Consider the following 57,671-nt stretch of genomic DNA (forward strand, 5'->3'; position numbering starts at 1 on the left):
TGTTCATAGAATAGTTGCAAATTTGCAAGCTTCTCTTCAAAGTTGTTGAAAGATCCCAGTATAATACGATGGTTTCCCACCCGCGGAATAAGTTCTATTTCGTTATCGGAATCCACATAGATTTGCTCTATCTGATTATTCCAAAACTCATTCTCCTGCAAAAATAGTGCAAATTTATATAAGTCGGTTACCGCCAACCCTTTTTCCACATAACCACTTACTACAGGAACATGGGCAACATAACGGGAACTAACCGGCATCACGCTTCCTAAGTTATCCACATAATAGTTACCCGAAGTCCCGATAATGCGCAAGATAGGAACTTTCTGCTCTACTTCCAACTTTATAATACCAGAAGGTGTCTTATAAGCTTCAACAGAAGCTATCATCTGATTTTTCAGCAGTTCCTTCTCAATCTGGTCTGTATTAATCATGTCCATATCTCTACTTATAGGATTGAGATTTGCTTTTTTCAGTAAACCAACCAGATCTTTTTCACTCACAAAGTGCTTATCCAAACTATCTTTCACTACGACCTGAAGATCACGGCAAACGTAATCCCGTCTCATTTCCCGAAAGAAAAAAGTTACAAACACAATGTAACAGAACAACAGTGTAGCTACTATTATGGAAACAGTTCGTACCACTCTTATTATTTATCTAATATCTTTTTTACAGGTTCTACCAAACGATCTATATTACCGGCACCTACCATCAACACAACTTCAAATGTATCAGCTTCCGAAGCAACTAAATCCAACAGTCCTTCTTTTCGGATCAATTTCTTTGACGGAATTGTAACCTTATCGAAAATAATTTGCGAGGTTATTCCCGGAATAGGTTCCTCGCGGGCCGGATAAATATCCAATAAAATCAGTTCATCCAACAATGAAAGGCTGGCGGCAAAATCATCGGCAAAATCCCTTGTGCGTGTGTAAAGATGCGGTTGAAAAATACCGGTTACCTTTTTACCCGCATACAATTCTTTTACCGACAGAATACTTGCCTTCAATTCAGCAGGATGGTGTGCATAATCATCAATCAGAACAATATTATCTTTTTTCAAATGAAAATCAAAACGGCGAAGTGGTCCGGCAAAAGAAGCCATTCCTTTCTTAATTTCGTCAGCCGTAACACCATTCAGCCAAGCTAATGCAATAGCAGCAATGCCATTTTCTATATTTACTTTTACAGGAACTCCCAACTGAATATCCGATATATGGATATCAGGCCCTATAAAATCGAAAAAAATCTCACCATTCCCAATACGGATATTCTCTGCGTGAAAATCCCCTCCATCCGTAGCCGAATAAGTATATAGTTTTACGCCTTTTTTCAATTGAGGAACAATATTGATACCTTTCTTCATTATAAGGCAACCATCAGGACGAATCAAAGAAGTAAACTTTTCAAAACTTTCCCGGTAGGCATCTGCAGTCCCGTAAATATCCAGATGATCCGGATCAGCAGCTGTAATAACAGCCATATACGGGGTAAGCCAATGAAAAGAACGGTCAAATTCGTCAGCTTCTATAACCGTTAAGTCACTTTTCTCAGATAACATCAAGTTACTGTTATAGTTTTTCAGAATTCCCCCCAGAAAAGCATTGCAATCAATATGCGACTGTTTTAATAAATGAGCAGTCATGGAAGATGTTGTCGTTTTGCCATGTGTTCCGGCAATACAAAGACCACGAGAGCAATTTGTAATTTCGCCCAATACACGGGCACGCTTCATCACCTCAAACCCATGTGTACGGAAATAAGATAATTCCGTATGTGATTCCGGCACAGCCGGTGTATAAACAACCAACGTATCAGCAGGAGACTTACAAACTTCCGGTATCAAATCAACATTATCTTCATAATGAATGACAGCTCCCTCTTTATTCAACTGCTCCGTTAAATCGGAAGGCGTTTTATCATAACCCGCTACCAATTTCCCTTTAGACAGGAAATAGCGGATAAGGGCACTCATTCCAATCCCTCCTGCTCCTACAAAATAAACAGCTTTTATAGTATCTATATTCATTATGCTTTCTTTTCTATAATTTTTACAATCTCATCAACAATCTGTTCGGCACTTTCATGATGAGCCATACAAGTGATATTATTGCTCAGAGAACTAAGTATATTAACATCATGAATAGTTTGCAACGCGGTAGGTACCAATGATTCTTCCGCGTCTTTATCAGCCACCATAATGGCCGCCTTCTGATTTACCAAAGCCTGTGCATTTTTTGTTTGATGGTCTTCCGCCACATTAGGAGAAGGTACCAGAATTACAGGTTTCTGCAACAGGCAAAGTTCGGAAATAGAACTGGCTCCGGCACGGGAAATGACCAAATCGGCGGCAGAGTAAGCATAATCCATACGCGTGATAAAATCCGAACACCAAACCGGCATCCCCCGATAGGCCTTCAAATGCTTCACCGCCTCCTCATAATAGTAACGTCCGGTTTGCCAAATAACTTGCACATCCGATGCGAAAAACTTATCCAGATTCTCCATTATACTACGATTAATAGTACGCGCCCCAAGGCTACCACCAACGACCAGGATCGTTTTCTTTTCAGGAGAAAGACCAAAGAAAGCCAATGCTTCTTCCTTTTTATCCAAAGCCTCCTCCAGATCCTGACGCACCGGATTACCTGTAATGACAATTTTATCTGCCGGGAAAAACTTCTCCATCTCCTGATAAGCCACACAAATACAGTCTGCGCGTTTGGCTAATAACTTATTAGTCACACCGGCATATGAGTTCTGTTCCTGAATCAAAATAGGAATATCCAGCGAAGAAGCCATCCATAAAGTAGGTCCACTGGCATAACCACCCACACCTATCGCAATGTCCGGATTAAATTCACGAATCGTTTTTTTCGCCAGGCGAAGACTCTTTATCAAACGTCTTATCACCTTTATATTATTGATCAGGTGAGCCCTGTCAAAACCACTCACCGGCAAACCTACTATTTTATATCCCGCAGCAGGAACTTTTTCCATTTCCATCCGGTCTTCCGCGCCAACAAACAAGATATCGGCATCAGGAAAACGTTTTTTCAACGTGTTGGCTATTGAGATAGCAGGAAAGATATGTCCACCTGTACCTCCACCACTTATAATGATTCGATATTGTCTCATTCTTTTGTTTCAGTTATAAGTTCTACGTTCTCTTGTACAGCCTCTACTGAAGATTCTCCTGCAATAATTTCTGTTTGGGAAAGTTCGGAAGTATCCATATCCTCCTCTTCTAAACCATCCTCTTCCTCATCCCCCATATGTGCGCCAAAACGGCTTACACTAAGGATGATACCGAAATAAATGCACGAAATCATAGTCGATGTACCTCCACGACTTACCAAGGGCAAAGGCTGACCCGTCACAGGTATCAGATTCACTGCTACGGCCATATTCGCCAAAGCTTGTATTCCCATCAGCAATCCACAACCTATCACCAGATATTTAGCATATATTTTATCACATTTTCTGGCTATTATACCAACTCGCACCAGCAACATGATATAGAGCATCAATACAAATATTCCGCCGGCATAACCCATTTCTTCAATTATAATAGCATAGATAAAATCGGAATAAGCCTGAGGAAGGAAATCACGCTGTTGCCCATGGCCAGGCATATTGCCAAAGACACCACCACGCGCTATTGCGATTTTAGCATGCGACACCTGATAATTCTTATCATTAATGACATACGTATCAGGATCTATTTTGTCCTCACCATGCAAATGCTCTACAATACGATTTTTCCATGTTAAACCACGATCCAGATATTTATGCAATACATCATCAGGCGTGATAAATAAAACAGCCAATATCGTCCCGGCAAACAAAACGACAATACCAGCCAGTAAAAGTAACTTCTTCAATGCTATCTGACCGATAAACATCATCAGATAGCAAAAACCAAAGAGCATGGCGGCTGTAGAGAAGTTTTCAGGAAAAATAAAAAGACAGGCCAATCCTACTCCTCCCAATATCCACCAAAATATTTTATCGGAAGGAATTGTTCCTTTTTTACTTAGCCAATAAGCCATGTAACCAATAGACGATAATTTGGCTAATTCAGATGGCTGAATTCCCCACAACCAACGTCCGGCACCATTAATTTCTTCACCTAAAATAGGTGTTAGCACCAATAATACAATTGACACAGGAAAAAGTAAAACCAAAAAACCGGCAATCTTCTTATAAGGCACATGATGCAGGAAGACAATCAGGCAAGCACCACAAGCCAAAATCAGAGCATGCCTGCGGATGGGTATCCACGGACTTGCCTGTTTATAGGCTAATGTACTGGTTGCACTGAATACCTCCACCAACGATATAACACAAAGGAACATGAAGATTATCCATATCACCATATCCCCTTTTAGTAATTTATTTACCAGTTTCATTCGTTATACATGGCTTTTAAAGATTACGTACACAAGCCTTAAATTGATCACCACGATCTTCATAACCCCTAAAAAGATCGAAGCTGGCACAACAAGGGGAAAGTAACACAGTATCTCCTTTTTCTGCCAGTTTATATGCTTTTGTTACAGCTTCTTCCATAGAACGGGCATCTTCAATCTTGTCGATCTTGTCGTCAAAAAAACCATGAAGTTTATTATTATCCACACCCAGAAATACTAAAGCACGAACTTTCTGTTTTACCAGGTCCTCTATTTCAGAATAATCATTGCCTTTATCCGTTCCTCCCAAAATAAGCACCACTTTAGTAGTCATACTTTGTAAAGCATACCAACAAGAATTCACGTTCGTTGCTTTGGAGTCATTAATATAATCTACACCACGCACACGAGCCACTTTCTCCAAACGATGTTCCACACCTGTAAAGTCACTCAACGATTCACGAATTTTATCGTCTTGAATATCCACAATCTTGGCAGCAATACCTGACGCTAATGAATTATACAGGTTATGCGTGCCCGTTAATGCCAATAAGTCTTTATCCATTGTAAATGTTCCGTTTACCGTTTCAATTACTATTTGCTTATTATCAACATATCCCTTTACGCCTTCTTCATGTGTTTCGGCAAACGGGTAGAGAGTAGCTTTTGGATTACGCTTGGCAATCTCACGAGCTATAATAGGATCGTCATTCCAAAAAATAAAAGCATCTTCTTTTGTTTGATTCTGCAAAATCCGGAACTTAGCGTCTACATAATTCTGCATTTCATAATTATAACGATCCAAATGATCCGGCGTTATATTAAGAAGAATAGCGATATCCGCTTTGAAGTCATACATATTATCCAACTGGAAACTGCTTAACTCTATCACATATACGGCATGCGGTTCTTCGGCCACCTGGAGAGCAAGGCTATTTCCAACATTTCCGGCCAAACCTACGTCTATACCGGCTTGCTTCAAAAGATGATAAATAAGCATAGTAGTGGTCGTTTTACCATTACTGCCTGTAATACAAACCATCCTGGTATCCGTATATCGTCCCGCAAATTCTATTTCAGATATAATATGTGTACCTTTTTCCTTCAACTTTTTTATAATCGGTGCCTTATCAGGAATTCCGGGACTCTTTATCACCTCATCGGCATTCAGAATATCGGCCTCCGTATGTTGTCCTTCTTCCCAGGGAATCCCATGGGCATCCAATATTTCCTTATACTTGGGTTTAATTGACGAAAAATCCGAAACAAAAACATCGAATCCTTTCATCTTCGCCAGAACAGCTGCACCCGCGCCGCTTTCACCAGCCCCTAATATAACTATTCTATTCATATTATCTCATTTTTAACGTCACAATCGTAATAACAGCCAAAATGATACCAATCAACCAGAAACGAACTACAATCTTTGACTCGGGAACTACATTCAGTGGCTTCTGTATCAAGGCTTGTATCCCGGCATTACCCGGTTTTTGGAAATGGTGATGAAGCGGCGTCATCTTAAATATACGCTTGCCTTCACCCTGCTTTCTTTTTGTGTATTTAAAATAAGCCACTTGCAACATGACCGATAAACTTTCTGCAAGAAAAATACCACAAAGAATCGGTATCAACAACTCTTTACGAATAATAATAGCGAACACCGCAATAATACCACCCAAAGTCAGGCTACCGGTATCTCCCATAAAGACTTGTGCCGGATATGAATTATACCATAGGAAGCCAACTGTCGCCCCGATAAACGCGGCCGCAAACACCACGAGTTCTTCCGCTCCGGGTATAAACATAATATTCAGGAATGATGCAAATTCAAAGTGAGCGGACATATAAGCCAGTATACCTAACGCCACCCCGATAATCGCGGAACTACCTGCCGCCAACCCATCTAATCCGTCCGTCAGATTAGCACCGTTAGAAACAGCCGTTACCACAAAAATCACCATTATTACAAACAGCAACCAAGCCGCTTCTTCTTTATAATCACCTGCCCAGCTAACTAAGTTCGCATAATCAAAATTATTATTCTTCACGAAAGGAATGGTCGTTTTGGTCGATTTTGTTTCTACATTATGAAATCGAACTTCTTCAATTACATTATCATGGCGTATCTCCATATTCTCCTTAATCACAACACTCGGACTAAGAAAAAGAACCAAACCGACAATTAATCCCAAACCAACCTGTCCTATAATCTTAAAACGACCATGCATTCCTTCCTTATTCTTACGGAATACCTTAATATAATCATCGGCAAAGCCTAATCCACCCAACCAGACAGTCGTAATCAACATCAGAATCAAATAAATATTATCCAAACGGGCAAAAAGCAACGTCGGAATCAATATGGCAATAATGATGATAATCCCTCCCATTGTAGGAGTTCCTTTTTTACTCATCTGCCCTTCCAATCCTAAATTACGCACAGTTTCACCAATCTGCAACATCTGGAGTTTATCAATTATCCGGCGGCCGATTGCTGTAGAAATAAATAATGACAAAATTAAGGCTAATCCGGAACGGAATGAGACGTATTTAAACATACCCGCTCCCGGAAAGTCCAACTGATCTAAATAATTAAACAAATAATACAGCATGTCGTTTTCTTATAATTGTTGTGTTGCAAAAATATCCCTTAATTTCTCACGATCGTCAAAATGATGCTTTACCCCTTGCACATCCTGATAATCTTCATGGCCTTTTCCCGCTACTAATATAACATCACCTTTTTTAGCTAACATCGTCGCCGTTCTGATAGCCTGCGTACGGTCTGTAATACAAAGTGTGTTTCGCATATCGCTTTCAGATAAGCCTGCCACCATATCTTTGATAATCTCATCCGGTTCTTCCATTCTCGGATTATCGGAAGTCAGAATAAGTTGGTCACTTAACTTAGAAGCTTCTTTAGCCATGATCGGACGTTTACCTTTATCACGGTTACCGCCGCAACCTACTACAGTAATCACCCGGCCTTTGCCATCCAAAACTTCATGTATGCTATTCAGTACATTTACCAAAGCATCGGGCGTATGCGCATAATCCACAATCGCCGTATATCCCAACGGAGACTGTATCGTCTGGAAACGTCCGGAAACAGAATGCAACGAACTCAACACCACCAATACATCTTCCGGTCTTTTTCCTAAAGAAACCGCAGCACCATAAACAGCCAGCAGATTATAAGCATTAAAACGTCCTACAAAATGAACGAATACCTCTTGGTTGTTTATCAACATGTCAGTTCCTTCAAAATGAGATTCAAGAATCTGACCTTTAAAATCCGCTAATGTCCGCAAAGAATAAGTCAGCTTTCTGGCTGCCGTATTCTGCAACATCACCATCCCGGATTTATCATCAGCGTTCGTAATAGCAAATGCGTCAGAAGGCAGATCATCAAAGAACTTCTTCTTAGCCTTTAAATAATTCTCTACCGTTTTATGATAATCCAGGTGATCACGTGTCAGATTGGTAAATATACCGCCATTAAAAGACAAACCGCTAATTCGCTTTTGGTCGATAGAATGAGAACTCACTTCCATAAACGCATATTCACAGCCAGCCTCTACCATACGTGCCATTAAAGCGTGAAGAGTAATAGAATCAGGAGTAGTATGTTCTGTTGGAATAGCTTCACCATCTACATAATTACAAACAGTAGAAAGCAAACCGGCTTTATGTCCCATTTTACGGAACATTTCATATAATAATGTAGCAATAGTAGTTTTTCCATTCGTACCGGTTACTCCTACTAATATTAATTTTTCCGAAGGGTTATCATACCATTGAGAGACCAGCTTTCCCAAAGCATCGGCAGAATCCTTCACCCGGATGAAAATCGGATTTCTTCCGAGAGAAATTTTAATTTCTTCCGAGAGAGAGGGAATTTCTTCACAAACGATAGCAACGGCACCTTTCTTCAAAGCTCCCTCGATATAGGCATGACCGTCGACAACCGTACCTCTTACGGCAACAAACAAAGAACCCGGCTTTACTTCTCTGGAATCGGATTGAACACCGGTAATATTTAAATCCGTATCTCCAATCACTTCCAGCACATCTAACGAATATAGCAGCTTCTTTAGTTCCATCATATAAATCGTACTATTAATTTCTTATCGTAATGTTAGTAATATAGTTTGTCCCTTTACTACGCGCTGGCCGGGTTGGATACTTTGCGAAACAACACGCCCTACACCGGACAGGGAAACTTTCAGTCCGGCATTTTCAAGCAAATAAACCGCATCACGCGCTCCCATACCGGTTACGCGGGGAACTAACCCTTCACGTATAGTAACATCCTTCAATTTAACTATATTATCTTTTTCATCAGCAGAAGCCAACACCCATTTGGTTTCCAGGCTGTCTGTATCAGTCTTTATATCAAGTTCATCCAAAACATCTTCTACGGCCTTCAAATCACCGCCTTTCACAGAAGGAATTTTCACAGCCAACGAATCAGCTTCCATGCTCCGTATATTAAAAGACATATGGCTTGCGTATACTTTTTCCGCGATAGCTTTCACAACACCTCCGGACATCGTTCCTCCAGAAGGATATCCGATGCGCGGACGCCGTATCACTACTATCGCCGAATACTTTGGCTGGTCTGCCGGAAAATAACCGCAAAAAGACACCTGATGGCCGCTTGTCCTATATACACCGCCGCTGGCTATCTGGGCAGTTCCCGTTTTACCGGCTATCTGGATAATATCAGAATGCACAGCTTTACCGGTTCCCTTTTCCACTACATCTACCAGCATTTCCCGGATAAGCCCCAAAGTGCGAGAAGAGCAAATAGAAGATTTTACGACTTCAGGTGAAAAACTCTCTACTGTTTTTCCATTTCGCATAATTTCTTTGGTAAACATCGGACGCATCATCTTTCCGTCATTGGCTATCGCATTAAAGAAAGTAAGCGTATAAATAGGCGGTATCTGTGTTTCATAACCAAAAGACATCCATGGCAATGTCGTTTTAGACCAGTAACGCGTCGAGTCGTCAGGACGCCGGATTTTAGCACGTCCTGCTCCGGGTATTTCCAATCGCAGATCCGCATTCATTCCAACACGATATAAACCTTCCACAAACTTGGTAGGGTTATTAGAATATCCTTTCAGAATGGTTTTTGCAACACCTATATTAGACGAATACCAAATAGATTGGGCAACAGAAATACGTCCATATCCTCCTTTATTCATGTTGTGGTCCGTCATACGAGCCCCTTTATACATGTATATACCATTACCAACATCGACCGTATCATTCGGCGTACAAACCCGGTCTTCCAATGCTACCATAATAGAAGCAACCTTAAAAGTAGATCCGGGTTCTGTTTCATCCGCTACCGCGTGATTCTTGGTTTCACCATATACGCCTTCACGTATGCGCCCCATATTGGTGATAGCTTTAATCTCTCCGGTTGCCACTTCCATAACAACGGCGGTTCCGGATTCCGCATCAATCTCTTTTAGCTTATCGACCAGACACTTTTCGGTTATGTCCTGTATATTAATATCAATAGTAGTACGAATATCCATTCCGTCTACAGGGTCTACTTCTATAACATTAGTCCAGCCGCCGCCCACACGCCTTACGGAACTCAAACCTGCTTGTCCTCTTAATAAAGAATCATACTGTAATTCAAGCCCATTCTTTCCTTTGGTAGTTCCACCTGCTTCTATTTCACCATAAATATCGCCAATTGTACGGGAAGCCAGTGTTCCAAAGGGCTTCTGGCGTTGCACCATCTCTTTCGCATAGAGACCGCTTTTATAACGTCCCAGACGCAGGAATGGGTACTTCCTTATCTCCTTATAATCGGAATAGGATATTTTTCCCTCATATAACGGGAATTGACGGCTTTTACTTTTTAATCCACGCGTCAGATAATCCCTATAACTGGCAGGAGTTCGATTCCTCAACTTTTTGGATAGATAGATAGACAGCGAATCCAGTCCATTGCGTTTGGAATAGAGCAACGTATCCCGGCTATTCCAATTTTTACCGGGATTTACATAACAGTCGGCTCCAAAATCTATGTACAGATAATAACGGGGAACGCTTGTAGCCATTAATTTACCGTCACTCGAATAAATATTACCACGTCCGGGTAACACAAGTCGGTTTGGCCGCTTTTGCTTTTCAGCCACTTTCTCCCAAACATCCTTCTCCACAAATGCAGTATCGAAAGCGCGTACCAATATGGCAACAGCCACAAGCCCAAGTATAAGCACAACGATAAAATAACAGAATAATATCCTGTTATTACCCGGCACTATTTCTTTTGGTTCGTTCTCTTCTGCCATAATGTAACTTTACTTATACAATTCATAAGGAGGAGTTTTCGCACCCTCCAATTCAATACCCTGCTCTTCAATAAGCAATTCTATCTGAGACTGACGGCTGTTGCCCGTCAGTTCGGACGAAATAGACAATGCTTCAAAACGAACATCGCGTAACTGTTGTTGCAGACGATCTATTTCTCTCAGCTTCTGCATGCAAGTATACCGGTTACTAATAAAAAAGAATATTAATATGACAACAAGAATAATCATACGCGTATGCTTTATGATGAAATCTTCTTTTAAGATTCCACCGCCCAACACATACAAAGGAGAGAATTTATTCTCTTTTCTCTTCGTCTTTTTTCGTTGTTGTTGTTTTTCTTCTTCCATTATATCTTTTCAGCGATTCTCAGTTTAGCACTCCGCGAACGCGGGTTAGCCTCTATTTCTTCCTCCGAAGGTATTATCACTTTATTATTCACCAAACGAAAAGGAGATTTTGTATTACCAAAGAAATCCTGTTCGGTTTTACCTTCAAAGTTTCCGGCCTTCAAGAAGTTTTTCACCAAACGGTCTTCCAACGAATGATAAGTAATTACCACCAAACGGCCGCCGGGCTTTAATACGCGCAACGCTTGTTGAAGCATATCACGTAACGCGCGCATCTCATCATTCACTTCTATACGAAGAGCCTGAAAAGCCTGTGCCAGGAATTTCTTTTCTTTATCCCTGCCTGCAAACGGTTTCAATACTTCTAAGAAATCTCCTATTGTTTCCACTTTCTTTGATGCACGCATCTTAACCAATACATTCGCCAATTTACGCGCCGTCTTCAACTCGCCATATAGAAAAAACACATCTGCCAATGCTTCCTCGGTATAAGTATTAATGATATCCGCAGCAGTCTTACCGGCCCGGGTATTCATACGCATATCCAACGCTCCGTCAAAACGAAAAGAGAACCCCCGTTCCTTATCGTCAAAATGATGAGAAGAAACTCCCAAGTCGGCAAGCAAAGCATCTACTTCACCATCTACGCCGTAATAACGCATAAAGTTATACAAGTAACGGAAATTACTCCGGACGAAAGTAAAACGGTCGTCGGCAGGAATATTCTTTTCGGCATCCGCATCCTGGTCAAAACCATACAAATGCCCTTCATTTCCGAGCTGTTTCAATATCTCGCGGGAATGTCCGCCACCGCCAAATGTAACGTCTACATACACTCCCGAAGGACAAATATTCATTCCTTCCAAGCTTTGGTGCAGCATTACCGGTACATGATAGCAAATTTCGTTTTCTTCCATTCCTTGCACTTCTGTTAAACTTTCTCTTAAAATAAGGCAGCGTACTTCTTTGAGCTGCACATATATTAACCTATCAGATGGTAAAAGTACATATTTCCCAAAATACCTGCCAAGAAATACAATAGAAAAGTACAAAAAAGTTTTCAACAGCCTATTAATCGAAGAGAAAACCAGGATAAATTGCCATCGTTTCCCGTTACATATTATTAACATTAATTCAGAATAAACCGTGAAGAAATCAACGAAAAACAAAAGAGCTGACTTTTGCAATCAAAAGTCCCGTCTTAACACTTCAAAAGTCAGCTCTTTTGAAATGTTAAGACGGGACTTTTAAGTTTAAAAGATATATCCTTTGAAAGGTGAAAGTTTGCTGTTTCCAAAGTCGTTCTCAGAACCTTTTAATCGTACACTAAACAACTGATTACCAAACAAGAAGGAGAAGAGTTAAACGAAAGGCGTTTCACTAGAATGAAAGGTTGAAGGGTTTGAAAGGTTATATTTAAGTTTTAGCAGTCGATATTTTTTTGAAATATCGTTTAAATATTAAATTTGTACACGTAAATAAAAACCACTATATTATGAGGACATTGTTGCTTATTTTCATTTACATCATTACTTCGTTTTCCATCCGTGCGAACGAGTGGAAAATCTTAAAGCCGCAGGAAGCTTCCAAAGCATATGAAATTGCGGCGAATGAGTTCCAAAAATTCTACAATGCCGTTACCGGTGAGAAAATAGATATCATTGATACACCCGAAAAAGAGGTAAACTTAATCGTTATAGGCTCCGATATCGTAAATCGCTACACGAGAGACGCCATTGAAAAGAAAATAATAAAGCCACTCAATCTTGGGGCGGAAAGTGATTCATATCGTATCTTGTCGGCCAAGGATAACAATCGTGACGTGCTTTTTCTGGTAGGCGGAAACGGCCGTTCCACCTTATACGCCGTATACGACTTTTTTGAGAGACAAGCCGGATGCCGTTACTTCTGGGACGGAGACATTATTCCAAAGGCAAACCATATTCAAATGACAGGACTTGACATTGCCGAGTCTCCACGATTCATGTACCGGGGTCTTCGTTATTTTGCCCATCGCAGCTTAACCCGTTTTCAGGCGGAACACTGGGGACCCGACGAATGGGAGAAAGAAATTAACTGGATTGTGAAGAAACGTCTGAACCTATTCATGCTCCGTATCGGCATGGACGACATTTTCCAGAAAGCATTTCCCGACATTGTCCCTTATCCTCCTACTGATAAAACCTTACCGGAAGCGCTGCCCCGTTCCTTTTATGACCGGACAACAGCCTGGCCGCTAAAATATCGTGGTGAGCTTCGGAAGCATATCCTTAGCTATGCAAGAGACCGGGAACTCATACATCCGGAAGATATGGGAACTATGACCCATTGGTACAGCTGCACACCCAAAGCATTCCTTGAAGCGGTCAAACCTACATTCAACCCTCAATCCGGAGGCGCTTATCTGGGGAATCCTACAAACGCGGTATGGGATATCCGGGATGACAAAAATCTGGACAATTACTGGAAGCTGACACAGGCTCATATTGATAATTACGGTAGCCCCAACATGTTCCACACCATTGGTATTGCCGAAAGAGAGACATTCGACAACCGCGAAGATAACCTGGAAATGAAACTGTATGCTTACCGCCGCATCATTAACAAGCTCCGCGAGCATTACCAGACAGCACCAGTACTGATAGCATCATGGGATTTTTATTTGCCCGGATGGAAAGGGAAAGAGATAAATAAACTGTTGAAACAACTGAATCCGTCAACCACAATTATACTCGATTACACATCGGACCTGCCCTCCAATGAAACAAATACCCATTTTGAGAACTGGGGTGTTGTAAATAAGTTTCCATACACATTCGGTATTTTCCATGCATACGAATGGGAGAACGAGTTACGGGGACATTACGACCTCATCAAGCAGCGTATGCCTGTGGCGGCAGCCGATCCGATGTGCAAAGGCTTCGTTTTTTGGCCGGAGACATCGCATAGCGATCCTTTAATGCTGGATTTCTTTACTCACAATGCATGGAATCCGGACATCCTTACTCCTGAGGAAATTCTACCTGCTTTCTGCAAAGACCGGTACGGAAAAGATGCGGAGATCATGCTTCGAGGCTGGACGGCTGCAATGCCTGTCATCAAATTAGTAGATGAGCTTCCCGCCAGATACAAAGAGATATGGGCTTTTGCCAAAAAGGAGATAACAGAAGAGTCCGTAAAAAGTTTCCGTGATAATGAAGCGATAATAGCAGGCACACTAGCCCATGTACCCGGCATACTTCGCACATTAGCCGGACTTCCGTACGGATACGGCAACAAGTTCATCGACCGGGATGCCATTGATTTGGCACGTACCATCACCGGCCGCCAATTTACAGCAGAACTGCACCGTTATGCTATTGCACAAGCCGATTACCGGGCGGGGAAATGCAAAATAAACAACGTCAGAGTGGCGGAAAAACGGGCAAGGGCGGTATTATATGCCTTAAGAGACATCCTTGCACTGCATGACGACTATTCAATGAATGCCTCTTTGAAGCAGATAGAGTCGGTGAAACAACCCATAAACCCAGCCTTTGAACAAGCGTTGAAAGGCAATTCCGAAAATGACTACTGCCGCAGTTACATAAGTGAATATTTCGACTACTATTACCTGCCGCAGTTCGAACACTATACAAAGGAGATAAACAAAGCACTGGCAAAAAGCAAACAGCCGGAAACATTTCCCGACGTAAGCAAAATGGATATGCAATATATTGTCGACGCATTCTACAACAAACCTTTAAAAGAGATGAAACCTTTAAATCCAAAGTCGAGAACAAACAAAACATATCGTAACATTCTGGACAGCTTAGCACAAGATTTAGAGAAATATCATTAAAAACATCCGATAAAAAAGATCAGGTATAATTATTCAATATATCTTTGTCCCCGAGTTAATGTAGGAATGACACAGGCAAATAGCATAAAGAAAATAGATATAAGGCAGGTGCTGCAAGAGAAAGCACCGTCTGCCGCAAGCAAAATACCGGACTTCATTGTCAACTACCTGATTCGTACAGTACACCAAGACGAATTAAATGACATTCTTACCCGGTACCACGAAGAACAGGGCGTAGACTTCATGAAACAGCTTATCGGCTACTTCGATCTGAGCTTCGATTTAATCGGCAAAGATAACATTCCCGACAGCGGACGATACATATTCGCATCCAACCATCCTTTAGGAGGACTGGATGGTATTTGCCTGTCCGCCCTGATCGGAGAACAATTCAAAGGAAACATCCGCTATCTGGTAAATGACCTTTTGCTATACATCGACAACCTGAAATCTATCTTTGTTCCCGTTAACAAACACGGGGCACAAGGAAAACGGAACGCAATGCTAATTGAAGAAGCGTATGCTTCCGACCACCAGATCATAACATTCCCCGCAGGTTTATGCTCCCGCAAGATAAACGGACAAATTCTGGATTTGGAATGGAAAAAATCATTCATCCAAAAAGCCGTTGAATATAAGCGCGACATCATTCCCGTTTACTTTGACGGGAAGAACTCGAACTTTTTCTACCGGCTCGCCAACATCCGCAAAGCCTTAGGCATAAAGATGAATTATGAAATGATATACCTGCCGGACGAGATGTTCCGGTGCAAACATAAAACTTTCCGCATCTATTTTGGCAAACCAATCCCCTGGCAGACCCTCGACAACAGTAAGAAGCCGGCAGAGTGGGCAGAATGGATTAAGAGAATCGTATATAACTTAAAGAAACAATAGACTCAACTATATGCAAGAAATTATCAAACCCGTTGACAAAGCTCTTCTAAAAGCAGAACTTACGAAAGAAAAGCGACTACGGCGAACAAACAAATCCGACAACGAAATTTACATCATCACCGCCCATGACTCCCCGAATGTGATGCGCGAGATAGGACGCCTGCGTGAAATAGCATTCCGTTACTATGGCGGAGGAACCGGATTAGAGCTTGACATCGACCCGTTCGACACAATGGAGGATGCTTACAGACAATTGATTGTATGGAGTCCGGAAGATGAACAGATTCTAGGAGGCTACCGCTTCCTTTGTGGCTCCGACGTTAAGTTTGACGAAGCCGGCAAACCGATCCTCGCTACAGCCCATTTATTTAATTTCTCCGAACAGTTTATCAGGGATATTCTTCCCTACACAGTAGAATTGGGGCGGTCTTTCGTTACACTGGAATACCAGTCTACCAGAGCCTCCTCCAAGAGCCTTTTCGTGCTCGACAATCTTTGGGACGGGCTCGGAGCTTTGTCGGTAGTAGATCCAAGCCTGCAATACTACTTCGGAAAGGTAACCATGTACAATACTTACAACACGGAAGCCCGTAACATGATCCTTTACTTTCTGGGGCTGCATTTCCCCGACAACGAAAAGCTGATCACACCGGTCTATCCTCTGGAAACAAACACCGACATCGAGAAGATGAAAGCGTTGTTTCATTATGACAACTTCAAAGACAATTACAAAGTGTTGAACCAGGAAGTGCGTAAATTCGGAATCAACGTTCCGCCGCTGGTAAACGCTTATATGAGCCTGTCGCCAAAGATGCGCGTATTCGGCACCGCTATCAACCACGAATTCGGAGAGGTGGAAGAGACCGGCATCCTTATCGCTATCAACGAGATACTCGAAGACAAAAAGAAACGTCATATCGAGACCTATCTCAACGAAGAATGCCAGTCGGCAGAACTGATCCGGAAGGGCTGATTACTTCTGCGCTTTCAGCCAGGCCGCATAATCCGCATAGAATTTATCCGCCTTGGGCTGTCCCAAGGTGGCTATAGACCCCGGTTTGCTCATCAGGCCACTGTATTGGTATATCAATATCTTTTCAACAAAAGGAGAAACATCGGCCATCTGAATCAGCAAACGGTCAAACGTAGACGGAATGGCCGGACTGGTATATACTTTACCCTCGAAGTCGAAAATCTCCAGATCGGCCCATATTTTAGCACGGCCGGCCTTCTCATGCGCCTTTGAAAGGGCTTCGAAATACTTGCCTACTTCACCGGCTTTCGACTTCTGTACGCCTACTTCATCCTGATAAGCGATAATATCCACATCCAGCCTTTCCAACTGTCGGGCATAATAATCATCCGCCTTCACGGTGTATGTGCCATAAGGCGCAATCATCGTCTTGCAATGCGGCGTCAGTTCGTGCACCAGCCGTGAACTGTCGTTCACATAAGCAATCGTTGTGTCGTCCATCGTTTCTGCCAAATTCGTTTCGTTGGGATAATACCAGCCGTAAAAACTCTTATGATGTGAGTATTTTTCAGCAACCTCTTCCATTCCTTTAGCACGAAGGGCTGCCACCTCTTTACTGGTCATCATCTTCTCCACTTCACGGAAGTCACCCCAGTAATCATTACTGATAAAGAATTTCATCCCATACTCATCCGCAGCACTGAGAACCGTCTCTAAAGGATCCGGTGAAGCCAGATCGTATCGAGGCTGTAACTTGGAAGGGTAAAAGGTCTTCCCATTGTCGGCAACCGACAATAACACCAGATACTCCATACCCAATTCGTGAATATCCTTGATCTTTGCCCTCCATTGCTCGTCGGTATATTTATAAAAAATCGGATTCCAATACTTTGCTCCTACCCGCGAGTGATGGTAGAACTCAAACCACGATCCCACCACCGGCTTTATGTCCGGATTCCGTTTGAAATCCATTGCCAATAAATCATTCGACACCAATGCCGCCGTAGCAGCCAAGCCTCCTAACTGTAAAAATTTCCGTCTGTCCATAATCTGTATTAAATTTAAGTAACACACTCATTAGTATTTCTTTTGTGTTTTCAGCCATTCTATGGCACATTGTTCCAGCGCATCGTACCACACCTTCCCAAACTTACGGATCAGTGGTTCCTTTAAGAATTCATATACACGCATCCCTTGTCTTTTCCCCAACACCTCAGCGGCTTTGCAGACATCCCAGCGATGCAGATTTACCGCACTAAAATCGCGATAACGGGTAACACGAACAGGATACAGGTGACACGAAACCGGCTTATAAAAGCTCACTCGCCCTTCGCGATACGCCTTTTCGATGGCACACTTACAGGTTCCGTCGGCATCATAACAGGTAAAGACGCAATCCTTACCGTTCACGATAGAAGTCACCGTGTCACCCTCGTCATCAATGTAGGCAACGCCCTGCTTGTTGATAATTTCCTTCGCTTTCGGCGAAAGATCGTCCCATACTTCGGGAAGCACTTTCTGAAGTTCCGCCAGTTCGGCATCTTCAAGGGGAGCGCCGGAATCTCCTTCCACACAACACTCTCCTTTGCACCGTGAAAGATCGCAAAGGAAATAGCGTTCCACAACATCGAGGCTCACCAAGGTATCATTTATCTGTATCATGCTATAAAAAGAAAACAGCCGGTAATTAGATAAGGTCCGGAGCATACTGGACTGTAACTGCCGGCTGTCTGTTGTCTGTTATAAACTAATTAAAGACTTCCCTGTCATTTCCTTCGGCTGCTTCATTCCTAAAATTTGAAGAATTGAAGGAGCAACGTCAGCCAGGATACCATCCTTTACCTTCGCATCCTGACGGGCCGTAACGTAAACGAACGGAACAGGATTCAGCGAGTGAGCCGTATTAGGCGTGCCATCTTCATTCAAAGCATGATCGGCATTACCGTGGTCAGCAATAATGATCACCTCATAATCGTTCGCTTTGGCAGCTTCCACTGTGTCATGCAAGCAAGCGTCTACGGCAATCACGGCCTTTTCAATCGCTTCATAAATACCCGTATGCCCTACCATGTCGCCATTGGCATAGTTGCACACAATAAAATCATATTTCTTTGTATTGATAGCTTCAACCAATTTGTCCTTTACCTCGTATGCGCTCATTTCCGGCTTTAAATCGTAAGTAGCCACTTTAGGAGAAGGAACTAAGATACGGTCTTCTGCGTCATAAGGCGTCTCACGTCCGCCGTTAAAGAAGAAAGTTACATGCGCATACTTCTCTGTCTCGGCAATATGCAATTGAGTCTTGCCTTCCGTAGCCAGATACTCACCCAATGTGTTCTCAACGTTCTCCTTATCGAATAAAATATGTACGCCTTTGAAACTTGCGTCATACGGCGTCATACAGAAATATTGCAGGCCCGGTATGGTGTGCATTCCAGCTTCCGGCATATCCTGCTGGGTCAACACTACGGTCAGTTCCTTAGCACGGTCGTTACGATAATTGAAGAAAATCACAACATCACCCTCTTCAATCGTTGCTACCGGCTTGCCGTTCTCAACATGAACAATCGGTTTGATAAACTCGTCCGTTACACCTTCGGCATACGATTCCTCCATAGCAGTTACCATGCAGGCAGCCTCTTTCCCCTTACCGTTTACAAGAAGGTCGTATGCCTCTTTTACGCGTTCCCAACGCTTGTCGCGGTCCATTGCGTAATAACGTCCGATGATAGAAGCGATTTTCCCGCCGGTAGTTTTCAAATGGTCTTCAAGTTGTTCAATAAAGCCCTTGCCACTCTTCGGGTCGGTATCGCGGCCGTCCATAAAGCAATGAACATAGGCTTTACTGATACCGTATTCTTTTGCGATATCGGTCAGTTTGAACAAATGTTCCAGCGAGCTGTGAACACCACCATCAGATACCAATCCCATGAAGTGGATTTGTTTATTGTTATCTTTCGCGTAGCTGTAAGCACGTTTGATTTCCGGATTATCCATAATAGTATTCTGGCGGCAGGCAATATTAATCTTTACCAAATCCTGGTACACGATACGTCCGGCGCCGATGTTAAGATGCCCCACTTCGGAGTTTCCCATCTGCCCGTCGGGCAAACCAACGTTTTCACCAGAAGCTTGTAACTGAGAATTCGGATATGTTTTCAATAAATAATCCCAGTAAGGAGTAGGTGTGTTGTAAATAACATCGTCTTTCCGGTGGTCGCCTATACCCCATCCGTCGCAAATCAATAATAGTGCTTTCTTGCTCATGATTCTTTTTATTATAATGTTTATACTGTTATCGGGAAAAAACCGGTACAAAGATATACAATTCCACCGTATTATTTCTCTGCAAAGTGTTACTTTTGCCGTCATAATGGAAATGAAGGTAAACGATAACGAATTAGGAATCATCAGGCTCCTTACCCATCCCCGCGCCACACGTTACACGGTAAAAGTAGTGAACGGCAAAGTAACCGGCACTATGCCTCCTTATGGCGACTGGCAAACGCTGCTACGTCTTATTAACGAGAATAAAACGCGCCTGCAACAACTTGTCGTGCAGCGCGCGCTGCCCTTGCTGGATGAACAGACACAGTTAAGAACCCGTACCTTCTCGCTGCATATCATACGTCACAGTCAACCCCGTTTCATGATGTCGCTTAAAGAGGATCAACTGAACATTGCCTGCCCTCCGGACACCGACTTTACCGATAGCGAAACCCAACACACCCTGCGCCGGATGCTACAAGCCGCTTTACGCCACGAAGCCCGCCGCCTGCTGCCTTCCCGGCTGAAAGAACTTGCCACATTACATGGCTTTACCTACAAAAACCTGAAAATTCAGAGCAGCAAAGGACGCTGGGGGAGCTGCTCGTCGGGAGGTAATATCAACCTATCGCTCAATTTGATGCTTCTCCCCGCCCACCTGGCCGACTATGTTATGCTGCACGAACTCTGTCATACGGTCGAGATGAACCACGGTGAACACTTTTGGCAATTAATGGATAATGTTACCAACGGACAGGCCAAATCACTTCGCAAAGAACTTACGGGTTTCAGCAAATTCATCACCTTTGTGACATAGACATTGATATATCCTGTGCTTCCGTAAGCCACAGCCGTTTCCCCCTGTCTTGGAGGACTTGATCCGCCTCTTACCCTAGAATGTAGTATTTAACTGCATGATAAAGGTACGCGGAGCGGCTACATCCATCGGACGGACACTGTATTCGTTATTCCAAAGGTTGTTGATGATGCCTTGGAACTGTATGTTCTTCGTAATCTTAACACCCAGACGGAGGTCCATTGAAAAGTACCCTTTATTGTTGTTCATCCAATAATTGTGGAGGTCGCCAAACATCAGTCCTCGTACATAATCCATCAGATCGGGGGCGGCTTTCTCGCGTTCGTCTACCATAAAGTAGTCTACTGCCAGCGTTTTACTCTTCCAGGCAAGGTTAGTACCGATATTGATACGTTTCCATTCCAGGTCGAACACGCCTTTCAGGGAATGTTTCTGGCGATATTTCAGATATTTGGAAGTATTCGATTTGGATTTCATGGAAAACAGGTCGGCGCTGGCTTCCTCTTTTTCGTTCAAGGCATCCGCATCGGCATCTATAGGCCGGGTATAAACGTAGCCCGCGCTAAACGTCAGGCGAGTGTGCGAATTGAAGTCGTACATGCCGCTCACGGAAGCATCCACTCCCGAAATACGCGCTTTCCCCACATTGGTAAACTGTGCGCCGATACCCGGCACTTTTCCATTAACCAATAACGCGATGATGTCTTTCAGATTATCCAGATATTCAAAATTCTCCTTATCAAACAGGCCTATCTGGAACTCAATCATATCCTTGTATTGAGTGTAGAAACCTGCCACATCTACAAATCCCTTCAAGCCTCCCAGCTTATAGCCTTGTTTGAAACCGATCTCAGCATTGAATCCTTTCTCGGCTTTCAGCGCGGCATTGGGGAATGCTCCCACGCCACCAATATCTTTCAGTACGTACTTCTCTACGATGGACGGGTAACGGTAACCTTGTCCGAAGGAAGCACGGAGGAAACTATATTCACCCAGTTCGTAGTTCAGTCCACCACGGAAGACAGGCTTCACAGGGATCTTAGCTCCGAACAGTTTCGTTTCGGCTTCTCTGTAATGGTCGTCCACACGATAATATTCCCAACGCATACCTAACGACAGGTTCAATTTGTCGAACAGCTTATGGTCGTACTGGGCAAACAGGGCGGCATTGTCGCTCTTATGCGTACCGGTAACCTTCGAGTCGGCATAGACACGTTCATAAGTAGCGCCGGCCGTCAGTAAGGAGTTTTCATATTTCTTGCTGAACTGGTAATCCAGATAATAAGAGGCCGTCAGGTCGGAACCGGGTTTCGTCTTTTCTATCGGTTTAGAAGCATTTGCCAACCAATCCTGAAGTTCATCGCTATTAGTAGGCAGTGGGGTACGTCCCATCACCCATGAGACCAGGTCCATATAATCGGCCGGTTTGGCCGTAGGAAAGAAATGGTTACCGAGTTTCTCCACTTCACCGGCAAGCCCCGTTATATTTCCACTCAGCACATCTCCTAAATGGGGCAGGACAAGGGGCAATAGTTCTTGTACCGGATTATTTACAATATTCATAATCTCGGGAATGGAATTGGAACTGAATCCCATTTTACCGGCAATTTCATCCAGCGTCTTGTCGGTCGTGCCAGACACGATCTGGTCTTTACGGCGGTAAATACGTCCTTTAATACGGTGGGTGGTATTGTTATTGGCATTGGTATAATTGATGAAGGGGTCTATGTAGAAATTATGACCTTCCCTGCCCATATTGGCCAACGGCGACTGCGTATAAACTTCTTCGGGCGAACGCCAAAGGAAAAAGCCGGCGTAATCGTTGGAAAGATAGTTGGCATTCACGCCATAGTTCAATCCCTGTACGCGGGGATCGTGGTAAGTAAGGTTACCTCCGATACGGAAACGTTTCGTATAGTTCCCTTTACGGTAACCTTCGTCTGAGAACAGATTCATACCGGCGGAAAGGTCGAAGTCACCGATACGGCGGCTATGCGACAGGTCTACTCCGTTGTACATCGGATTCGCGTCGGAAAATAGATTACGCAGGAGCGGCTTCGTTTCGTAATTACCGTTTTTCCATAAGTCACGGTCCCACCATACACTGCTTTGTTGCTTGGGATCGCCGTAAATACCCATATATACATTCGCACGCGTTACCGGGTCCAGTCCCGGACGTTTGGTACGTACATTGATCAATCCGTTCAGTGCGGATGATCCGTACAATACGGAGGAAGCTCCTTTCAGCACTTCTACCTGCTCTACATTCTCCATCGGCACGATATTCCAGTTTATCTCACCCGATCCGGGAGATAACACCGACATACCATCAACCAATATAAGACAGCGGCTGCCTACTCCATAAGTCCATCCGCAACCTCCTCTGATAGAAGGTTGACGGTCTGTAATCTCCACCCCGGGTACATTTTTCAGTACGGAGGTCAGGTCTACCGGATCCTGACGGGCAATATCACCTGCCTTGAGGAGTTCCATAGATACGGTCACATCGCTCAGCTTCTGTTCATACCGCCCGACGCTTACCACAACTTCATCCATCAGATTGGATTGTACTTTCATTCCCGCATTTAACGTATAATTCTGTCCACGCTTGAGGACTAAAGGAAAGTTTTGGTTTTCGTAACCCAGATAACTGAATGTAAGAATAACGCTTCCGACAGGAACAGATAACTCGTAACGCCCGTTTATATCCGATATAACGCCTTTTGTTCCTGATTTATCTTTATAATAAATATTAACCCCTACCAGAGGTTCATTATTCGCAGCATCATATACATATCCTTCAACTTTCTGCCCTAATGCTATATTTACCGATACAAACAAGAACAGAATGAGCCAGCCATAAACATGTTTCATATGCATTTATTTTAGAATGAGAAATAAAAACGAATTGTGTGTATTCACAATTAATAAACAAAGGTATATTTATTTTCGTTTAATTGTCTATAGTCTTTTGAAACAGACAAATAATTCCATAAAACAGACTATTGAGCCAAAGAGAAACGTACGCTAATTCCATAATTGGAATTGGAAGTAGGATACGAGGCACTCGAAACTAATGGTTTATTAACCTGCAGGTCGTAAAAAGCACGCAAGGTAAGGGCACGGCTCAACCCGTAATCGGCTGAGAACTGGATAGTACGGGCAATATTACCGCTTGTAGCCTGTGTAAAGCTATCTTCTATTTTACGGATAAGTGATTGCATCTTCCTGAAAGAGAAATCAAGGCGGACCGTCAGGTCGTTGCTAAAGTCTCTCGTCTTTTTCATCTTCAATACTTTATTAAACTCCGTCATCTTATAGCCCAAACCGATAACGAACTCATTAGAGAGAGCCTCTACCAATTGATAGGATGAAATGTTCAGGCTCAAATTACGGGTCGTCCGGTATTCGGCACGCGCCGTTACATTATTCAACAGTGTAGCATCTACTCCCAACAACGGACTGAAACCTTCCGTAATACTTACGGCCGAAATCTCATAAGGAGACGACGGGGTCGGATTTCCGGTCAACACATCACGTACATAACCTAAGCCATCCTGTCCGGCATCTACCCAGTTCAGGAAAGAAGAGAACGTCCCCACACTATAAGAGCAACGGTACTGATGACTCAACATCATGCTCTTAAAATATTTCTTTACCGTCGGAATCTTTATCAACCCATCATAAGTAATACGCCAGTTCGGTAACAGGCTTGCTAAAGAAGGAAACGCCGTCAAGCCCACCTTGTTCGGGTTCTTTCCGGTATAAGCTGCCAGGAAAGCAGGAATCAATACATCTGTAGAATTCAAACTAACTCCTCCCTGTTCGTATGGCCTTCCCGCGTTTGCTGTTCCGGCAATAAAGCCGGCATTCGGATACGAAGTTCCCGCATACATATTTTCCAACCGCGCAGCTATAATACTGCGGTTGAATAAGAAGTTGTCAAACGCTTTGGATGAATATCCGTTTCCCGCGTTACCGCTTCCTCCGAAAGCGCTCTTTAGGGCAATCGTTGTCATGGTAAAGCTACCGCCTTGTGTTTCAGGCATGCCATCGTACATATACCGTATCTCGGTGTTACGGGTATCTACGCGACTGGCATTCAAATCGATCTTTAAACCCGGAATAGGTTCTAAATTCGCACGGATATTTAACGTTTTCGCATTATTGATCATTGCCGGAGTAACATTGGAAGAGTCCATAACCAACCAGCCCCTGTCGGCAGCATCATTAATATAATCCCGATTTACCGAACCGAAAGCGAATCCCAACCCGGGTGCCATCACTCCCGCATTCCGTTTCTGTCCGAATATATCGCCGATCTCCGGACGGAAGCCGGGCAACATCATACCTGCCGTTGTTGAATACTGGACGTTTACGCGTCGTATCATCATCAGGAAACGGCTGGCATACTCGGCAGACTTATACAAGAAATCTTCCGTAGGTTTCGGACCAGGATAGATAGTCAGTTTCAGGTGGGCTGTATCTTTGTTCAGGATCATTACTTCCGCGTAATTGATCGGTTTGTATTTCACCGAATACATTTTCCCGTCGGCACCACGAGCCGTAATACGCACTTTCTTTGTAAACATGCCGTGTTGCACCACCGTACCGCTATCAAGATTCAGTTGAATTTCCTTTTCAAGCTTTATCTCTTTCTTTTTCTTCTCACGTTCACGGGAAGCAGTCGAACGGGTAGCGCTGAACTTCTGATTTACCTTTTTCAGGAACTTATTCTTGTTATACAGCGATTGCATATTGAAACTACCCTGCCATTCAAACTGGCGCTGGTTCTTGATCGTATTACCAATCTCCGTCTCAGCATCCACTTCGGCTCCGCGATCCCAGTTATAAGCGGCATTATAAGTGAAAGAACTGTTTACCCAATCGAGTACCGGAATATATTGCAACGGCATATTCCATGTTACAGAGAACGACTGGTCATATTTCATCGGAGTACCCAAATCGGCAATACTTTGCTTTACCGAATCTTTCCACACCTGATAGTCATCCGGGTTCAGTTTTTTATTTACTTGTACATGCGGTTCTTCGATCCGGGCATTTGTTCCTGAGGTGAAAGAAGCGCTTAAATTATTCGTAAAATCCCAACGCAGGCTAAAAGCGCGGTCCCAATAGAAATTCTGGCTGAACGACACGGGTATTTTATCCCCCCCGCTAGCCTGGCTGGTAAGATCCCGCAACTGTATTTCATAGTAACTACGCATCAAGGCTGTCTGGAAACTGATGTTCGACGGCACATAATTCAGACCCAGTTGCTTTATGTAACGGGTATATCCGTTATTTTTCTTCAATTTCTCAAATGGACGGAACGGGCGGACATAAGGAGTGTAGTTATAAGCAAAATTACCCCGGTAATCTTTCGTCGTCTCATATTCGGTATCCGGATTCTTCTTATTATTCTCACTATAAGAATATCCGAAAGAGAAGTTTGCCGGATCATAAGGCATCGGATTCTTACTCTGAATATTCACCCTCACATTATTAAAAGAAATACTTTTAATGGTATTCCGGTCTTGCGCGAATTCTTTAATAGAATCTTTTTCCGCCTTTGTTTCTACGGCATCCATAGCGTCAGATAATTTAATATCCTGATCCAACGGATTATATTGAGGACTTGTTACCTCTTTTGAATAAGCATAATACAAAGGTATGCTCACTTTCGCCTTCTCCGGGAATAATTTACCCAACTCTACGGAAGTAGATACACTGTACTGGGAGTAATCGTCCAAACGACGTTCCGACAAGGATTGGTCTAACGCGCCAAAGCCTGCGGTTTCAATCCTTCCGGCTAGATTCACTGTACCTAAATCGGATAAGGCTACATTCAGATTGGCATTAGCAGCCCAACCGCCTGATTCGTTGAAGTCGGTTAAACGAAGTTCATTTACCCAGACTTCCGCGCTCTTTATCTCTTTCGAGTTATTGCGGACTCCAATCATAATCGTCTTCACTTCCGATAAAGACGGATTACCTACAACACTGATCTTATTACGCGGATTATCCTTATCATAGCTTGAATATACCGTCTGGAATGTAACCCCATCCTGTCCCGACCGTTTCGCACGATTACGTTCCGTCTTCAGGTTAGTCAAAGTTTCCAGACTAAAGTTGAGTGTATTCACGGTAGGCCAGACAGCTTCGCGGTCATCCGCGCTATTGGAACTATACTGGTCACTGTGAGGCGTTAACTTCAACGGTACTTCATATTCATAATAATTATTCTTATAATCAGACCCCAAACGGATAAAGACGGATAATTCTTCACTCTTTAACTCCGTAACATTCGGATTAAGAGCCTCGGCATGCACAAACAACTGCATACGTTTATACTGGCGCAAATCATAATATGTGCTCTTATAAACAGCCCTTGCGTCTTGAGCAGCCAGGTTCGTCACTTTCAGAGAAAGGGACTGTTCATTCTGTTGGATCAGCTGCGGCTGGCTCGGGTCGAGCATACGGCTGATACCCGGAGGGAGAATGTAGTTGACCGGTTGCCTGTCGCCATTCTCCTCAATATTTACGGTAGAGACTTCCAGCGTCCCTTTAATCGTAGGCGGAACTTTCGGATTAGACAAGTCTTGTTCATAAGAACGCCAGTCGCCCCTTACCAACTGGAAAGTACCGAAACGGAATACGGTAGGGTCTTTAAAATCGGTCAGATACATACGCATAAAACGTATGGTTTTGAAGTTATTGATACCTCCCACCGCACGATCGTACTTTTTAACAGGAATCTTAAATTGATACCAGGTAACTTTATCGGTAGTTCCGTTTACCAGTTTCACATTGGACTCACGTTTATCTACAATAAAGTTATTACCTACTACCATATCTTTCGGACGAACAGATACCTTGTATTCATAATACTTTTCATTTTTATTCAACGTATTATCCTGATTCAGGTCTTCCACATCCGGCAGGTTTTTAGCCGATGTATTATACCGTCCGGTCGATTCTTCCGAGTTTCCTTCCGTCCCATTATAACGTTTATAACGTTCCAGGATACTCTTTTCCTGTTCATCATAATCTTCTCCACGGAAATAATGATAGTTATCACTGGCCGGATCATTCAACACGGAGAACGGGTCATTCTCCATTTCAGCAATAGCGGCAGCAGACAATTTAGGCCTTAACTTTTCCAAGAACTTTGTATACGTCTCAAACCCTAACTCTTCCGTTGTAGAGAGTCCGTTCAAACCGACATCCTGCAATTGACGCGCCCCTGCAGTATTATCAAAAGCATATACCGTACTTTGCTGGCGGGGCACTTTACCCCAAACCGTAGTTTCCACTTTCGACTGGTCTCCATCTACCGGCAAGCCATTTTCAAAGAATTTCTTCTCATCTTTCAGAATATCTTCCGAAATCTCGCCCAAGTTGAAATAAAGGTCGCCACCGTTTACATTCTGATCATAAATAAAAGGATCAAGCAACCAGAACTCGATATATTCAATATTAGCTGTTTCAAAGTCACTCTGATCTATTTTACGCATGATACCGCCCCAACGCTTTTCCGGATGAGCCAGTGTTCCGTCTGAATTTACATCATCCGCATCCAAGTTATACGGGCCACGCTCATTTGGATAATAAGCCAGATTCAGTACAGACAACGTATTATTCTCATTATATCCCAAATCTTTATTCGGGAACAATTCTTCCGTATACACCGCGCGGACATAATGATTAGACAATTGCTCCTTATCTTCCTTTAGATGTCTTGGCAGGGAGCTTGAATTCTTACGGGTAAAGATTCCATCTATGTAATACCAGGCCAATAAGGCACGGTTTTTACCATATTCCACATCATTTACCAGCTTTGCCTCGGGGAACAACGCAGATGTGGCATCGTCGGACGGAGTACTTGCCAAATTCCAGGGATACGGGTTCAACAAGTCAAAACCGCTTTGGGTAGATTCGAAATCATCCAGATAAGAATAACCGCCGGTATTTTTATTTTCATAATGGCCTGCTATCAAATGGGCGAATTCCGCATTGAAAGAAATCTGGCTAGGCTTTGTCAGTGTCAATAAAGGCAATTTGTCAAACATATTAGTCAGCCACTGGCTTTCTCCCTTATAAGACGCGTTGAGCCCCCACAACGTATTATTAATGGATTCGTCGCCGAAAGCCACCTTTGTAGTAAGCGGCATCTCAGACATGTGCATCACAGTCGCGCCGATATTAAAATCCCTGTTGAGCTGATAGTTCAAATCCAGTCCCACCATTGTCTTCCGCTGCATATTGTATACCGACTGGTTCTCCAAAGATACGCTGACCGGAGTTCCGGAAGAGATAATGCTTTCATTCAGGATCGTTACCGTACCGGAGGTATAGTCTACCGTATAATCTACGTTTTCCGTAAGAATAGCTCCACCCGCAGTTACTTTTACAGACCCGCGCGCTACATTCGTAGCTCCCAACTGAATCTCCGAACCCGAAGAAGCTTTATATTCACCACGCATAATGAACTTGTTCTTCTCTGCGATCTGCCTTGCCACAGTTAATGTAGAATCATACAATTCCTGATAGATGTATTTATTAGCGATAGCGGCATTTCCTATTTTATTCTTCAAGTTCGAACCGAAAGGTTCAACTACCGGGAATATGATCTTGCCATTCTCAGCCTGAACCGTATAACCGTCTACAAAGTCAAAGAAACCGTCGGCATACGGTTCATTCTTTGAATCCAGGCGATCCAGGTTCATCAACTTCAACCATATCTGGTTATTCAACGACGGCTCCGGAATATAGTTGACGTATGTACCCGCCGAATCGCTCTGATACATAATATCCAGCTTGAACTTCTCCTTTTGCACGGAATAAGCCCCCAAAGAATACACATTCTTCATCATCAAATCCCAGAACGGCATATCGGGAGTAGTGGATACGCCTTTCAGCAATTTCACAAACAGGCAGTTCGTTGTATTATTGGAATTGTCGGTAGAAAACTCACCTACCTGATATACCTGCCCGTTTGAAGTATATTCAAAAGCAACCGCCAGAACCTCATCCGGCTGCAATTGCGTTTTCAAAGAGATATACCCCAATTGCTTGTTAAACGTATATTCGGAATCGTCCAGACGACGGGCGCTCTCTATCTCTTCATAGTCTTTGCCGCCCGTTAAAAGACCTCCTAACGCCTGGTTTACCGTACTGATCTGACGAGCACCTTCAATCGTCTGCACATTACTGTATAAGGTATTAGCCCCGTTGGCAGGCAAACTGCTCGAACCGGAAGGCTGGACAAAAGACGGATTGCTTATATGGTTACGTTCGGCCAAGTCGGAAAAAGCCACGATATTGCGGGACTGGTCGTAATTGCTTCTCTTATTCGTAATCCAGACCTCGATACGGTTAATAGATACAGAAGAAGAGATATAAGGCAGTTTCTTCATCGCGTCATCATACGTATCGCGGAAATAATGGGCAAGGAAGAAATGGCGGTTCTCATCATACTGGTCGATGGTTAACTCAAACGGCTTCGTTTGTACTCCTCCTTTGGAATTAACCGTCTTGGACTCCGAGTTTTGTTGGGCAAACAATGCGTTGACACGCAATTTGCCAAACTGCAGGTCGGCCTTTATACCAAACAAAGCAGCTCCGCCATTAATAAGGGAGTTGCTTGTCGTCATGCTAACATTACCGGCTTCCAACGATTTTATGATCTCGTCTTCCTCGCCGGTATAGGCCAGTTTCAATTTCTTGGAATCAAAGTCGAAAGAAGTCTCCGTATTGTAGTTCATTCCGAAATTGACTTTAGAACCGACAGAGGCTTGCATATTCAGCTGGACACTCTCGTCGAAGTTAAAGAAAGTCCGGTTACGGGCCCGTTCGGGCAAAGACGGATTCTGTACTTTGTTATTCTTCAACCCCATTGTCAGTTCGGCCGATCCCTGTGTTTTCACCCTCACCCCTCCGGGACCGAAAATACGGTCGGCAGCTCCGATATTGAACTGCATATCCGTCAGGTTAAACTGCTTATTGGCTTCCTTCTGGAATTCTTCTTCGTTCTTCTGGCGGAAATAAGAACGCAGGGATTGCTGCATACTGTAATCCTGATACTCTTCCGGCGTCAGGGTCATAGGCGTACCCAGTTCCTTGTCGCCCAGCTTGGTGCGGACAATATAAGCGCCGGTCTTTATATCGTATTCGATAGTCGTTTTTACGTTATCGGGAGTCCGAAGGTCGGCCGGAGATTGCTTTACGATGTCTTCATATTCCTGCGGAGATGTCCGGGATACCGGATAGCGGGGCGGAATCGTATCTTCCGGCGCCTCCAGTAGTTCCAGTTCGGGCAAGGTAGCGGTATAAGTAAGGTAATCGGCATTCAGTGAATACAGGCCGGCACCAAACAGCAATACAACCATCCACAGGATATATTTCAGTATTCGTTTCTTCATCTTCGCAATCTGGCTATTAAAGCATTCGGAGAGCTGTTTTAATGACCTGCTCTACAGCCAACAGAGGAGATCCTTTCAGTATTGTATTCACCGCTTTTTGCGAAGCGGCTTTCTGGAAGCCTAACATAACCAGGGCGGCAACGGCTTCTTCCGCCACAGCCGCGTTTCCGGCGGAAGGAGTAGCGGCGGCCGTAAGTCCGTCTTCCGGCTTCACTTTATTCTTCAAATCTACCAATATGCGTTGCGCCGTCTTCGCTCCGATACCTTTCACCGCCGTCAGGGCGGCTTCGTTTTTAGCCGATATGACCTGAATCAGTTCGGTAGGAGGCAGAGAAGACAAGATCATACGGGCCGTATTAGGTCCGACTCCCGACACGGAAGTTAGGAGCAGAAAGAGTTCCCGCTCTATCTTCGCAGCAAAGCCGAAAAGCAAATGGGCGTCTTCACGTATGATTTCATACACGTAAATCTTTCCCGAAGGCTTGCCGCTGTAAGCGCTGTATGTATTTAGGGAGATGTTAAGTTCGTAACCTATACCACTGCATTCCATAATCATACGGGTTGGTGTAAGTTCAACAATCTCTCCTTTTATATATTCTATCATCTGCGTGTCAAGTTAATGATTCGTTCATAATATAACGTAACGTTAAGCAAAAACGTATATACCGTCTGCAAAAATTGCCTTTAGTTGGTGGTGCCTTATCACGTATACGCGTTGGAATCTCCCACGCGTACGCGTGACAAGCTATCATGTGTACGCGTGGTAAGTTATCACGTTATGCCGTGAGACGGTATCACGAACTATTGCTTCCAGAAACCTGGTAATAAAATAGTTATGACTGTAAATATCTCCAGACGTCCCGTCATCATCAGAAACGAGAGAAACCATTTTGATACAACCGGAATATCGGCAAAGTTTCCCGTAGGCCCTAAAGTTCCCAAACCCGGCCCTACGTTACTGATAGCCGACACCACCGCCCCCTGGGCGTCGTCAAAACTAAGCCCGTCCAGCGTCAATGCCAGGCAGCTGATTATAATCAACGTTATATAGACGGAAACAAAAGCCAGCACACGGTGCACGATATCGGACGATACGACATGTCCGTTCATACGAACCGGCACAACGGCGTGCGGATGCGTCTGCTTCTTAAATACATTCAACAGGTTCTTGGTAAGAATAACGATCCGCCCCATCTTTATACCTCCGCTGGTAGAGCCCGAGCATCCGCAAACGGTCATCAATATCAGGGCTATCATCCAGAAGAAGGGCCCCCAGGGGATATAATCCACCGTACCGAATCCACAAGTGGAAATAAGCGTGGATACCTGAAAGGCCGACTGGCGGAAGGCGGCTTCAAAATCGGATTCAAACCCTTTAAGGTAAACCCATGCGGTAACGACTGCCACAGACAGCGCTACAAATGAATAAAACCAGCGGGTTTCTTCATCTTTCAGCAGCTTGCCGAACTTGCCGTTAATGAAGAAATAGATCAGCGTGATATTGGTTGCTCCCACACACATAAAGAGAGCAATAATATATTCTATGTAAGGAGAGTTCCAATAGGCTATACTTGCGTTCTTGGTGGAATATCCGCCGGTAGACATACAAGTCATCGCATGATTTACGGCGTCATACAGGTTCATCGGCCCTAACCACAGAAGCAATGTCAACAGCAACGTAAGGAATACGTAAACGCCCCACAATCGTTTGGCAACCTGCGTTACGCGAGGGCGGAAACGTTCATGGGTGATACTGGGGGTTTCGGCATCAAACAGCTGTGAGGCGCCTGTACCAAATATAGGCATCAGGGCAACGGTAAACACAATCATCCCGATACCTCCTTGCCACTGGGTAAGGCTGCGCCAGAACAGGATGCCTTTAGGCAACGCTTCTATATCCCGAAGAATGGTAGAACCGGTGGTAGTGAAGCCGGACATAGTTTCAAAAAAGGCATCGGTTACGTTATTAATATAACCGCCCAGATAGAAAGGAAGCATTCCCAATAACGAAAGACAGATCCAGGTAAGTGAAACCGTCAGCATACCTTCACGCCGTCCGGCGGAGTATTCGTTCGCATGGAATCCGATCAGATAAAACAGAACTCCAATCGCAAGCATAATCCCGCTTGATAAAAGTAGCGGATACAGATCATCGCCTCTATATAAAAATGCCACAGCCGCTGCGGATAACATGAATAGCGTCTCCAGGATGAACATCATCCCCAGCATCTTAATTATAAAACGTACATTCAGCAACATAACAACTAATTAAAGTAGTCTTCCAACTTACGCATGGCCGTATCCAGACAGAACACAACCACATGATCGTAAGCCTGTATCTGGGTATCACCTTTAATCATCATAGGTTCACCGTCACGAATAAGCCCGCCTAAAGTCATATCGCGGGGAAGGCGCAAATCCTTCACTTGTTTCTTTGTAATTTTTGAATCCGGGCGTGCCACCAGTTCCGCAACGTCGGCATTAGCAAACGTCAGGCATTTAACATTAGATACGTCGGCATCCAGCAGGAACTGGTAAATATGGCTGGCGGCAATCAGTTTCTTATTGATTACAGAACCGATGTCCATACTTTCCGCCAGCGGGATATAGTCTATATTCTCAATCTTGGCTATTGTCTTGAATACGCCAAAACGTTTGGCAGCCAGACAAGCCAGGATATTTGTACTTGAGTTGTCGGTAAGGGCAATAAAAGCCTGCGCATCTTTAATACCTTCCTGTATCAACAAGTCCGTATCACGTCCGTCTCCGTTAATAATAAGCACGTTGCTCGGCACAACCTCGGCTATACGGTGGCTTTTTTCCTTATTCGTTTCCAGTACTTTTACACGGATATTATTCGGCAGATACTGGCAGGCGCGAATAGCAATACGGCTTCCTCCCATAATAAAGACCTTCTTTACTTCCGGATCTTTTTTCCCGGCGTGCATACGCACATCTTCTATATGCGCTTTGGTGGTTGTAAAGAAAAGGATGTCTCCCGGCTCGATGCGGTCTGTGCCTCGCGGAATGATCGTTTCATTCTGACGCTTAATGGCCACAATATGATACAGCTTCTGTTCATTGAGCAATTCGGATAACAGACGGTTGACAATACGGGAATTCTCACGCACTTTTACACCGATCAGTATCAAAGCGCCTCCGAACAATTCCCAATACTGGCGCGTCCACGGACGACGCACGGCTGTCACAATCTCTTTTGCCGCCAGCATTTCCGGATAAATCATAGAGCTGATTCCCAGCTTCTCAAAGAGTTCCTTATTTTTAGGTAACAGGTATTCGTAGTTATTAATACGCGCAAACGTTCTGTGCGCTCCCAACTGATGAGCCAGGATACAAGCGGAGATATTCGTCGTTTCTTCGGGAGTAACACTAACAAACAAATCCGTGCGCTTTATACCCGCTTCCTCCAAATCACGTAAGGAAGTAGGATTTCCTACCACCGGCAATATCTCCATGCTTGAATTAGGAAAGTTGAGACGTTCCTCATTCGGGTCCATCAATACGATATCCTGATTCTCCTGAGATAACATTTTTGCCAAATGCGTTCCCACTTCACCTGCTCCGGCAATGATAATCTTCATACTACGTTAAAACACTCTAATTGTTGTTAGTACATTAAGCCTTCCCATCCGTATGAACATTCAGAAAGAGCGGATAACATTCGCTATCGACTCTGCGTCCATACCACATAGTTTATACAATTCAGGAATAGAACCGTGTTCTATAAATTCATCCGGCACGCCTATACGTTTTACATGAGGCGTATAGCCATTGTCTGCCATAAACTCAAGAACAGCGCTTCCCAAACCGCCTTTTATCACACCGTTTTCTACCGTGACAATACGGGTAAAACCCGCACCGATTTCATGCAATAATCCCTCATCTATCGGTTTCAAATAAATCATATCATAATGGGCAACAGACAAACCTTCGCCCTCTACCATGTTTATTGCTTTCATCACCTCGTTGCCAATCGGACCAAGCGAAAGAACGGCTATGTCTTTTCCGTCACGAAGTTTTTTCCCTTTACCAACCGGAAGGATAGCCATTTCATTGCGCCAATCGCTCTTTTCCCCTTTTCCACGAGGGTAACGGATAACAAAAGGCCCATCCGTTGTTTTATATCCGGTATACATAAGGTTTCTTAAATCCCATTCATTCAGAGGAGACGAAATAACCAAATTCGGTACCGGACGGAGATAAGCCAGGTCGAACACGCCATGATGAGTGGCGCCGTCTTCTCCTACCAACCCCGCACGATCCAAGCAAATCACCATATGCAGTTTCTGCAAAGCGACATCATGAATTACCATATCATAAGCCCGCTGCATGAAGGAAGAGTAAACATTACAGAACGGAATCATTCCCTCTTTAGCCAAACCGGCTGAGAAAGTAACGGCATGTCCTTCCGCTATACCGACATCGAATGCCCGCTTCGGAAAAGCTTTCATCATATAGGTCATCGAACAGCCTGTAGGCATAGCCGGCGTAACGCCGATAATACGTTCATCCTTCTCGGCCAGCTCCACCAGCGTATGACCAAACACATCCTGATAAAGCTGAGGTTCGTTCAGCGTATGAACAATAATACGTTCACCTGTTTCCTTGTTAAATCGTCCGGGGGCATGCCATTCCGTAGCCGATTCTTCCGCAGGCTTAAAACCTTTTCCCTTTTTTGTTTTAATATGCAGCAATTTCGGACCTTGCATATCTTTTATGTCATTCAGTATCTTAACCAGGTAATTCACATCATGCCCGTCTACCGGACCGAAATAGCGTATGCTGAATCCCTCAAAAAGATTATGTTGCTGGGTAAGTAAAGCCTTCAGGCTATTATTGAAACGAAGTATATTCTCACGGCGGTCGTCATTTATCAGTTTCATTTTACGCAATCCGCGATATACGTCGTAGCGCATCTTATTATAGGTCTGGCTGGTAGTAACATCCACCAAGTACTGGCTAAGTCCACCCACACTCTGGTCGATAGCCATATCATTATCATTAAGTATGATAAGCAGGTTATTCGGATTGGCGGAAGCATTGTTCAAGCCCTCAAAAGCCAAGCCGCCCGTCATTGCTCCGTCGCCAACTACAGCTATCACATGACGGTCCAATTCATTCTTCAAAGCGGAAGCTACCGACATTCCCATAGCAGCCGAAATCGAATTAGAAGCATGTCCCGCTATAAAAGCGTCATAGTTACTTTCTGCCGGATTCGGGAAACCACTGATCCCCTTGAACCGGCGAAGCGTATGAAAAGTTTCACGCCTTCCCGTCAGGATTTTATGACCATACGCCTGATGGCCAACATCCCATACAAGCCGGTCATAAGGAGTATTAAATACATAATGGAGCGCCACCGTTAACTCTACAGTTCCCAAGCTCGCTCCCAGATGTCCCGGATTCTCCGACAAAACATCTATAATATATTGACGCAAATCAGCACATACGTCTACAAGCTTATCCTGAGATAACTTTCGTAAATCTTCCGGATAATCAATACTGTTTAATATGTGTTCACCTTCGCATTCCGCCATAGTGACAATTTTTTGTGGCAAAAGTACAGAATTAACGGCATATATAATAGTTTTAGATAGTCAATTATTCACTTCCTCTCTAAAACATAGCACCTATCCGTAACAGAAAAACAAAAGCCCCATCAGCCGTAACGACTAATGGAGCTTGTTTTTTAGCTGTCTTTCTTCTTCACAGAAGAAAACAGTAAGAACTTTATTTTATTACTTAGTTTTTGCTGCTTATTCACTCATCCCGAGTTACTGAACGGCTCTCCCGAAAGAGAGTCGTTACGCAGCATCTCAAATTATTTGATTTCTATTTTATTCAACTACTGTCTTTACTGTTGCATCGTCTACCTTAACGATAACAACACCGGCAGAAGCAGGAATTACTTCAGCATCAGAAGTTGCAATAACAGTTGTTGCATGACCTACAATATCAGAAACGGTTACCTTTTTACCGGCAGCACCGTAAACAGTCACATTTCCTTCACCAGCTACAACCTTGATTGTATTAGCTTCAATTACTTCATTGTCTGTAGCAATTTCATCATCTGCAACGTGTTTAACATCGAAGATCAAAGCATCGTCGCCGCCTGTTATTTCGTCAAACTTAGAAGTATGACTGTCTGACAATACAAGGCAACCATTCTGCATCTTTAACCAAGCAGCATATTGAGGAGCGATATCACCACTAAGAGAAGCATAAGCATTAGCTCCATAGAATCCTGTTGTAGTTGTACCATAAGCGTTTTTATGGTTAACGTCCTTCATAGATTCAATCAAGAACTTCTGATCGCTTGTACCCGGTTTGATATAGCGCATTGACCAAGTTACATATTTATGTTTATCGGTGGTCAGGTTCTTAATGTAAACCAAGCGACCATTATCATCCTTGCCTGCAGCAATCATTGCATCATTTGCTTTCTTAATCTTTTCAAGCAATGCCAAGTTAACATCGTCTTTCGTTACACCGGCAAATTGATCTTTCAGGATATACAAGCTATCACCATATTGAATAGCTTTTACGAAACCTGCACGATCGTATTCTTTCCAGTTATAACCCTTATCCGCTGTAACCATCTTACCGGCAGCGATAGAGTCTGCGAAGTTCACTAAATATTTACCGAAACGCATATCCGGAGTAGCCTGAATATCGTGAGGACAGTTTTCAATAGGTTCTTTACCTGCAGCAATCAAAGCCTGGCAAGTAGGACATCTTTCAAATTCATGACCTTTAATATCTGTACGTTCGATAGAAATCAGGTATTGAGGTTTAACATAACCTAAACCACGTTCAACCCAAGCTGTATCAACAATGAATGAAAGACCGGAAGGAGCAGCTGACTCTGTATAGATACCTAAGAAGTCTACGCCCGGAACTTTAAAGTTCTTGTTACCTTCAATCTGCAATAATTCACCACGGTATTCTTCTACGAATCTCAATGTATCAGAAGCATCACCTTCATTGCCTTCCAGTTCTGCATTATTGAAACGTCTGTAAAGAGGAGCATCTGTCGGTTCTACCGTAAATGCAGAAGTTCTCGTTTCTTTTAAGTTCTGAACTTTCAAAACAGCAGTCTTACCATCATCTGCAGTACCTACCTTATGAGCATCATCCAAAATCTGGTTATCATAAGCATTAAAAGTACTGCCTGTACCGGCATTATAAGCTTCTATAATTGCGTAATAATCTTTATTTTCATAGAAGTTATTAGCTTTGAAATAGAAACTGTCAACTTTTGTAGTCTGATAATTTACAGCACCTACAGCATATTTATCTTCAGCAGCTTCAACCAGATAGTCATTACCCATAACAACTACATACTGTGTTCTGTGTAACTGGGCCAGACCAGGAATCTTCTTCAAGATCGCCGGAGTAACATTAACACCATATTTGTCATAGTTACCTTCAAGAAGAGTGAATGAACCTAATTCATCCTGAGCATACAAAATTGAATCTTTTGAATTCTTAGCATTTCTACCAATCCACTTATCATCGCTATACGGATGCAGATAGTTGAATTTATATTTCTCAACCAACAGATCACTCGGTTTCAACCATTTGTAGCCCAATTTTTCATCTTTGATAATAGCAGAATCTTCAATCTGGTCGAAATTCAAAGAAGCAACATTCAAACCAAACAAGCTTGAAGCAGTCATAATTTTACCTTCATCATCTTTAGCAAGCTGGATAGTAGAAGTCTGTCCGTCAAATTCACGGTTTGTAAGCATAACAGGAGATGAAGAAGCCAATGATTCAGCTTCCTGAGTCCTCCATATCAACCATTGATAAGCTGGCATATGTTCAGGATCTTGTTCGTCTAGAGTTACCCATTCAACAGTATTACCATTACCATGGATAGGAGCAGCCAATACTTGTTGTTTTTCATTTCTAATGATGTACAGACCGTTTGGAAGTGAATACTTATTATCTCCAACAGGAGTACAACCTACATAACCCAATTGGATATGTGTGTTCTGTCTGATAGTATCTACTGTTAAAAGACGAGCTCCATTGCTTGTACCATCCAATGACTGTAATGCAACAAATGCATTATGTTTTCTGATAGTATCAGCTGTGTACCACAAATTTCTGTTAGCTACTTCTGTTTCTTTTCTATGGAAAATAGCCTGGTTTACACGGATTGTAACGCTATCAACAGAAGGTTTGTAAGTAAACAGGAATTGATGTTGAGCTTTCAATTCTGAATTATTCAAACTATCTTCTGCTACAGTATAACCATAATCCGTCAAAATTTTAGTAGTTAATGAAGTCCAGTTGTAAGCCAAGAATTTAGCAGCACTTGCATCCGGATTTGTATAAGCGGTATCAACTCTTAAATAAGAAGAATCTGCTCTTGCTACATATACATATTTCACTGTATCTGCAGCACCACTTAAACTTGTTACCTGTCTTGCAAAAAATTTCTTAGCATTAAACGGATTCTCACGACTTGTATTCTGAACATCCGGAGTAAACTTTAATTGAACACCCTTGTCAGAAGCCTGAAGATCGAATAATGTGTTAATTTCATTTGCAGAAAGAATTATTTCCGCCGCTTTTCTCAGAGTAAACTTTTTAAAGTTATTATTCTGTTGTCTGATAGCGTTATCTGCTAAATCCTTAATAAGGAATACTCCTTCTTGTTGTACGGCAAGACCTACAACTGAGTCTGCTGTAAAGTAAGAAAACAAATAATTATCACGAGACAATTTTGTCTCATAATTATTGGCAAAAGCCCATCCGGCAATCTCCCCACCTACATATACAGAGTCCTCCACAGACACAAGCGGCATAGCTGGATTTCCCGGATTAAAATCGGCAATATTACCTTCCATTGTAATATCCAAACGCTGACCAGTTCCTTTATTCAAGAAATCATACTTAAAACTCTGACCCTGATTAGAAGAAGCTGCAATGCTTACGCACCAAAGTGTATTAGCCAAACTGTCCGAATGAGTGGGAGCTGCAACAAATTCCAGTTTACCGTCATTTGTCATGTAAAGCACACTATCCGCTAATGTTTCGGCATCATTGGCATCATTAGACAACTGATACAGACCATTATCGTCCGTCTTCAATTTGTCTACCGGCAGAGATCCCTGAAGAGTAGGAAGAACCGGATTCTGCGCACCAACAGACATCGCACCCAAAAGTGCAAAGCCTGCCACAAGAGTAGAAAACTTTTTGTTCATAATTTAAGAATTTAATATTAATACCAAAGTGTAATAAGTTCTATAATTCATCAACTAGTCCATACAAAAATGACTAGGGAAAACGATCGTCTAGATTCGTCATTTTTTCACCCATCGCGAAAGAGTTCGTATTCAGAATCCTTTGTTTTGTAACTGATAAGCTATATTGTTGATAAGAAAGTAGATAGGAGAAAAAAAAATATTCTAAAAGAATTGCAAGAATAAAAGAAAGATGTACCTTTGCAATGACGAATCTAGACGATCGTTTTCACTATCCACTTCATCTCTCCTTAAAAGCTGTTTATCAGGAGTTTATCTAGCAATAATCAAAATACTATTTATTTAATGTACGCGTACATTATAATAGGCGATAAATTCTTTATATCAAATCAATTTACGAAAATCAGATTTTGACAAATTGTCAATCATGGATAGTATAGTTTTTCCCTAAGATGCAACAACAATATCCAAGTATTCAAAAAAAAGGATTCAGGTGTAATAAGTGTTTCATCAGGGAGAAACTAAAATTTCATCCCGATGAAACTTTTTTTTCTCCCTGATGGAACTTTATTCAGCCTAAAAACACCAGATTCTCCTCAAAGCAGAAAATGGCTTTTTCACTCCTTTTTCTCTTCTATATCCTACAAATAAGAAAAAGCATAAAACAGAAAAACAAGTACACATGTAATACAAAAAGACACCAATCAACACATATAAGCGACATTTTGTCTCTCTTAATAAAAACCGTTTCTATGCATCCAAATATTTTATACATTTGTACAGAGATAAAAAACAAGATATAAAAATGGAGTTATCAACACCTGTATCTATCCCCAAACCCCGGTTTACATTTGAATATGGAAATCAGATCATGTTATTTGGCTCCTGTTTTGCAGAAAACATTGGAAGTAAACTGGAAGACAGCAAGTTTACGGTAGACTTAAATCCTTTTGGAACTCTTTACAATCCGGCATCAGTGGCTTTGGCTTTACGGAAATTATTTCAACCGGAACGATTTACAGGAAAAGACCTGTTTCTTCACGGAGGAATATATCATAGTTTTTCCCATCACAGCAAATTCTCTTCCACTTCGGAAACGGAGTGTCTGGAAAACATAAATGAAAGGCTTTTTGCATCATCCGAACGTTTACGCAAAGCAAATCGCCTGGTAATTACATTCGGAACAGCTTATGTGTACAAATTAAAAGAAAACGGGCAAATCGTATCCAACTGCCATAAATTGCCGGAGAAAATGTTTACCAGAGAATTATTACCCGTACAAGATATTGTAGAAAACTGGCAGAATCTGTTACTTTCTTTATGGGAGCAGAATCCGGAACTGAAAGTTTTATTTACGGTAAGCCCCATCCGTCACTGGAAGGACGGCGCCCACGGAAATCAAATCAGCAAAGCCACGCTGTTACTCGCTATTGAGCAATTGCAAAAGAGCTACGCAACCCATATTGAATACTTTCCGGCCTACGAAATTATGATGGACGAACTCCGCGACTATCGTTTCTATGCGGATGATATGTTGCATCCTTCTTCTTTGGCTATAGAATATATATGGCAGGGGTTTAAAGAAAATTACCTGTCACAAGAAAGCCTGGCAATACTTAAAGAATGGAACGATATAAAAAAAGCTCTTAACCATAAACCGTTCCAACCGGAAAGTGACGCGTACAGGCAGTTCATCTCGCAAACTTTGTTAAAGATGGAACGTATTAGCCGGAAAATAGCTTCCTTTGATATTTCAAAAGAATATGAATTGGTCAAGTCTAAACTAAAATAAAGAATGGAATACACAATCAAAGAAGTGGCCGGAATTATTGGTGCTAAAACTGAAAAGTTGCATAACGACTCTATAAGCATACTGCTGACAGACAGTCGCCGACTTTCTTTTCCGGAACAAAGTCTTTTTTTTGCTCTCAAGACAAAAACAAACGACGGACATAAATATATAGCTGAACTATATAAACTGCGCGTACGTAATTTTGTAGTAAGTACAATGCTTCCTGAATTTGACACGATGACGGACGCAAACTTCCTGCTCGTAAAAGACGTACTGAAAGCACTCCAAAAATTGGCTATTCATCACCGGAAACGGTTCAATATCCCTGTCATCGGTATTACCGGAAGCAATGGGAAAACGATTGTAAAAGAGTTTCTTTACCAATTATTACATAACGAATTCAATATTGTACGCTCACCCCGTAGTTATAATTCACAACTGGGCGTGCCGTTATCCGTATGGCAAATAAACGAAAAGAACACGCTGGGTATTTTCGAAGCGGGCATTTCCCAACCGGATGAAATGGAGCGTTTACAACCTATTATCGCTCCAACTATCGGTATTATCACTAACATTGGTGAAGCCCATCAGGAAAACTTTATCTCTACCACTCAAAAGTGTCTGGAAAAACTAACCTTATTCAATGATTGCGAAGCCATTATATATGACGGAGACAATGTTTTTATCTCTAATTGCATTGAATCCGCCTGTCTGTCTCATAAAGCCATAGCCTGGAGCCGGACCGATTCGGAAGCGCCTCTTTTCATCGAATCTATTCAGAAGAAAGAGAATGAAACCATTATTCATTGTACGTTATTAGGATTCAGCCAGGTTTATACGATTCCGTTCGCCGACGACGCATCTATCGAAAATGTGATACATTGCATGGCTGTCATGCTGTACTTAAAACCGACCAGTGTAAACGACCGGGAGAAATTCAAACACATGGAATCGGTAGACATGAGACTGAATGTGAAGCAAGGCATAAACAATTGCCTGCTAATCAACGATACTTATAACTCAGACATCAATTCTCTGGATATTGCCCTGGACTTCCAGCATAGCCGCCGCGTAGAAAAGAAGCTGAAAAGCACGCTGATCCTTTCGGATATTCTGCAATCCGGCACGCTGCCGAAATCTCTCTATAAGAAGGTGGCCGACCTGGTACGCAGAAAGAAAGTAGACCGTATTATCGGCATAGGCCGCGATATAATGGAATACGGCAGTGTGTTTGAGATGGAGAAAGAGTTTTATGCTACAACGGAAGATTTTATCAAATCTCCTTCGTTCCGTAAGTTCAACAACGAACTTATTCTGATAAAAGGCTCACGCCGTTTCCACTTTGAGAAAATCTCCGACCTGCTGGAAAAGAAAGTACATGAAACAATCTTAGAGGTTAATCTGGATGCCATCGTTCATAATTTCAATTATTACCGTTCCAAGTTAAAACCGGAAACCAAGATGGTTTGTATGGTAAAAGCGTTTGCCTATGGAGCCGGTTCATACGAGTTGGCTAAAACATTACAGGAACATCGGTGTGATTATCTGGCTGTAGCGGTTGCCGACGAAGGAGCCGAACTGCGTAAAGAGGGCATTTCCATTCCTATCATTGTGATGAACCCGGAATTCAGCAGCTTCAACGTATTATTGGAAAACCATCTGGAACCGGAAGTTTACAGCTTCCGCCTGCTGGATGCAATGATCAGGGAAACAGAACGCCGCGGAATGACATCTTACCCTATTCATATCAAAATAGACACGGGAATGCATAGGCTCGGATTCCAACCGGAAGATATTCAGGCAATATGTGAACGAATCAAGAACCAATCAGGAGTAGTTGTCCGCTCGATATTCTCACATCTTGCCGGTAGCGATTCACCTGTATTTGACGATTTCACCCAACAGCAACTGGACAAATTCACAAAAGCGTCCGCCGAACTGGAAGCAGGGCTTGACTATAAAGTAATTAAACATATCCTCAACTCTGCCGGTATTGAACGTTTCGCGAAGTATCAAATGGACATGGTCCGTCTTGGCATCGGTTTATACGGAGTAAGCGCATCGGGACAAAAAGGGTTACGCAACGTAAGTACGCTTAAAACAACAATTCTACAAATACAAAATGTTTCGAATGGCGATTCTGTCGGATATAGCAGAAAGAGCTATGTTACACGTGATTCGCGCATAGCAATCATTCCCATCGGATATGCCGACGGATTGAACCGGCATTTCAGCAACGGTGAAGGAGAAGTTGTGATAAACGGCCATCGTTGCCCGATTATTGGTAATATCTGCATGGATGCCTGTATGATAGACGTAACCGATATAGATGCCCGCGAAGGAGATACGGTTATCATATTCGGTGAAGAACATCCCGTTAGCGAGTTGTCGGATAAATTACAAACCATCCCTTATGAGATACTTACTTCTGTATCTCCAAGAGTTAAAAGGGTTTATTACAGGGAATAATTGGATATATTGCACATTATGCGTATTTTTGTGCCGTAATAAATATAAATAAGGTATGAGTCATAATTTATTGAAAGGCAAACGTGGCGTTATTTTCGGCGCGCTGAATGATATGTCTATTGCCTGGAAGGTGGCAGAAAGAGCCGTAGAAGAAGGGGCAACCATTACGCTAAGTAATACGCCAATCGCAGTTCGTATGGGTCAGGTAGATGCCCTGGCTGAGAAACTGAATGCACAGGTTATCCCGGCCGATGCTACAAATGTAGAAGACCTTGAGACTGTATTCTCCAAGTCAGTTGAAATATTAGGCGGCAAAATAGATTTTGTATTACATTCTATCGGCATGAGTCCGAATGTTCGTAAAAAACGTACATACGATGACCTGGACTATAGCATGTTGGAAAAGACATTAGATATCTCTGCCGTTTCTTTCCACAAAATGTTACAGGTTGCCAAAAAGCAGGATGCAATTGCCGAATGCGGATCCGTAATCGCTCTTTCGTATGTAGCTGCGCAACGTACTTTCTTCGGATATAACGATATGGCAGACGCTAAAAGTTTATTGGAGTCTATCGCCCGCAGCTTCGGCTATATCTATGGCCGTGAAAAAGGCATACGTATCAATACCATTTCCCAGTCTCCCACATTGACAACAGCCGGTAGCGGAGTGAAAGGTATGGAGCACTTGATGGATTTTGCCAATAAGATGAGCCCGTTAGGTAACGCAACAGCCGACGAATGTGCCGACTATTGTGTAATGATGTTCTCTGATTTTACACGCAAAGTAACAATGCAAAATCTTTATCATGACGGCGGTTTCTCGAGCATGGGTATGAGCCTGCGCGCCATGAACCAGTACAGCAAAGGTTTGGAAGAATATACCGACGAAAACGGTCATATCATATACGGTTAATATGCTTGTAAAGATTTATCCGGAAAATCCGAATCAGAAAGAAATAGACAAGGTTATCTCCGTCTTGAAGGACGGAGGCCTTGTTATTTATCCAACCGACACCGTATACGCCATCGGATGTGATGCGCTGAACGTACGTGCCGTAGAGAAAATATGCCAGATAAAAGGTATAAATCCGCAGAAAAGCGATTTATCTATTATCTGCTACGACCTTTCCAACCTCAGCGAATACGCAAAAGTAAGCAATCCCGCTTTTAAACTGATGAAGAAGAACCTGCCCGGACCGTTTACCTTTATCCTTCCTACCAGCAGCGAATTGCCTAAAATATACAAGAACCGGAAAGAAGTCGGCATTCGTATACCCGACAATAACATTACCCGCACATTGGTAAAAGAATTAGGAAACCCGATTCTTACCACTTCCGTACACGACGATGATGATGTAATAGAATACACAACCGACCCCGAACTCATTCATGAGAAATATGAGAACCGGGTCGATATTGTGATTGACGGAGGCTACGGAGGAACTGACGCCTCGACCGTTGTTAATTGCACAACGGATGATTTTGAAATCATCCGTCAGGGCAAAGGCGAATTAGTTTATTGACTTATCGGGCAAACAAGCCGGTTTGCCGTCCAACTATCCACTGCAATTTGTATCCGTTCCTTAGGAATAGAAGTTGAGAAATCCATATTTATCAATTGTTCATCTCCCGGCATCAACGTGATATAGTTATCCGAATAATGCACAGGTAATATCCGTTTACCCGTTTCCTTATCGAATACCTTTATACGATTGAAGAAGGAAATATGATTACCGGCTTTCAGTTCAACCGAACCTGTATAATGTGTTCCGTCCTGTGCAAGCGTTGCTTGTAACGCCGGAGTTGTTTGCGGCAATTGCGCCAGTGTGGTATAATCTTTAGGAGAAGTAGTAAGCCAATAGATATTAGATGTCACTCGTTTTTCGTCCGTGCTCTTTCCTTCACTTAATGTCAGTTTCAGGAAATAAACCCCTTCCAAGTCTGGTTCTTGCACCACAAACAGCTCTTTAACGGAGCTGGCATCTATACCGGTAGCCGCTTCTTTTTCCCAAAGCAATTTCCCCTCCCGGTTGTAAGTCTCGGCTTTTACCAAAAGATCTTTGCATTCATACACATTCGTATTCAGCAACTCCACCTGTTTACTAACCGGATTATAGAACGGGTGCAAAGACTCACAGCCTTTTTGCGTTCCATACAGCGAGGCATTAACATCCAAAGACCAATCATACATCTGTCCGCGTAAGGACGTCCATGGATTCTGCGTTTTCCAGATTAATATGCCTGTATACCATTTCCACATATTAGAAGCCCATCCTTCCATAAAACTGCGGTATTGGTCGTAGTTCACAACCTGCGCATATTTACAATAGGTCTCAATATCCTTCACCTCGCCAAAGCGTTCCAGATGATCCAGATAACCCAGGTCTTTATGATAGCGCCAGGTATAATTGCGCGTCCGGCCTTTACGCGGGAACTCACTCAAGTCTTGCTCCGTCATCATTTCACGCATACTTTCTATCTCCGGTGAACCTACAGAGCCGGCTTCCGGATTGAACGGATGAGACCGGAAAGTAAAGAACCATTCAGGCTCCTGAATTCCGTAAGGCCCATCTCCATTATCTCCCAATATGTTACGGGTAAATACCGTATCTGTTGAATAACTGGCAAAAAGACGTTCCGGATCGAGTTTGGGGAATATTTCCGTCTTTAGCTTTTCATCTATATCTTTAGCCAACGGCCATTCATTAGCTCCACACCAGAAACAAAGGCTCGGATGGTTACGGATCATCTTTACCTGATCTTCTACAGAGGAAATGAACAGGTCGTGATTATCCGGATATTCCCAGCGACGCTCTCTGGACTCCGCTTTCATCGGGTCTTCCCAAGCGCCATTGCAATCGCCGCTACCCCATAAATCCTGAAAGACCAGGATTCCATATTCGTCGCAGGCATTATAAAACTCCGGACGTTCTACCAAAGCTCCTCCCCATACACGAATCATACGCAAATTCATTTCCGCATGGAATCGCACCTCGTCGCGATAACGTTCGGGGGAAAGGCGTAATAACCAATCGGAATTAATATAGTTACCACCCGTAATATATACTTTTTGGCCGTTTACAAAAAACATCCTGCCTCCGGTTACCGGATCTTTCCCGGTCGTAATCTCACGTATACCATAACGAATACTCTCACTATCGCTTATCTTGCCATTCTGTTCAAAGCTGATGCTCATATCATACAAAGGATGCGCTCCTATTCCATTCGGCCACCACAGACGGGGATTCTTCACTATTATATCTTTCAATGATACATCCTTTTTTTCTCCCGGCAGAAGGGATACCGGTTGCTTTAACGTATAACCGTCTGTTCTACAAACAAGTATACCGGACTGTGCCGTCCCCGTTGTATTTTCCAACTCTACGGTTGTCTTTATACAAGCTTCTTTTTGTTGTTTATCCTTCGGACTCCGTATGCCAGGTACTTTTGCCACAATATACGGATGCTGTACCTTTACTGCTCCTGTAGTTGTAATGGATACTTCATCCCATATACCCGTATTACGGTCACGTACCGGCTGAATCCAATCCCAACCGGGGGTATATTGCATCGTATTATTACGGGCAATCATTCCATCGCCGCCTTGTCCGCCATTCGGATTGCCGGGATAGGTAGGCGGATAAACGATAACGGCAAGAATGTTCTTTTTACCGGTATGCAAATAAGGAGTTATATCAAAACTTTTACGAAGAAACATTCCCTCATGGGTAACGGCATTGATGCGTTTTCCATTCAGGAAAATATCGGCTTTATAATTTATCCCCCGAAAGTTCAGCCATACATTTTTATCTTGCGGTATGGAAGGGGTGTCAAATTCTTTTACAAACCAGAAAGTATAAAAATCCGAACCGACCTCATAAATATCCGGTATTAAGTTATTATTAAGGCCAAATTCGGGAGCGGGAAACAAATTATTATCCAGCATCGTTGTCAGTACCGTACCGGGCACACGCGCAGGCAACCATCCGGTTTTATCGAAAGCCGTCATAGACAACGTATTTCCATCCGCTTTAATTTCATTCGCCCTACGGGCGATCCATCCGTTATTCAGCAACATTTTCTTTCCCGGTTCAGGAAACGTAATAGTCTCTGTAGCAAGGGCGTGTACAGGAACAAGAAAATACAAAAGGCTTAACAGGAAAATACAGTTAACACATCTTTTTTTCATACGATCAGATTAATAATTACACAGACGAAAGATAACGACTTTTCTCCGTCCATAATTATTAAAACCAATCATTTTAATTTTTATTATCGAATAGCACCGGAGAAAAACAAGAGCTTGGCTATCAGATGTAAAAAGGGTAGCACATAGCCTTTTAAAAGGATATATCTTTTGAAACAAAAAGTCCCGTCTTAACATTCCAAAAGAGCTGACTTTTGAAGTGTTAAGACGGGACTTTTAAATTCAAAAGACCGCTCTTTTAAAATACCGTCCATACACTGTTAAAACGATACATTATTTTTAACGTTTCAACCTTTCAGCTCTTGCATTTTTTACCGGCAAATACCTGCAAAAAAGAACTGAAAGGTTGAAGGGTTTTTCTTTAAAGAAAAAAATTAAGTCAGAGAGATATTTTCAACCTCTCTGACTTAATTAAATCTTACTTTTATTAGAAGTTACGTCCGGTATCCCACCACAAACGAGTTGCCTCATTATCCGGGCCATTTAATAAATTAACAGCCTTCTCAACTTCTGCGGCATTCGCATTTTTATCATTACGCGGGAAAGGAAGACGTTTGATAAAATCGCCGTTCGCAATACTTGCGCTAAAATTATTTGCTACCGGGAATAATTTAGGATAACCTGTACGACGGAATTCACTCCAAGCTTCCTGTCCTTCCGGATACATAGCTAACCATTTCTGGTTAATTATCTTATGAAGTTTATCTTCTTTAGAAGCAGCTTCGTCCCATTTAACAGTACATTTATCAACTCCTTTAATATTATTTGCTGCATTATGAGGATCTTCATAGTCAACTCCTACACCTGTATCATTCTCAATATATTTGACATATTCCGAAGCAGGAATACCATATTCATCAAATGACACCTTAATTCCCTGTTCATATAAATCCTTCACAGAACCACCCATATTCCAACCACGTAAAGCACCTTCCGCACGTAAGAAATAGGCTTCCGCTACTTTCATCCAAGGCAAATGGTTCGACAACTGAACATTGTTTCCTGTATAATCAGCCATTCTTGTTTCCAAAGACATGTTTACAGTAGAATATGCCTGATAAATATCCTTATCAACTATAGCTCCCTGACGAATACCAATGTATTGCCCCATACTATTCGTATTCTGTCCCTGGCTATCTTTGATATCCTGGCTTATCCCCTTATCTTTAAACCATCCGACTTGTGTAACATAAATAGGCAAACGCGGATCGTTGTAACCTTTCAAGATACTAACCAAAGAAGCGCCGGCACGCATATCATTATAACCGATATTACATTCGGCCAAAGGATTCATTAATGTCGCATCTATCACTTCCACATTGTTGTTTCCCGCTACTAATACACCATACTTATGTCCAACAGCAGCTTCGGCCGTTTTCTGTGCCAGTTCGGGAGCAACAACAGCAAGACGCATAGCAAGGCGTAAACGTAATGTGTTAGCAAAACGAATCCATTGTTTATGATCCGAACCGCATACTATATCAAATCCTGACAAACGGTTTGCTTCTGCATTACCTGCGTCAACAAAAGTGGTCAGATCATTTACAGACTCTTCCAATTCTGCAAGAAAAGTCTTATAAAGAGTTTCCACATCATCATAAGGAACAGAAGAACCTCCCTGCATAGCCATTGTGTACGGAATAGGACCATAGCAATCGACTACCCTGTGCATCGCTTCTACACGAATAATCTTGGCTATGGAAGTATAATCCAACGCTTCTGTTGACTTGAGGATATCACTGATAGGTTTCATCACATAAAGTTCACCAGCCTTAAACGGTGTTTCATTCCAACCTTCCTGCAATGAATACGTAGAATTATTCTTATTTCCGTTAAAAGGCGTCGGATTAGCCATATAACCGGAGTATAGGTCTGCATTTAAATTTTGCTGTAATTGGAACTCATAGTTTCTATTTTGATAATTCAGATACACAGAAACTATCGGCTGGTTGAAACGGGATGCGATTTTAACCTGGGAAGGTTCCAAACCATTCGGATTTGTATTAATATTTTCAAAATTATCCGTACAAGCCGTTACCCCCATCAAAAGAGCAATACCCCAAAACGGCAATGTGTTTTTTATTTGTTTAAATATATTCTTTTTCATAATGATAGACGTTTTTAGAATGTAACCTTCAAATTAATACCATAGCTACGTGTTGCAGGAAGTCCAAATGAATCATAACCTTTCCATGCATTATTAGTAGAAACAGACAAATCAGGATCATTAGGCGAATCTTTATAAATGAAGAATAAGTTACGAGCCACGAATGACAAGTTCAGATTCTTGGAAGCTCCTAACAAGTTACGGAATGTATATCCCAACGACAATTCGCGCAAACGGAAATTTGTTGCAGAATATACATAATTACCTTTTGCTCCTTCTTTACCAGAAGTTGAAGAATAGTACTTCTGAGCATCCATTTTCTGACCGTTACCGATATCAACACCACCATTATCGCGGGCATCGGCTGTTTCTTCCGTTACACCGAAGCTATCCAGATAACTCTGCGTCATACTGATTGTATTGCCGCCAATCTTTCCATCAATCAAAAAATACAAAGAGAAATCCTTATAAGTAAATGTATTACCCCAACCTAACTGCCATTTAGGATTCACATTACCTAAATAAACGTCATTATCAGTCAGCATTATTTCACCTTTATCAGATAAGACCAAAGAACCATCGTCATTACGTTTCAAATCTTTACCATAGATATCGCCATAAGATCCACCTTCTTTTAGCATAAAACGATAACCGGCACCACTACCAACTTGAACTCCATCAGCTAAACGGTCGTCCAACTTCTTAATCTTATTATCGTTATATGAAATATTGAATTCAGGTTTCCAACTCCAATCCTTAGCAAAGTCCCAACGATAGCTTGCAGATGCTTCAAAACCTTGGTTCTGAATATCTCCGGCATTAATATAGTATTGTTCATAACCGGAAGCTAACGGAGCATCAATGGTAAAATATTGGTTCTTGTTGTTCGTTTTATAATAAGTAATATCAAAGTTAAAACGGTTATCGAACATGGCCAAATCAATACCAAACTCCATAGAATGCATCTTTTCAGGTTTCATTTCCGAGAATGGCTCCTTTGTATTCGGTTCTAACTGCCCCAAGTTAATACCATCCATAGGATAAGTAATGTAAGCAGGAACATCATTACCTACAACGGAGTAAGAACCACGAATCTTAAGCAAATTAACTTTCTCAGATATCGGAATCATTTCATTCAACAAAGCTGTCAAACCTACCGAAGGGTAGAAATATGAATAGTTATGTGTATAAGCCAACGCAGAAGCCCAGTCATTACGTCCTGTTACATCCAAGTAAATCATACTATTGTAACCAAACTGCACTGTTCCAAACACAGAATTCAAACGTTTATGAGGATTACTTGTTCTTTGATTTCCGTTACCATTAATATTTTCAGGGACAAAGAAGTTTGCTTCTATCAAACCTAATTTATCGCTATCCAAAAAGGTATTTTGAACTTTAGACTCCATGAAACTTGTTCCTAAAGAAGCATTTAATTCCCACTTTTCATTCCATGTTTTATTAAAGTTAGCCATAAAATCTCCATAGAACTGCTTTGCGTCAAAACGCTCCTGGCGATAACGTCCGTTTGCATGAGCTGCCCAGTTGATATTAGTAGTAGCATGCCATTTACGTTCAAATTTATCAAATGTATTATCTACACTCAAACGTCCCTGTATGTTCAAATAATCAGTAATCTTCAACTTTGCTGTTGCTGAAGCCATAATACGGTCACGTTTTTCTTTAGACTGAACGCGGTTCAAAACCCAATACGGGTTGGCAGTAAAGTCGTCTAATGAAGTATACCAGTTCTGAGCCATCAAGTTTCGAGAATCATCAAACGTCTCAAAATTCTTTTTATAATATCCGAAGTCTCCATTTTGAGGGAATGAATATAAACCTGTCAATGGGTTTATATAGGTACCTCCATGAGGACGGTTTGTTGCTTTCTGAGTAATATATGAAAGAGAAGCATCGACTGTCAAACGGTTATTAAACAAATTGAATGTCTCACGCATTGACATATTATGACGTTGAAAATCATTCGTAGGCATAATACCCAATGCTGTTGTGTTTGCATAAGAAAGGAAACTTTGCATTTTCTCAGTGCCACCATTAATTGTAACAGAGTTAATATAGGTAGAACCAGTACGATAAAAGTCATTCACATTATCCATTGCCTTCTTGTCATTATCAGCAATCTTTTCCCCCCAGCTCATCAAGCTCAACTGGTCTCCAGTTTTAACAGCACCATAACGGCCTTGCAATTTGGGGAGTGCCAATGGAGTTTCCAATGTTATATTAGAAGAAAAATCCACGCGTGCAGCACCGTCACGGCCTTTCTTTGTTGTAATCATGATTACACCATTGGCAGCCATACTACCATATAATGCGGCAGCGGAAGCACCTTTCAGCACGTTCATGCTGGCAATATCATCCGGGTTCAGGTTACCAAGAGCATCACCACCGTCACGACCTTCATATTCTCCGGACAACTGAGTTGTTTCAGGATTATTCATTGGAATACCATCAATAACAATTAGCGGCTGGTTATTTCCATAAACGGATTTATTACCACGAAGTACAATTTTTGAAGATCCACCGGCACCGGTAGCATTCGGGGTAATAACCATACCGGCGGCTTTACCTTGTAATGAATTAATCAGGTTTGCATCTTTAGCACGTGTCAATTCCTGACCGGCAAGTTGTTGAGTAGCATAAGTCAATGATTTTGCTTTGCGTTGGATACCCATTGCAGTGACAACAACTTCTTCAATTTTTTGTGAATCCGAAAACATATCGACATTAATGACGGTACGACCACCAACAGGCTCTTCGATTGTTTCCATTCCTAAATAAGAGAATTGCAGGACAGCATTGTCTCCTACTTCCAGTGCATACTGACCATCCAGATCGGTTACAGTTCCATTTGTTGTTCCTTTTTCAACAACGTTACAGCCAATTAATGGCATACTAGCGTCTTTGTCCATCACGACACCGCTTACTTTTTTTTGTGCCCACAGCACACTTGTACATGTTCCTATACAGAACAGTACAAACAAAATAAAGCTCTTTCTCATAAAGCTAGATTGTTTAGGCGAGTTAATAAATATAGTTTTAAACGTTCTCAATTAGTTTTTGGCATTAAATTCACTTAACCATTAGGCACTAAGTCTTATTAGAACTAAGGTCGGTTTGTTCATTTACCCGATGCAAATATAGATAAAAAACAATAACTATTCACAATCTACTAATAAATATTACCTCCAAATAATAATTTTAACACACAAACAAGAACCTACCACTGTTTTACGCTAATATTATTTAAATAACAACCACGAAAAATGATTAAGTTCTAATAAAACTAATAAAAAATCACAATTACATATCTTTCACCGCATAACTTCCCGACTTTATGATTAATTCATACATTTGTACTTTGAAAAATATACAATAAAGAAATTATGAATTGGATACAGCTACTTTCCGGCAAACGCTTCGGAATGGAAGAATATCACGAACGAAAACATGAACGCACGGATTTTCAGAGAGATTACGACCGTTTGATATTCTCTTCTCCATTCCGCCGCTTACAGAATAAAACACAGGTCTTTCCTCTTCCGGGAAGTATCTTTGTACACAATAGACTTACGCACAGCCTGGAAGTATCTTGTGTAGGTCGTTCACTAGGAAATAATGTTGCCAAAGGTTTAATGCAGAAATATCCGGAAGGATGCATTAATTTTCCGGAAATAGGTTCTATCGTTTCAGCAGCCTGCCTGGCTCATGATATGGGAAACCCTCCTTTCGGACATTCGGGAGAACGTGCTATCTCTGCTTATTTTTTCGAAGGAAACGGAAAGAAGTTAGAAGAAAAAGTGCGTGAAGAAGGCGGACGCTGGGAAGATTTCGTGCATTTTGAGGGAAATGCCAACGCAATGCGTCTGCTCACTCATCAATTTATAGGTCGGCGCAAAGGAGGATTCGCTCTTACATACAGTACTCTGGCTTCTATTATCAAATATCCGTACGCTTCTATATCATCCGGCAAAAAAGGAAAATTCGGATTCTTTCAATCCGAGGAAGAAACCTATATGCAAATAGCGACTGAACTCGGTATTTGCCGGGACAAAAAGGATGAGAATAAATTTGTACGCTATCCACTGGTCTATTTAGTAGAGGCAGCCGATGATATTTGTTACCAGATCATGGACATAGAAGATGCTTGCAAGTTACATATCCTCACTACCGAAGAAGCTATAAGCCTTTTATTAAACTTTTTTGAAGGAGAACGCTTGCGACATATCACTAAAGTAATGAAGATGGTAGACGACACCAATGAGCAAATAGCCTATTTACGTTCTTGCATCATAGGTTTACTTGTTGACGAATGTTCCCGTATATTCCTCGAGAACGAAGAAAGTTTATTGGACGGCACATACAATACGCCTCTAATAGAACAAATATCGCAGAAAGCGAAAGAAGCGTATCAGACATGTTCGGATACTGCTTATAAAAAGATATACCGGGCAAAAGAAGTGTTGGATATAGAACTTGCCGGTTATCATATTTTCAGTCATTTGATAGACAGCCTGACCGAAGCTGTGATGAATCAGGATCATGCTTATAGCAAATTACTTCTGCAACGCATACCGGAACAATACGACACACATATTCCATCTACCTATGGTAAGATTCAATGCGTATTGGATTATATATCCGGAATGACGGATGTGTACGCATTGGATTTATACCGAAAGATAACAGGCATGAGCCTTCCTGCCGTATAAATAACAGAACCATTATATAAAAATAAGCCTCGTTGGTTAATTACCAGCGAGGCTTGTTTTTTATCCGCTTTCCTTTCTCTCGAGAGTACTGACAGAAGAACTTATTTTTATTACTTAGATATTAAATACTGCTTTTTCGCCTATCTCAGGTTACTGAACGGCTCTCCCGAAGGAGAACCGTTACACAGAATTCTTAAATTATTTGATTTTTCAAATCTTTATTTTTCTTAGTCAACTACAGTCTTAACAACTTCGCTACCAACTTTAACGATAACTACGCCAGAAGTCGCAGGAATTGTTTCAGCATCAGAAGTAGCAACTACTGTAGTGTTATGACCAACAACGTCTGATACGATGATAGTCTTACCTGCTGCACCGTATACGGTTACGTTACCTTCGCCAGCTACTACACTGATAGTGTTAGCTTCAATAGCGTCGTTTGATGTAGGAGTGTCAACTGTCTTAGTTGTGAATGCCAAAGCATCGTCTGAATTAACAAGGATTATTTTACCATTATCCTGTTTCATACATTTGCCATTAGCAGCTTCAATCAACATTTCACCATCAGCCGGAGTTGCACGGAATGCAAATACAGCCTTATTGTTTGCCATCTTAACAGTATCAGGTTTTGCATCCAAATCTTTACGGTTGTAAACCAATAAAGTATCTTTATCTATGCCATATTGTTTTGCAAGGATGAATTCCAAGTTACCGTCTTTATCAACATTCAGATAGTTAGCCATTACATCACCTGATGTTTCAGCCTTCAAATTCAAACCGGCAGTTGTCATAATATAGAACAACGGTTTCTTAGGATCTGTTACTTTAGCTGTATCAATGAACAATGAATAAGTTGCATCCATTTCAGTTTCAGATTTCAATACAGGCTTGAAGTCATCACTCATACCGATCATCAATGATGTATTTTCAGTAGAAGTAATCTGCATGTGAGCAGAAGAATTCTTTGTTACATTTACATAATCAGGAGCAGCAGGAGTTACAATCTTGAAGTAACCGGAAACGGTTGAGTTCATAGATGTAGGAGCCAAGTTTGCACCTGAACCTGCAATTGTTACAACAGAATCAGCACTTGCTAATGCCTCATAAGAAACAGGAGCAGTAAACTGTGTTCCATTAGGTTGAGCAATTACCAACTGATATTCACCCGCATTCTTTGTAGCACGGAAATAAACAGCAGTAGAGTCAAAACCTACAGTCTGATTAGTCTTCATCATACGGAATACTTTGTCTCCAGCTTCATTGTAATTGTAACCCATTACGCGTTGGTCACCAAATTGTTCTTTCAATAAATAAGCAGAACGAACTAAATCATTTGCTCCAAATTTATTATCAGTTGCACCGTTAGCAGCAACCAGTTTAAACTTCATAGCATCAGATTCATCCATTGCTTTAGCCTTAACCATTGAGTCACCAGAAGCAACATATACGTAAGCATCTGTACCCAGAGGAGTTACGAACTGCAACTTAACAGAAAGAGTAGACAATTCAGTTGCTGTGAAATGCTTGTAACCAAGATATTTATCTTTAACAATAGCATCATCAATAGCTGTTAACTTAACAGTATCGCCATTTATAGCATAGTTTCCATCTACTGCATAAACAAAAGCGTTTGAAGTTGTCACACTCTTATCATCTCTGTTTACCAGCTGATAACGGCCAGCACCATCTTTCAATACAGACCATTGAGTAGAAGGCATCAAATCTGAATATTCACCAACATATTGGATAGCAGAACCAGATTGTCCTAGCAAAGAAGCCCAATATTTACCATTATTATCTTTGCTAGCAC

General features: G+C 42.3%; 33 protein-coding genes (2 of these 33 running past the window's edge). 9 read left to right on the forward strand and 24 right to left on the reverse strand.

Going from position 1 to position 57,671, the window contains the following annotated elements; translation table 11 throughout:
• The 10 genes in view from C1721_RS03390 to rsmH are tightly spaced (at most 24 nt apart) and all read right to left on the reverse strand, a layout consistent with a single transcriptional unit that may run on beyond the window.
• Positions 1–647: the 5' portion of a cell division protein FtsQ/DivIB gene (locus tag C1721_RS03390; protein WP_102407167.1), read on the reverse strand. The gene continues 82 nt to the left of window position 1, outside the view; the window shows 647 of its 729 coding nt (coding positions 1–647); it begins with the start codon at positions 645–647; its stop codon lies beyond the left edge, outside the window.
• Positions 648–652: 5 nt separating this feature from the next.
• Positions 653–2,032: a UDP-N-acetylmuramate--L-alanine ligase gene (murC, locus tag C1721_RS03395; protein WP_102407168.1), complete on the reverse strand. Its 1,380-nt coding sequence runs from the start codon at positions 2,030–2,032 to the stop codon at positions 653–655.
• Entirely contained in the window at positions 2,032–3,141 is a 1,110-nt protein-coding gene (murG, locus tag C1721_RS03400) for an undecaprenyldiphospho-muramoylpentapeptide beta-N-acetylglucosaminyltransferase (protein ID WP_102407169.1), read from the reverse strand. The genes murC and murG overlap by 1 nt, the downstream gene beginning before the upstream one ends.
• A complete protein-coding gene (locus C1721_RS03405) occupies positions 3,138–4,415 on the reverse strand; it encodes an FtsW/RodA/SpoVE family cell cycle protein (RefSeq protein ID WP_102407170.1) in 1,278 nt (425 codons plus the stop codon). The genes murG and C1721_RS03405 overlap by 4 nt, the downstream gene beginning before the upstream one ends.
• A 16-nt stretch (positions 4,416–4,431) precedes the next feature.
• Positions 4,432–5,766 carry a UDP-N-acetylmuramoyl-L-alanine--D-glutamate ligase gene (gene murD, locus C1721_RS03410; RefSeq protein ID WP_102407171.1) on the reverse strand — a complete coding sequence of 445 codons (1,335 nt, stop codon included), beginning with the start codon at positions 5,764–5,766 and terminating at the stop codon, positions 4,432–4,434.
• 1 nt (position 5,767) lies between these two features.
• Positions 5,768–7,027: a phospho-N-acetylmuramoyl-pentapeptide-transferase gene (gene mraY / locus C1721_RS03415; protein WP_102407172.1), complete on the reverse strand. Its 1,260-nt coding sequence runs from the start codon at positions 7,025–7,027 to the stop codon at positions 5,768–5,770.
• 9 nt (positions 7,028–7,036) lie between these two features.
• Positions 7,037–8,518, reverse strand: a complete 1,482-nt coding sequence (locus C1721_RS03420) for a UDP-N-acetylmuramoyl-L-alanyl-D-glutamate--2,6-diaminopimelate ligase (protein ID WP_102409215.1) — start codon at positions 8,516–8,518, stop codon at positions 7,037–7,039.
• Positions 8,519–8,542: 24 nt separating this feature from the next.
• Complete coding sequence (locus C1721_RS03425) at positions 8,543–10,735, reverse strand: penicillin-binding protein (RefSeq protein WP_102407173.1); 2,193 nt, start codon at positions 10,733–10,735, stop codon at positions 8,543–8,545.
• Positions 10,736–10,744: 9 nt separating this feature from the next.
• The gene (locus C1721_RS03430; RefSeq protein WP_102407174.1) at positions 10,745–11,104 is read right to left on the reverse strand and encodes an FtsL-like putative cell division protein; all 360 of its coding nucleotides are present in this window, start codon (positions 11,102–11,104) and stop codon (positions 10,745–10,747) included.
• Positions 11,104–12,021 carry a 16S rRNA (cytosine(1402)-N(4))-methyltransferase RsmH gene (gene rsmH, locus C1721_RS03435; protein WP_102409216.1) on the reverse strand — a complete coding sequence of 306 codons (918 nt, stop codon included), beginning with the start codon at positions 12,019–12,021 and terminating at the stop codon, positions 11,104–11,106. The genes C1721_RS03430 and rsmH overlap by 1 nt, the downstream gene beginning before the upstream one ends.
• 578 nt (positions 12,022–12,599) lie before the next feature.
• Here rsmH and C1721_RS03440 point away from each other — a divergent pair.
• The 3 genes from C1721_RS03440 to glsB all read left to right on the forward strand — a co-directional run bounded on the left by C1721_RS03440 (position 12,600) and on the right by glsB (position 16,815).
• Complete coding sequence (locus tag C1721_RS03440) at positions 12,600–14,945, forward strand: alpha-N-acetylglucosaminidase TIM-barrel domain-containing protein (RefSeq protein WP_102407175.1); 2,346 nt, start codon at positions 12,600–12,602, stop codon at positions 14,943–14,945.
• 66 nt (positions 14,946–15,011) lie between these two features.
• Complete coding sequence (gene glsA, locus C1721_RS03445; protein WP_102407176.1) at positions 15,012–15,842, forward strand: lyso-glycine lipid O-acyltransferase GlsA; 831 nt, start codon at positions 15,012–15,014, stop codon at positions 15,840–15,842.
• A gap of 10 nt (positions 15,843–15,852) precedes the next feature.
• Positions 15,853–16,815 (forward strand): glycine N(alpha)-acyltransferase GlsB, encoded by a 963-nt coding sequence (gene glsB, locus C1721_RS03450; protein ID WP_102407177.1) that lies wholly within the window; start codon positions 15,853–15,855, stop codon positions 16,813–16,815.
• On the opposite strand, the gene C1721_RS03455 is transcribed toward glsB, so the two are convergent.
• From C1721_RS03455 to gpmI, 3 genes are all read right to left on the reverse strand, one after another.
• Positions 16,816–17,862 carry a DUF4434 domain-containing protein gene (locus C1721_RS03455; protein WP_102407178.1) on the reverse strand — a complete coding sequence of 349 codons (1,047 nt, stop codon included), beginning with the start codon at positions 17,860–17,862 and terminating at the stop codon, positions 16,816–16,818. It lies immediately after the preceding gene.
• A 30-nt stretch (positions 17,863–17,892) separates the two neighbouring features.
• Positions 17,893–18,477 carry a DUF3109 family protein gene (locus C1721_RS03460; protein WP_102407179.1) on the reverse strand — a complete coding sequence of 195 codons (585 nt, stop codon included), beginning with the start codon at positions 18,475–18,477 and terminating at the stop codon, positions 17,893–17,895.
• A 78-nt stretch (positions 18,478–18,555) separates the two neighbouring features.
• Positions 18,556–20,082, reverse strand: a complete 1,527-nt coding sequence (gpmI, locus tag C1721_RS03465) for a 2,3-bisphosphoglycerate-independent phosphoglycerate mutase (protein WP_102409217.1) — start codon at positions 20,080–20,082, stop codon at positions 18,556–18,558.
• A 16-nt stretch (positions 20,083–20,098) separates the two neighbouring features.
• On the opposite strand from gpmI, the gene C1721_RS03470 reads away from it, so the two are divergent.
• Positions 20,099–20,899 (forward strand): M48 family metallopeptidase, encoded by an 801-nt coding sequence (locus C1721_RS03470; RefSeq protein ID WP_234347286.1) that lies wholly within the window; start codon positions 20,099–20,101, stop codon positions 20,897–20,899.
• A 75-nt stretch (positions 20,900–20,974) separates the two neighbouring features.
• On the opposite strand, the gene C1721_RS03475 is transcribed toward C1721_RS03470, so the two are convergent.
• From C1721_RS03475 to C1721_RS03505, 7 genes are all read right to left on the reverse strand, one after another.
• Complete coding sequence (locus tag C1721_RS03475) at positions 20,975–23,773, reverse strand: TonB-dependent receptor (RefSeq protein WP_102407180.1); 2,799 nt, start codon at positions 23,771–23,773, stop codon at positions 20,975–20,977.
• A 128-nt stretch (positions 23,774–23,901) separates the two neighbouring features.
• Positions 23,902–31,320 (reverse strand): T9SS outer membrane translocon Sov/SprA, encoded by a 7,419-nt coding sequence (gene sov, locus C1721_RS03480; protein WP_102407181.1) that lies wholly within the window; start codon positions 31,318–31,320, stop codon positions 23,902–23,904.
• Between the two features lie 16 nt (positions 31,321–31,336).
• Positions 31,337–31,924 carry a Holliday junction branch migration protein RuvA gene (gene ruvA, locus C1721_RS03485; protein ID WP_102407182.1) on the reverse strand — a complete coding sequence of 196 codons (588 nt, stop codon included), beginning with the start codon at positions 31,922–31,924 and terminating at the stop codon, positions 31,337–31,339.
• A gap of 197 nt (positions 31,925–32,121) precedes the next feature.
• Positions 32,122–33,576: a TrkH family potassium uptake protein gene (locus C1721_RS03490; protein ID WP_102409219.1), complete on the reverse strand. Its 1,455-nt coding sequence runs from the start codon at positions 33,574–33,576 to the stop codon at positions 32,122–32,124.
• 8 nt (positions 33,577–33,584) lie between these two features.
• Positions 33,585–34,922, reverse strand: a complete 1,338-nt coding sequence (gene trkA, locus C1721_RS03495) for a Trk system potassium transporter TrkA (RefSeq protein WP_102407183.1) — start codon at positions 34,920–34,922, stop codon at positions 33,585–33,587.
• 60 nt (positions 34,923–34,982) lie between these two features.
• Entirely contained in the window at positions 34,983–36,878 is a 1,896-nt protein-coding gene (gene dxs / locus C1721_RS03500; RefSeq protein WP_102407184.1) for a 1-deoxy-D-xylulose-5-phosphate synthase, read from the reverse strand.
• Between the two features lie 300 nt (positions 36,879–37,178).
• Entirely contained in the window at positions 37,179–40,556 is a 3,378-nt protein-coding gene (locus tag C1721_RS03505; protein WP_102407185.1) for a DUF6383 domain-containing protein, read from the reverse strand.
• Positions 40,557–41,361: 805 nt separating this feature from the next.
• Between C1721_RS03505 and C1721_RS03510 the strand changes: the two genes are divergently transcribed.
• Genes C1721_RS03510 through C1721_RS03525 form a run of 4 tightly spaced genes read left to right on the forward strand, consistent with a single transcriptional unit; the run spans position 41,362 to position 46,340 of the window.
• The gene (locus tag C1721_RS03510; RefSeq protein ID WP_102407186.1) at positions 41,362–42,348 is read left to right on the forward strand and encodes a GSCFA domain-containing protein; all 987 of its coding nucleotides are present in this window, start codon (positions 41,362–41,364) and stop codon (positions 42,346–42,348) included.
• 3 nt (positions 42,349–42,351) lie between these two features.
• The gene (locus C1721_RS03515; protein ID WP_102407187.1) at positions 42,352–44,817 is read left to right on the forward strand and encodes a bifunctional UDP-N-acetylmuramoyl-tripeptide:D-alanyl-D-alanine ligase/alanine racemase; all 2,466 of its coding nucleotides are present in this window, start codon (positions 42,352–42,354) and stop codon (positions 44,815–44,817) included.
• A gap of 55 nt (positions 44,818–44,872) precedes the next feature.
• The gene (locus C1721_RS03520; protein WP_102407188.1) at positions 44,873–45,730 is read left to right on the forward strand and encodes an enoyl-ACP reductase FabI; all 858 of its coding nucleotides are present in this window, start codon (positions 44,873–44,875) and stop codon (positions 45,728–45,730) included.
• Between the two features lies 1 nt (position 45,731).
• Positions 45,732–46,340, forward strand: coding sequence for an L-threonylcarbamoyladenylate synthase (locus tag C1721_RS03525; RefSeq protein WP_102407189.1), 609 nt, complete (start codon positions 45,732–45,734; stop codon positions 46,338–46,340).
• Here C1721_RS03525 and C1721_RS03530 read toward each other — a convergent pair.
• From C1721_RS03530 to C1721_RS03540, 3 genes are all read right to left on the reverse strand, one after another.
• Complete coding sequence (locus C1721_RS03530; protein WP_102407190.1) at positions 46,334–49,006, reverse strand: glycoside hydrolase family 2 protein; 2,673 nt, start codon at positions 49,004–49,006, stop codon at positions 46,334–46,336. The genes C1721_RS03525 and C1721_RS03530 overlap by 7 nt on opposite strands.
• Positions 49,007–49,451: 445 nt before the next feature.
• Positions 49,452–51,131, reverse strand: coding sequence for a SusD/RagB family nutrient-binding outer membrane lipoprotein (locus C1721_RS03535; RefSeq protein ID WP_102407191.1), 1,680 nt, complete (start codon positions 51,129–51,131; stop codon positions 49,452–49,454).
• A 14-nt stretch (positions 51,132–51,145) separates the two neighbouring features.
• Entirely contained in the window at positions 51,146–54,151 is a 3,006-nt protein-coding gene (locus C1721_RS03540) for a SusC/RagA family TonB-linked outer membrane protein (protein WP_102407192.1), read from the reverse strand.
• A gap of 384 nt (positions 54,152–54,535) precedes the next feature.
• Between C1721_RS03540 and dgt the strand changes: the two genes are divergently transcribed.
• A complete protein-coding gene (gene dgt / locus C1721_RS03545; protein WP_102407193.1) occupies positions 54,536–55,861 on the forward strand; it encodes a dGTP triphosphohydrolase in 1,326 nt (441 codons plus the stop codon).
• A gap of 227 nt (positions 55,862–56,088) precedes the next feature.
• Here dgt and C1721_RS03550 read toward each other — a convergent pair whose 3' ends face one another.
• A protein-coding gene (locus tag C1721_RS03550) for a DUF6383 domain-containing protein (RefSeq protein WP_102407194.1) crosses the window boundary here: on the reverse strand, positions 56,089–57,671 show its 3' portion. Its footprint extends 1,225 nt past the window's final position; 1,583 of the gene's 2,808 nt are visible here — the last part of the coding sequence; its start codon lies beyond the right edge, outside the window — the gene reads right to left on this strand; its stop codon occupies positions 56,089–56,091.

The organism is Parabacteroides bouchesdurhonensis (assembly GCF_900186615.1).
Classification (GTDB): Bacteria; Bacteroidota; Bacteroidia; order Bacteroidales; family Tannerellaceae; genus Parabacteroides; species Parabacteroides bouchesdurhonensis.

Bases quoted from the DNA above. Each gene is read 5' to 3' on its own strand.
- mraY (WP_102407172.1), bottom strand. From the start codon at position 7,027: ATGCTGTATTATTTGTTTAATTATTTAGATCAGTTGGACTTTCCGGGA.
- C1721_RS03505 (WP_102407185.1), bottom strand. From the start codon at position 40,556: ATGAACAAAAAGTTTTCTACTCTTGTGGCAGGCTTTGCACTTTTGGGT.
- dxs (WP_102407184.1), bottom strand. From the start codon at position 36,878: ATGGCGGAATGCGAAGGTGAACACATATTAAACAGTATTGATTATCCG.
- C1721_RS03525 (WP_102407189.1), top strand. From the start codon at position 45,732: ATGCTTGTAAAGATTTATCCGGAAAATCCGAATCAGAAAGAAATAGAC.
- C1721_RS03535 (WP_102407191.1), bottom strand. From the start codon at position 51,131: ATGAAAAAGAATATATTTAAACAAATAAAAAACACATTGCCGTTTTGG.
- murG (WP_102407169.1), bottom strand. From the start codon at position 3,141: ATGAGACAATATCGAATCATTATAAGTGGTGGAGGTACAGGTGGACAT.
- murD (WP_102407171.1), bottom strand. From the start codon at position 5,766: ATGAATAGAATAGTTATATTAGGGGCTGGTGAAAGCGGCGCGGGTGCA.
- C1721_RS03425 (WP_102407173.1), bottom strand. From the start codon at position 10,735: ATGGCAGAAGAGAACGAACCAAAAGAAATAGTGCCGGGTAATAACAGG.
- glsB (WP_102407177.1), top strand. From the start codon at position 15,853: ATGCAAGAAATTATCAAACCCGTTGACAAAGCTCTTCTAAAAGCAGAA.
- C1721_RS03460 (WP_102407179.1), bottom strand. From the start codon at position 18,477: ATGATACAGATAAATGATACCTTGGTGAGCCTCGATGTTGTGGAACGC.
- glsA (WP_102407176.1), top strand. From the start codon at position 15,012: ATGACACAGGCAAATAGCATAAAGAAAATAGATATAAGGCAGGTGCTG.
- C1721_RS03520 (WP_102407188.1), top strand. From the start codon at position 44,873: ATGAGTCATAATTTATTGAAAGGCAAACGTGGCGTTATTTTCGGCGCG.
- sov (WP_102407181.1), bottom strand. From the start codon at position 31,320: ATGAAGAAACGAATACTGAAATATATCCTGTGGATGGTTGTATTGCTG.
- murC (WP_102407168.1), bottom strand. From the start codon at position 2,032: ATGAATATAGATACTATAAAAGCTGTTTATTTTGTAGGAGCAGGAGGG.
- trkA (WP_102407183.1), bottom strand. From the start codon at position 34,922: ATGAAGATTATCATTGCCGGAGCAGGTGAAGTGGGAACGCATTTGGCA.
- C1721_RS03430 (WP_102407174.1), bottom strand. From the start codon at position 11,104: ATGGAAGAAGAAAAACAACAACAACGAAAAAAGACGAAGAGAAAAGAG.
- C1721_RS03540 (WP_102407192.1), bottom strand. From the start codon at position 54,151: ATGAGAAAGAGCTTTATTTTGTTTGTACTGTTCTGTATAGGAACATGT.
- C1721_RS03475 (WP_102407180.1), bottom strand. From the start codon at position 23,773: ATGAAACATGTTTATGGCTGGCTCATTCTGTTCTTGTTTGTATCGGTA.
- C1721_RS03420 (WP_102409215.1), bottom strand. From the start codon at position 8,518: ATGGAACTAAAGAAGCTGCTATATTCGTTAGATGTGCTGGAAGTGATT.
- rsmH (WP_102409216.1), bottom strand. From the start codon at position 12,021: ATGGAAGAAAACGAAATTTGCTATCATGTACCGGTAATGCTGCACCAA.
- C1721_RS03440 (WP_102407175.1), top strand. From the start codon at position 12,600: ATGAGGACATTGTTGCTTATTTTCATTTACATCATTACTTCGTTTTCC.
- C1721_RS03515 (WP_102407187.1), top strand. From the start codon at position 42,352: ATGGAATACACAATCAAAGAAGTGGCCGGAATTATTGGTGCTAAAACT.
- gpmI (WP_102409217.1), bottom strand. From the start codon at position 20,082: ATGAGCAAGAAAGCACTATTATTGATTTGCGACGGATGGGGTATAGGC.
- ruvA (WP_102407182.1), bottom strand. From the start codon at position 31,924: ATGATAGAATATATAAAAGGAGAGATTGTTGAACTTACACCAACCCGT.
- dgt (WP_102407193.1), top strand. From the start codon at position 54,536: ATGAATTGGATACAGCTACTTTCCGGCAAACGCTTCGGAATGGAAGAA.
- C1721_RS03530 (WP_102407190.1), bottom strand. From the start codon at position 49,006: ATGAAAAAAAGATGTGTTAACTGTATTTTCCTGTTAAGCCTTTTGTAT.
- C1721_RS03405 (WP_102407170.1), bottom strand. From the start codon at position 4,415: ATGAAACTGGTAAATAAATTACTAAAAGGGGATATGGTGATATGGATA.
- C1721_RS03470 (WP_234347286.1), top strand. From the start codon at position 20,099: ATGTTTATACTGTTATCGGGAAAAAACCGGTACAAAGATATACAATTC.
- C1721_RS03510 (WP_102407186.1), top strand. From the start codon at position 41,362: ATGGAGTTATCAACACCTGTATCTATCCCCAAACCCCGGTTTACATTT.
- C1721_RS03455 (WP_102407178.1), bottom strand. From the start codon at position 17,862: ATGGACAGACGGAAATTTTTACAGTTAGGAGGCTTGGCTGCTACGGCG.